Origin of the sequence: uncultured Shimia sp., from assembly GCF_913054185.1 — a bacterium.
Classification (GTDB): domain Bacteria; phylum Pseudomonadota; class Alphaproteobacteria; order Rhodobacterales; family Rhodobacteraceae; genus Shimia.
The window spans coordinates 1-57,671 of sequence record NZ_CAJXIV010000007.1; the positions used below are offsets into that span (position 1 = coordinate 1).

Annotated in this window: 50 protein-coding genes, 1 tRNA gene and 2 pseudogenes (1 of these 53 running past the window's edge); 32 read left to right on the forward strand and 21 right to left on the reverse strand. The window is 55.2% G+C overall.

Annotation, left to right across the window (positions count from 1 at the left end):
• From QZ517_RS02665 to QZ517_RS02675, 3 genes and pseudogenes are all read left to right on the forward strand, one after another.
• A pseudogene (locus QZ517_RS02665) lies at positions 1-227 on the forward strand (hypothetical protein); the annotation flags it as partial.
• A 7-nt stretch (positions 228-234) separates the two neighbouring features.
• Positions 235-1,719, forward strand: coding sequence for an aldehyde dehydrogenase (locus tag QZ517_RS02670; RefSeq protein ID WP_294221676.1), 1,485 nt, complete (start codon positions 235-237; stop codon positions 1,717-1,719).
• A 9-nt stretch (positions 1,720-1,728) separates the two neighbouring features.
• Entirely contained in the window at positions 1,729-2,961 is a 1,233-nt protein-coding gene (locus QZ517_RS02675; protein ID WP_294221680.1) for a Tm-1-like ATP-binding domain-containing protein, read from the forward strand.
• On the opposite strand, the gene QZ517_RS02680 is transcribed toward QZ517_RS02675, so the two are convergent.
• A complete protein-coding gene (locus QZ517_RS02680; RefSeq protein WP_283427734.1) occupies positions 2,951-3,391 on the reverse strand; it encodes a MarR family transcriptional regulator in 441 nt (146 codons plus the stop codon). The genes QZ517_RS02675 and QZ517_RS02680 overlap by 11 nt on opposite strands.
• A 125-nt stretch (positions 3,392-3,516) precedes the next feature.
• On the opposite strand from QZ517_RS02680, the gene QZ517_RS02685 reads away from it, so the two are divergent.
• From QZ517_RS02685 to QZ517_RS02725, 9 genes are all read left to right on the forward strand, one after another.
• A complete protein-coding gene (locus QZ517_RS02685) occupies positions 3,517-3,906 on the forward strand; it encodes a 5-carboxymethyl-2-hydroxymuconate isomerase (RefSeq protein WP_294221686.1) in 390 nt (129 codons plus the stop codon).
• Positions 3,903-5,414: a 5-carboxymethyl-2-hydroxymuconate semialdehyde dehydrogenase gene (hpaE, locus tag QZ517_RS02690; RefSeq protein ID WP_294221688.1), complete on the forward strand. Its 1,512-nt coding sequence runs from the start codon at positions 3,903-3,905 to the stop codon at positions 5,412-5,414. The genes QZ517_RS02685 and hpaE overlap by 4 nt, the downstream gene beginning before the upstream one ends.
• Positions 5,414-6,268: a 3,4-dihydroxyphenylacetate 2,3-dioxygenase gene (gene hpaD / locus QZ517_RS02695; protein WP_294221691.1), complete on the forward strand. Its 855-nt coding sequence runs from the start codon at positions 5,414-5,416 to the stop codon at positions 6,266-6,268. The genes hpaE and hpaD (QZ517_RS02695) overlap by 1 nt, the downstream gene beginning before the upstream one ends.
• Positions 6,269-6,277: 9 nt before the next feature.
• Positions 6,278-7,261 (forward strand): 3,4-dihydroxyphenylacetate 2,3-dioxygenase, encoded by a 984-nt coding sequence (hpaD, locus tag QZ517_RS02700; protein ID WP_294221694.1) that lies wholly within the window; start codon positions 6,278-6,280, stop codon positions 7,259-7,261.
• An 88-nt stretch (positions 7,262-7,349) separates the two neighbouring features.
• The gene (locus tag QZ517_RS02705; RefSeq protein ID WP_294221697.1) at positions 7,350-8,747 is read left to right on the forward strand and encodes a pyridoxal-dependent decarboxylase; all 1,398 of its coding nucleotides are present in this window, start codon (positions 7,350-7,352) and stop codon (positions 8,745-8,747) included.
• Entirely contained in the window at positions 8,744-9,598 is an 855-nt protein-coding gene (locus QZ517_RS02710; RefSeq protein ID WP_294221700.1) for a fumarylacetoacetate hydrolase family protein, read from the forward strand. Before QZ517_RS02705 ends, QZ517_RS02710 begins: the two co-directional genes overlap by 4 nt.
• Entirely contained in the window at positions 9,595-10,395 is an 801-nt protein-coding gene (gene hpaH / locus QZ517_RS02715; protein WP_294221703.1) for a 2-oxo-hept-4-ene-1,7-dioate hydratase, read from the forward strand. Before QZ517_RS02710 ends, hpaH begins: the two co-directional genes overlap by 4 nt.
• Positions 10,396-10,405: 10 nt before the next feature.
• Positions 10,406-11,188, forward strand: coding sequence for an HpcH/HpaI aldolase/citrate lyase family protein (locus tag QZ517_RS02720; protein ID WP_294221706.1), 783 nt, complete (start codon positions 10,406-10,408; stop codon positions 11,186-11,188).
• Between the two features lie 167 nt (positions 11,189-11,355).
• The gene (locus tag QZ517_RS02725) at positions 11,356-11,745 is read left to right on the forward strand and encodes a hypothetical protein (protein ID WP_294221709.1); all 390 of its coding nucleotides are present in this window, start codon (positions 11,356-11,358) and stop codon (positions 11,743-11,745) included.
• 3 nt (positions 11,746-11,748) lie between these two features.
• Here the strand turns inward: QZ517_RS02725 and QZ517_RS02730 are convergent, their stop codons facing one another.
• Positions 11,749-12,660: a helix-turn-helix domain-containing protein gene (locus QZ517_RS02730; protein ID WP_294221712.1), complete on the reverse strand. Its 912-nt coding sequence runs from the start codon at positions 12,658-12,660 to the stop codon at positions 11,749-11,751.
• Positions 12,661-12,806: 146 nt separating this feature from the next.
• Positions 12,807-13,910 carry a helix-turn-helix domain-containing protein gene (locus QZ517_RS02735; RefSeq protein WP_366765995.1) on the reverse strand — a complete coding sequence of 368 codons (1,104 nt, stop codon included), beginning with the start codon at positions 13,908-13,910 and terminating at the stop codon, positions 12,807-12,809.
• 191 nt (positions 13,911-14,101) lie between these two features.
• Between QZ517_RS02735 and QZ517_RS02740 the strand changes: the two genes are divergently transcribed.
• The gene (locus tag QZ517_RS02740; protein WP_294221717.1) at positions 14,102-14,755 is read left to right on the forward strand and encodes a glutathione S-transferase family protein; all 654 of its coding nucleotides are present in this window, start codon (positions 14,102-14,104) and stop codon (positions 14,753-14,755) included.
• A 146-nt stretch (positions 14,756-14,901) separates the two neighbouring features.
• Here QZ517_RS02740 and QZ517_RS02745 read toward each other — a convergent pair whose 3' ends face one another.
• The 7 genes from QZ517_RS02745 to QZ517_RS02775 form a co-directional block, all read right to left on the reverse strand.
• The gene (locus tag QZ517_RS02745) at positions 14,902-15,492 is read right to left on the reverse strand and encodes a histidine phosphatase family protein (protein WP_294221720.1); all 591 of its coding nucleotides are present in this window, start codon (positions 15,490-15,492) and stop codon (positions 14,902-14,904) included.
• Positions 15,489-16,550 (reverse strand): ABC transporter ATP-binding protein, encoded by a 1,062-nt coding sequence (locus QZ517_RS02750; protein WP_294221722.1) that lies wholly within the window; start codon positions 16,548-16,550, stop codon positions 15,489-15,491. The genes QZ517_RS02745 and QZ517_RS02750 overlap by 4 nt, the downstream gene beginning before the upstream one ends.
• A gap of 20 nt (positions 16,551-16,570) precedes the next feature.
• Positions 16,571-18,322, reverse strand: coding sequence for an iron ABC transporter permease (locus tag QZ517_RS02755; protein WP_294221725.1), 1,752 nt, complete (start codon positions 18,320-18,322; stop codon positions 16,571-16,573).
• Between the two features lie 104 nt (positions 18,323-18,426).
• Positions 18,427-19,752 carry an extracellular solute-binding protein gene (locus QZ517_RS02760; RefSeq protein WP_294221728.1) on the reverse strand — a complete coding sequence of 442 codons (1,326 nt, stop codon included), beginning with the start codon at positions 19,750-19,752 and terminating at the stop codon, positions 18,427-18,429.
• 154 nt (positions 19,753-19,906) lie between these two features.
• Positions 19,907-21,154 (reverse strand): sigma-54 dependent transcriptional regulator, encoded by a 1,248-nt coding sequence (locus QZ517_RS02765; RefSeq protein WP_294221731.1) that lies wholly within the window; start codon positions 21,152-21,154, stop codon positions 19,907-19,909.
• A 4-nt stretch (positions 21,155-21,158) separates the two neighbouring features.
• Positions 21,159-23,159, reverse strand: coding sequence for an ATP-binding protein (locus QZ517_RS02770; protein WP_294221733.1), 2,001 nt, complete (start codon positions 23,157-23,159; stop codon positions 21,159-21,161).
• Positions 23,159-24,439: a substrate-binding domain-containing protein gene (locus QZ517_RS02775; RefSeq protein WP_294221737.1), complete on the reverse strand. Its 1,281-nt coding sequence runs from the start codon at positions 24,437-24,439 to the stop codon at positions 23,159-23,161. Before QZ517_RS02775 ends, QZ517_RS02770 begins: the two co-directional genes overlap by 1 nt.
• A gap of 215 nt (positions 24,440-24,654) precedes the next feature.
• On the opposite strand from QZ517_RS02775, the gene QZ517_RS02780 reads away from it, so the two are divergent.
• A complete protein-coding gene (locus tag QZ517_RS02780) occupies positions 24,655-25,161 on the forward strand; it encodes a winged helix DNA-binding protein (protein ID WP_294221740.1) in 507 nt (168 codons plus the stop codon).
• On the opposite strand, the gene QZ517_RS02785 is transcribed toward QZ517_RS02780, so the two are convergent.
• The 3 genes from QZ517_RS02785 to QZ517_RS02795 form a co-directional block, all read right to left on the reverse strand.
• Entirely contained in the window at positions 25,158-26,459 is a 1,302-nt protein-coding gene (locus tag QZ517_RS02785) for a TRAP transporter large permease subunit (RefSeq protein ID WP_294221743.1), read from the reverse strand. The genes QZ517_RS02780 and QZ517_RS02785 overlap by 4 nt on opposite strands.
• A gap of 3 nt (positions 26,460-26,462) precedes the next feature.
• Complete coding sequence (locus QZ517_RS02790; RefSeq protein ID WP_294221745.1) at positions 26,463-26,987, reverse strand: TRAP transporter small permease; 525 nt, start codon at positions 26,985-26,987, stop codon at positions 26,463-26,465.
• Between the two features lie 79 nt (positions 26,988-27,066).
• Complete coding sequence (locus tag QZ517_RS02795; RefSeq protein ID WP_294221748.1) at positions 27,067-28,026, reverse strand: TRAP transporter substrate-binding protein; 960 nt, start codon at positions 28,024-28,026, stop codon at positions 27,067-27,069.
• Positions 28,027-28,132: 106 nt separating this feature from the next.
• Between QZ517_RS02795 and QZ517_RS02800 the strand changes: the two genes are divergently transcribed.
• Positions 28,133-31,726 carry a hydantoinase B/oxoprolinase family protein gene (locus tag QZ517_RS02800; RefSeq protein ID WP_294221751.1) on the forward strand — a complete coding sequence of 1,198 codons (3,594 nt, stop codon included), beginning with the start codon at positions 28,133-28,135 and terminating at the stop codon, positions 31,724-31,726.
• Positions 31,727-31,820: 94 nt separating this feature from the next.
• A complete protein-coding gene (locus tag QZ517_RS02805) occupies positions 31,821-32,456 on the forward strand; it encodes a hypothetical protein (protein ID WP_294221753.1) in 636 nt (211 codons plus the stop codon).
• Between the two features lie 16 nt (positions 32,457-32,472).
• Here the strand turns inward: QZ517_RS02805 and QZ517_RS02810 are convergent, their stop codons facing one another.
• Positions 32,473-34,050 carry a DUF5928 domain-containing protein gene (locus tag QZ517_RS02810; protein ID WP_294221756.1) on the reverse strand — a complete coding sequence of 526 codons (1,578 nt, stop codon included), beginning with the start codon at positions 34,048-34,050 and terminating at the stop codon, positions 32,473-32,475.
• Positions 34,051-34,197: 147 nt separating this feature from the next.
• On the opposite strand from QZ517_RS02810, the gene QZ517_RS02815 reads away from it, so the two are divergent.
• The 5 genes from QZ517_RS02815 (at position 34,198) to QZ517_RS02835 (ending at position 40,905) form a co-directional block, all read left to right on the forward strand.
• On the forward strand, positions 34,198-35,016 hold the full coding sequence (locus QZ517_RS02815) for a sulfotransferase family protein (protein ID WP_294221846.1): 819 nt from the start codon (positions 34,198-34,200) through the stop codon (positions 35,014-35,016).
• A 164-nt stretch (positions 35,017-35,180) separates the two neighbouring features.
• Positions 35,181-36,671, forward strand: a complete 1,491-nt coding sequence (gene hisS / locus QZ517_RS02820; protein ID WP_294221759.1) for a histidine--tRNA ligase — start codon at positions 35,181-35,183, stop codon at positions 36,669-36,671.
• Complete coding sequence (locus tag QZ517_RS02825) at positions 36,671-37,756, forward strand: ATP phosphoribosyltransferase regulatory subunit (protein ID WP_294221762.1); 1,086 nt, start codon at positions 36,671-36,673, stop codon at positions 37,754-37,756. The genes hisS and QZ517_RS02825 overlap by 1 nt, the downstream gene beginning before the upstream one ends.
• Complete coding sequence (gene hisG, locus QZ517_RS02830) at positions 37,753-38,451, forward strand: ATP phosphoribosyltransferase (RefSeq protein ID WP_294221765.1); 699 nt, start codon at positions 37,753-37,755, stop codon at positions 38,449-38,451. The genes QZ517_RS02825 and hisG overlap by 4 nt, the downstream gene beginning before the upstream one ends.
• Positions 38,452-38,553: 102 nt before the next feature.
• The gene (locus tag QZ517_RS02835; RefSeq protein ID WP_294221768.1) at positions 38,554-40,905 is read left to right on the forward strand and encodes a Tex family protein; all 2,352 of its coding nucleotides are present in this window, start codon (positions 38,554-38,556) and stop codon (positions 40,903-40,905) included.
• A gap of 68 nt (positions 40,906-40,973) precedes the next feature.
• On the opposite strand, the gene aroQ is transcribed toward QZ517_RS02835, so the two are convergent.
• Together aroQ and QZ517_RS02845 are read right to left on the reverse strand one after the other, a co-directional pair.
• Complete coding sequence (gene aroQ / locus QZ517_RS02840) at positions 40,974-41,411, reverse strand: type II 3-dehydroquinate dehydratase (RefSeq protein ID WP_294221771.1); 438 nt, start codon at positions 41,409-41,411, stop codon at positions 40,974-40,976.
• A gap of 61 nt (positions 41,412-41,472) precedes the next feature.
• Entirely contained in the window at positions 41,473-41,913 is a 441-nt protein-coding gene (locus tag QZ517_RS02845; protein ID WP_294221775.1) for an Lrp/AsnC family transcriptional regulator, read from the reverse strand.
• A 129-nt stretch (positions 41,914-42,042) separates the two neighbouring features.
• Here QZ517_RS02845 and QZ517_RS02850 point away from each other — a divergent pair, with 129 nt between their 5' ends.
• Entirely contained in the window at positions 42,043-45,456 is a 3,414-nt protein-coding gene (locus QZ517_RS02850; RefSeq protein ID WP_294221778.1) for an indolepyruvate ferredoxin oxidoreductase family protein, read from the forward strand.
• A 210-nt stretch (positions 45,457-45,666) separates the two neighbouring features.
• Here the strand turns inward: QZ517_RS02850 and QZ517_RS02855 are convergent.
• Both QZ517_RS02855 and QZ517_RS02860 read right to left on the reverse strand, forming a co-directional pair.
• A tRNA-Met gene (locus QZ517_RS02855) sits at positions 45,667-45,743 on the reverse strand.
• Positions 45,744-46,374: 631 nt separating this feature from the next.
• Positions 46,375-46,548, reverse strand: a complete 174-nt coding sequence (locus tag QZ517_RS02860) for a hypothetical protein (RefSeq protein WP_294221781.1) — start codon at positions 46,546-46,548, stop codon at positions 46,375-46,377.
• Positions 46,549-46,630: 82 nt separating this feature from the next.
• Between QZ517_RS02860 and QZ517_RS02865 the strand changes: the two are divergent.
• A pseudogene (locus tag QZ517_RS02865) lies at positions 46,631-46,757 on the forward strand (IS3 family transposase); the annotation flags it as partial.
• Positions 46,758-46,820: 63 nt separating this feature from the next.
• Here the strand turns inward: QZ517_RS02865 and QZ517_RS02870 are convergent.
• Complete coding sequence (locus QZ517_RS02870; RefSeq protein WP_294221784.1) at positions 46,821-47,504, reverse strand: DUF1045 domain-containing protein; 684 nt, start codon at positions 47,502-47,504, stop codon at positions 46,821-46,823.
• Between the two features lie 52 nt (positions 47,505-47,556).
• Between QZ517_RS02870 and QZ517_RS02875 the strand changes: the two genes are divergently transcribed.
• Positions 47,557-48,702 carry an alpha-D-ribose 1-methylphosphonate 5-triphosphate diphosphatase gene (locus tag QZ517_RS02875; protein ID WP_294221848.1) on the forward strand — a complete coding sequence of 382 codons (1,146 nt, stop codon included), beginning with the start codon at positions 47,557-47,559 and terminating at the stop codon, positions 48,700-48,702.
• A 57-nt stretch (positions 48,703-48,759) separates the two neighbouring features.
• Here QZ517_RS02875 and QZ517_RS02880 read toward each other — a convergent pair whose 3' ends face one another.
• Positions 48,760-50,358, reverse strand: a complete 1,599-nt coding sequence (locus tag QZ517_RS02880) for a phosphoenolpyruvate carboxykinase (RefSeq protein ID WP_294221787.1) — start codon at positions 50,356-50,358, stop codon at positions 48,760-48,762.
• Positions 50,359-50,731: 373 nt separating this feature from the next.
• On the opposite strand from QZ517_RS02880, the gene QZ517_RS02885 reads away from it, so the two are divergent.
• The 7 genes from QZ517_RS02885 to QZ517_RS02915 are packed head-to-tail and all read left to right on the forward strand — an operon-like array spanning position 50,732 to position 56,137.
• Positions 50,732-51,433 carry a response regulator transcription factor gene (locus QZ517_RS02885; RefSeq protein ID WP_294221789.1) on the forward strand — a complete coding sequence of 234 codons (702 nt, stop codon included), beginning with the start codon at positions 50,732-50,734 and terminating at the stop codon, positions 51,431-51,433.
• A 33-nt stretch (positions 51,434-51,466) separates the two neighbouring features.
• Complete coding sequence (locus QZ517_RS02890) at positions 51,467-53,152, forward strand: sensor histidine kinase (protein ID WP_294221851.1); 1,686 nt, start codon at positions 51,467-51,469, stop codon at positions 53,150-53,152.
• Positions 53,153-53,155: 3 nt separating this feature from the next.
• Positions 53,156-53,620 (forward strand): HPr kinase/phosphorylase, encoded by a 465-nt coding sequence (locus tag QZ517_RS02895; protein WP_294221792.1) that lies wholly within the window; start codon positions 53,156-53,158, stop codon positions 53,618-53,620.
• Complete coding sequence (gene rapZ / locus QZ517_RS02900; RefSeq protein WP_294221795.1) at positions 53,621-54,541, forward strand: RNase adapter RapZ; 921 nt, start codon at positions 53,621-53,623, stop codon at positions 54,539-54,541.
• A gap of 5 nt (positions 54,542-54,546) precedes the next feature.
• On the forward strand, positions 54,547-54,939 hold the full coding sequence (locus tag QZ517_RS02905) for a PTS fructose transporter subunit IIA (RefSeq protein ID WP_294221798.1): 393 nt from the start codon (positions 54,547-54,549) through the stop codon (positions 54,937-54,939).
• A gap of 4 nt (positions 54,940-54,943) precedes the next feature.
• Positions 54,944-55,222 carry an HPr family phosphocarrier protein gene (locus QZ517_RS02910; protein ID WP_294221801.1) on the forward strand — a complete coding sequence of 93 codons (279 nt, stop codon included), beginning with the start codon at positions 54,944-54,946 and terminating at the stop codon, positions 55,220-55,222.
• Positions 55,223-55,249: 27 nt separating this feature from the next.
• On the forward strand, positions 55,250-56,137 hold the full coding sequence (locus QZ517_RS02915) for a lysophospholipid acyltransferase family protein (protein WP_294221804.1): 888 nt from the start codon (positions 55,250-55,252) through the stop codon (positions 56,135-56,137).
• 53 nt (positions 56,138-56,190) lie between these two features.
• On the opposite strand, the gene QZ517_RS02920 is transcribed toward QZ517_RS02915, so the two are convergent.
• The gene (locus tag QZ517_RS02920) at positions 56,191-57,066 is read right to left on the reverse strand and encodes a 3-hydroxybutyryl-CoA dehydrogenase (RefSeq protein WP_283427929.1); all 876 of its coding nucleotides are present in this window, start codon (positions 57,064-57,066) and stop codon (positions 56,191-56,193) included.
• Positions 57,067-57,227: 161 nt separating this feature from the next.
• Between QZ517_RS02920 and QZ517_RS02925 the strand changes: the two genes are divergently transcribed.
• Positions 57,228-57,671, forward strand: partial view of a DUF6473 family protein gene (locus QZ517_RS02925; protein WP_294221809.1) — the 5' portion only. 384 nt of this gene lie beyond the right edge of the window; the window shows 444 of its 828 coding nt (coding positions 1-444); it begins with the start codon at positions 57,228-57,230; its stop codon lies beyond the right edge, outside the window.

Here is a 57,671-nt window from a genome sequence, read left to right on the forward strand (position 1 = left end):
TACCGATCATCCTTGGCATGGTTTTGGGTGGCATTATGGAAGTCAAGCTGCGGTCGGCCATGCCGCGCCTGAAAACGCCACTGGATATGATCGACCGGCCAATCGCAGCGATTATATTCGGGGTCATTGTGCTGGTTTTGGTGCTGCACGTGCGCACGCTGATCAAGGAATGGCAGGCCCACCAACCCGAAGCGGACCACGACATGCACGACAGTCAGATGAGGTAACCGGACATTGGACCAGACACAGATCGATACATGGCGCGCAGTGCCAGTTGCAGCCTCTCGCCACCTGATTGACGGCAAGGCTGTGCCGGCCTCCGATGGTGGCACCATGGACGTTGTCTCGCCGATAGACGGGCAAGTCCTGACAACGGTGGCGGCTGGCACCACGGAAGATATGAACGCCGCCATTGCCTCGGCGCGTGCGGCGTTTGAAGATGAGCGCTGGGCTGGGCAGGCGCCGGTGGCACGCAAAAAGGTGTTGCTCAAATGGGCAGATCTGATTGAAGCCAACGCGCTGGAGCTGGCCGTATTGGGCGTGCGCGACAATGGCACGGAAATTAGTATGGCGCTCAAAGCTGAGCCGGGATCAGCCGCTGCAACCATCCGGTACTATGCCGAAGCGCTGGACAAGATTTACGGAGAGATCGCGCCGACATCAGGCGATGTGCTTGGCATGATCCATAAAGAACCAGTGGGTGTGGTTGGGGCCATCATTCCCTGGAATTTTCCTTTGATGATCGGGGCATGGAAGCTTGGACCCGCGCTTGCGATGGGCAATTCGGTTGTGTTGAAGCCATCGGAAACCGCATCGCTGTCGTTGATGCGTATGGCAGAGCTGGCGTTGGAAGCTGGGTTGCCGCCTGGTGTGTTAAATGCGGTGACCGGAGAAGGTCGCGTTGTTGGCGAAACTCTCGGCTTGTCGATGGACGTGGATGTGCTGGTCTTCACCGGGTCTGGCACGACGGGGCGACGGTTGATGGAATATGCTGCGCGTTCGAACATGAAGCGCGTCTATCTGGAGCTTGGTGGGAAGTCCCCCAACATTGTGTTTGCTGATGCACCCAATCTGGATGAAGCGGCAAAGGTTGCCGCCGCGGGCATCTTCCGCAACTCCGGCCAGGTCTGTGTGGCGGGCTCGCGCCTTTTGGTCGAGGCGCCAATCCATGATGAGTTTGTGGCAGAAGTCATAAAAGCGGCGGAGGCGATGCGTGTTGGTGATCCGCTGAAGGTGGAGACACAGATCGGCGCGGTGAACTCGGAAACCCAGCTGCAAGCGAACCTTGGATTTGTCGAAACGGCCGTCGCCGAAGGCGGGCAGGTTGTTACTGGCGGGGCGCGGATTTTGCAGGACACGGGCGGGTTTTACATGGCGCCGACCATTGTCACCGGCGTCACGCAAGACGCGACATTGGCGCAGAAAGAAGTGTTTGGGCCGGTTTTAGGTGTCACACCGTTTGAAACGGAAGAGGACGCCGTCTCGTTGGCCAATTCCACAGTTTACGGCCTCGCCGGTGCCGCGTGGACAGCAAATCTTGGCCGTGCGCATCGTATGGTGAAAACCGTGCGCACAGGCGTCATGCACATCAATACTTACGGTGGGGCGGATGGGACGGTGCCGTTGGGCGGTGTTGGGCAATCTGGCAACGGGTCTGACAAGTCGCTGCACGCCATCGACAAATACGTGAATCTGAAAACCGCTTGGATCAAGCTTTAGGGGCCTCTAATGACCATCAAGACAATTCTGGTGATCGGCACTTTTGACACCAAAGACGACGAATTGAGTTTTCTTTCTGGCGTAATCCAACAACAGGGTGGCCACGTGGTCACAATGGATGTTTCCGTCTTGGGGAACCCGTCCAAGCCCACCAATTACTCAAAGCACGATGTCGCCGAAGAGGGCGGCAGCTCCATTCAGAAAGCCATCGACAGCGGGGATGAGAACCACGCCATGCAGATCATGGCGAAGGGCGCGAGCCTTTTGACAGCGCGTTTGTTTGCGCAAGGTGAGTTTGACGGCATGATTGTGCTAGGCGGCACAATGGGAACGGACCTTGCTCTTGATGTGGCTTCGGCGCTGCCGTTGGGCGTGCCAAAGTATATTGTATCTACGGTGGCGTTTTCACCACTCATTCCTTCAGAACGATTGGCTGCTGACGCACAAATGATCCTTTGGGCGGGTGGCCTCTATGGATTGAACTCAATCTGTAAAGCATCCCTGTCTCAGGCGGCTGGGGCTGTTTTGGGGGCCGCGCGCGCAGTGCAGCGGCCGGATCCGGATAAGCCTTTGATTGGGATGACGTCTCTGGGGACATCGGCGCTGAAATACGTCATTCCTCTGATACCAGCACTGGAAGCGCGGGGCTTTGAGGTGGCCGTTTTCCATGCAACCGGCATGGGGGGGCGTGCTTTTGAATGTCTTGCCGCGCAGGGGGCGTTTGCCTGCGTGTTTGATTTCTGCACGCAGGAGTTGGGCAACCATGTGAATGGCTCCAGCTTGTCCGCTGGGGCGGATCGATTGACCGGCGCTGGCCGAAACGGCACCCCTCAAATCGTGGCGCCGGGCTGTTATGATCTGGTGGATGTGGTGGGGTGGCAGCCATTGGCGGAAAAGTGGGATAGTCACATGGTCCACGAACACAATCGCCTGTTGACCTCAATTGTCCTGCAGGCGGAGGAAATCAAAGCAGTCGCGCGTGCGCATTCGGAACAGTTGAAAACAGCCAAAGGGCCAGTCACACTGCTTTTGCCGGAACATGGGTTGGGAGAATGGGACAGGGAAGGTGCGGACTTGCACAATCCCGACGGGCTTGCAGCATTCCTGAATGAGCTTGAAACTACGTTGCCACCAAACGTTCAAACACATCGCTTTGCATGCCACATCAATGACGGCGCTTTTGCAGACAAGGCGCTTGAGGTGATTGATGGCTGGTGCGCCGACGGAACGATCAGGACTTAGGTTTGGCACCGGGATCAAGCATGGCGAGGAGGTCCAGCAGGGTCTCGTAGTTTTCCTCGCCAAGCGTGTCTTTGAAGCCCGCAACAATCTGGGTGGATTGAGACGCGTGATTGTCAATGATTTGCTGGCCAGCAGGTGTGATCTCAAGGAACTGACGGCGGCGGTCTTCTTCGTCGCGGATTTGGGTGACCAACTCTTTCTCTCTTAACGTGGCCGCGATGCGAGTCAGGCTGGAAAACAGAAGGCTGGATCGGTCTGCAACCGTTTTGCTGTCGGTGCGGCCATACTCCGAAAGAACGCGCAAGATGCGCCACTGTTGTTCGGTGATCCCGGTTTCTGAAAGCATCTCCCGTATCGGGAGCATGACACCTTCGCGGGCACGAATAAGAGCGATGGGCAGAGAGCGCGCGGTTGATGGGAGCGGTTTCATGGTCTGGGCCTCAAAAGTGTCGATGTCTGTGACTTGCACAACAATATGCCGGTTGACAACCGAACTCAAAATTAATTATCAAGACAATAATTGTCATGACAATTAAATGTGTAAGAGGAGAGCTGATGCCACATTTTCAGATCGACTATTCTGCCAACCTCGAAGAGGTTGTGGATATGGCGGCCTTATGTGAGGTGATCCGCGCAACGGCGGCACAGATCGAGACCTTCCCGATAGCAGGTATTCGTGTCCGCGCGACGCGTGTAGATTACTGTGCAATGGCGGACGGAAACCCCAAACACGGGTTCCTGGACTTGAGTATTCGGCTTCGGGCTGGTCGGCCTGAGAACGTAAAGAAAGCCGCGGCTGAGCGCATTTTTGCGGCTCTCAGAGAGTTTGTCGCGCCGGCCATGGCAACCCATTCCATCGCCCTTTCAGCCGAAATGCGCGACATCGATGCCGATCTTTCACCAAAATTCGGAAATGTCCGTGACCATCTGGAGACCTCAGCATGAGCATACTTGATGACAATATTGCAAAGCTGGACGGGTTTCTGTCACGCTTTCGCGCCGAAGGTATCCAGAACCGGATTGCAGGTCTGGATGTGGAGGGCAGTGCAGGGACGTTTCAGAACATGTCACCCGTTGACAAAACTCTGATCTGTGACGTTGCGCATGGGACAGCAGGTGACATTGATGCCGCAGCAGATGCGGCTCACGCTGCTTTTGCCGCATGGCGCGATATGCCAGCTTTGGTGCGCAAGAAAATACTGATCCGCATCGCAGAAGGCATCGAGGCGCGTGCAGAGGAAATTGCGCTCTGTGAATGTTGGGACACTGGGCAAGCGTATAAGTTCATGTCCAAAGCCGCGCTGCGTGGGGCTGAAAACTTCCGGTATTTTGCTGATCAGGTTGTGCAGGCGCGTGATGGCCAGCACCTAAAATCACCAACCTTGATGAACATCACCACGCGTGTGCCAATTGGCCCGGTGGGGGTGATTACACCGTGGAACACACCTTTCATGCTCTCGACATGGAAAATCGCACCAGCATTGGCCGCGGGCTGCACTGTGGTTCACAAACCTGCAGAGGCTTCGCCGCTGACTGCGCGCTTGCTTGTGGAAATCGCCGAAGAGGCAGGTTTGCCACCAGGTGTATTAAATACAGTGAACGGGTTTGGCGAAGAGGTGGGCAAGGCTCTGTGCGAAAATCCTAAGATCAAGGCGATCGCTTTTGTGGGTGAAAGCCGCACGGGCAGCTTGATTACCAAGCAGGGAGCGGACACGCTTAAGCGTAATCACCTTGAACTTGGCGGCAAAAATCCTGTGATCGTATTTGACGATGCCGATTTGGATCGGGCCTTGGATGCAGCGATCTTCATGATTTATTCGATCAACGGTGAGCGTTGCACGTCTTCCTCGCGCTTGCTGGTGCAGGACACCATTCGCGATGCGTTTGAGGCCAAGCTGATAGAGCGGGTCAACAACATCAAGGTGGGGCACCCGCTTGATCCCGCTACAGAAATCGGTCCGTTGGTGACCGAAGAGCATTTCAACAAAGTCACGAGCTATTTTGACATCGCCAAAGAAGATGGTGCAACGGTTGCAGCCGGTGGTGTCACCGTGGGGGACGAGGGCTACTTTGTGCGCCCGACGCTTTTCACGCAGGCCAACAACCAAATGCGCATTGCGCAGGAGGAAATCTTTGGTCCGGTACTGACGTCGATCCCGTTCTCGACGGAAGAAGAGGCGTTGGAGATCGCCAACGACATTCCGTATGGCTTGACTGGATACGTTTGGACCAAAGATCTGACGCGCGCGCTTAGGTTCACTGACAAGCTTGAGGCGGGCATGATCTGGGTGAATTCAGAAAACGTGCGCCACTTGCCGACGCCCTTTGGAGGCGTCAAGGCCAGCGGCATTGGCCGTGACGGCGGCGACTGGTCGTTTGACTTCTACATGGAGCAAAAGCACATCGGTTTTGCCACCGGGCAGCACAAAATCACCAAGCTGGGAGCGTTGTGATGGGCGAGATCGTACTGGCAGCAAAGTGCACACATGTGCCGACCATGCTGATGAGCGAACAGGACGGGCCGGTCAAAGGCGCTCGCCAGCCTGCTATCGATGGACATTTTGAAATCGCCCGTCGCGCAAAAGAGCTTGGGGCCGACACAATTGTCATTTGTGACACTCATTGGGTGATCAACGCAGGCTTTCATATCAATGCCAACAGCCGGTTTGGGGGCTTGTTCACGTCAAATGAATTTCCGCAGTTCATTCAGGATATGCCTTATGACTATGCAGGCAATCCGGAACTGGGAGATGCAATTGCCAAAGAGGCGTCTGATCGTGGCGCTCATACTTTGGCGCACCATCTCGACTCGCTTGAATTGGAATATGGCACGCTGGTCCCAATGCGGTTTATGTCTCGTGCCCATGATATGAAGGTTGTGTCGGTGGCCGCCTGGTGCACGGTACATGGCCACGATGAAAGCCGCATTGTTGGTGAAGCCATCCGCGCGGCGGTTGAGGCATCTGACAGCAAGGTTCTCTTGGTCGCATCTGGCTCACTGTCGCACAAAATCTGGCCAAACAAAGACTATGCCGCCAACAACGGTACTTTTACGATCAGCTCCGAGTTCAACCGGCAAATGGACTTGCACGTGCTGGATATGTGGCAGCGTGGGGATCACGCAGCTTTCCTCAAGATGCTGCCCGAATACGCCGAGTACTGCTGTGGCGAAGGCTCGATGCACGACACGGCGATGCTCTATGGTGCGCTAGGCTGGGATCGATACGACGCGAAATGCGAAGTCGTAACCGAGTATTTTCCCAGCTCGGGCACTGGCCAGACCAATGTCATCTTTCCAGTCCAATAGGAGGCTTTGATGCCCGTTCCAGCCCCAAACCTTTATCCGGACTTCAACACAATCCGCCTGAGCCATGTCTGTTTGAACGTCAACGACTTGATGGCGTCGAAAAAGTTCTACACCGAAATCCTTGGACTGCAGGTGTCGGATGAGAGCGAAAGCCACATCTACCTGCGCGCTATGGAAGAACGCGGTCACCATTGTGTGATCCTTCAAAAATCGGATCAGCCCGGTACGGTTGAGGTGATGGGGTTTAAAACGTTTGACGAAGACGACCTGGACCGCGCAGAGGTCTTCTTCAAAGCCAAAGGGCGGCCGACATCCTGGGTCGAAAGACCGTATCAAGGCAGGACGTTGTTGACGTCGGACAACATTGGCATTCCGTTGGAATTTTATCACAAGATGGACCGGCTTGAGCCGATCCATCAGAAGTATGCGCTCTACCGTGGTGTCAAACCTTTGCGTATCGATCACTTTAACTGCTTCAGTCATGACGTGGATGCCTCTGCCGCATTCTATTCCGACTTCGGGTTCCGGGTGACGGAATACACCGAAGATGAAGACAGCAAACGGCTTTGGGCGGCTTGGTTGCATCGCAAAGGCGGGGTGCATGACATGGCCTTCACCAACGGAACCGGGCCTCGCATGCATCATGTGGCGTTTTGGGTGCCAACACCGCTCAACATCATTGATCTGCTCGATCTGATGTCGACCACCGGCTATGTTGATAATATTGAACGTGGTCCCGGACGTCACGGGATTTCGAATGCGTTTTTTCTGTATATTCTGGATCCCGACGGCCACCGGATTGAGATCTATTGTTCCGATTATCAGACCGTTGACCCAGATCTTGAACCGATCAAATGGGACTTGAAAGACCCGCAGCGCCAAACCTTATGGGGGGCGGCCGCACCTGAAAGTTGGTTTAAGCATGGCACAACCTTTGTGGGAGTCGACACCAAGGAGTCCGACATGAAGGCCAGCCCGATAATTGCGCCATGACCGGCGCAGCGCCACATCGCGATAGGGTGCCAAAGGTTACCAAGCGAACAGGCATACAGAGATCGACATTAACGTCTGGGAGTGGCGCATGAACTGGGACGACTTTGCCAATTGGAGCAAACACATCGCCGATTGGGGTGCACAGTATCATAAGACGTTGCGCGACAGACCGGTGCGGGCGCAAACTCAACCGGGTGAAATCTCTGCACAGCTCGCCCCAGTGCCGCCCACCAAAGGCGAAGACATGTCGGTCATCCTCAAGGATTTCGAAGACATTGTGATGCCGGGCATGACCCACTGGCAGCATCCACGTTTTTTTGCATATTTCCCTGCCAACGCCGCACCGCCGTCCATTCTGGCTGAGCAGCTGGTCAACACAATGGCCGCACAATGTATGTTGTGGCAGACCTCGCCCGCCGCCACGGAGGTCGAAGGTGTCATGATTGATTGGTTGCGTCAGGCCTTGGGTTTGCCGCAACCTTACACGGGTGTCATTCAGGACAGCGCATCATCTGCAACGCTGTCTGCGGTCCTGACCATGCGAGAACGTGCCACTGGGTTTACCGGCAATCGAGACGGTTTGAATGGCAAAGGCAATTTGCGAATCTATTGCTCTGATCAGGTGCACTCCTCGATTGATCGCGCTTGTTGGGTGTCGGGGATCGGGCAGGAAAACCTCGTCAAAATCCCCGGCGTCGGCGCCCGATATGGCATGGACAGCCGCGCGCTTGAGGCGGCAATCAAAGACGACATTGCCGCCGGTCACACACCCGCGGGGGTGGTCGCAATCACTGGCGGAACCGGCGTCGGGGCGTGTGATACTTTGGGCCCGGTTCTGGAACTGGCACGGCAATACGATCTTTATACCCATCTCGACGCCGCGTGGGCAGGGTCCGCCATGATCTGTCCAGAAATTCGCGACGATTTCTGGGAAGATGTAGATGGCTTTGACAGTATTGTTTTCAATCCCCACAAATGGTTGGGGGCTCAGTTTGATTGCTCGGTTCAATTCCTTCGGGATGCGGGACCGCAACTTGATACGCTCAAGATTGAACCGGAGTATTTGAAAACCACCGGGGAAGCCCTGACCAACTATTCCGAATGGACCATCCCGCTTGGTCGACGCTTTCGGGCATTGAAACTCTGGTTCTTGATCCGGTCTTATGGATTGGAAGGTTTGCAAGAGCGTATTCGGAACCATGTTGCCTGGGCCGAAGAACTGTGTGGCAAAATCAGTGCCATGGATGGGTTTGAGATTGCTACTGACCCGATCCTCAGCCTGTTTTCCTTTCGCTGCCCGGGTGATGATGCAGCCCAGCAACGTTTGGTTGATGCGCTGAACGCCGATGGCCGCATCTATCTGACACAAGGGGCTTTTGGAGGCCGCAAGATCATTCGAGTTCAGGTAGGCCAGTTCGACACAACACGAGACGATGTGATGGCTGTTTGCGCGGTCATCCAAGATGTTTGGGGGCAAATCAAATGAAGTTTGCAACGTATCGTGCCGATGGAAGCGTCTTTTATGGAGCCGTGACTGATGCAGGCATGATTGCCCTGAGCAGTGACTTCCCGCAATGGCTGACGCTTTTGGATGCGGTTCAGAATGATGGCCTTGCTGCGCTTGAAGCCGCTGCCGCGGGCAAGGCAGTGACACATACGGACTTTGTGTATGAGATGGTGCTGCCCAACGCGCGTCGCATCCTTTGTGTTGGGGTCAACTTTCCGGATCGCAACGCCGAATACAAAGACGGCTCGGAACAACCCAAATACATGTCTTTGTTCCCGCGGTTTGCTTCGGGATTTACCGGCCACAATCAGCCTTTGATCCGACCGCCGGAAAGCCCGCAATTGGATTATGAAGGTGAAGTTGCGATTGTGATCGGCAAAAAGGGCCGCCGGATTACGCAAGCCGATGCCTATGATCATATCGCCGCCTTGACGCTGTGCAACGAAGGTACCATTCGCGATTGGGTGCGGCATGCGAAATTCAACGTCACGCAAGGCAAGAACTGGGACCGATCAGGTGCCATTGGCCCCTGGCTTGTGCCCTTTACCGATGCCGCTCAGTTGGATGACGCCCGTATCATCACGCGTGTGAATGGGGAGGTGCGTCAGGATGATGTCTTGGCACGTATGATGCACCCGATCCGGCGGGAGATCGAATATATATCGACCTTCATGACGCTTGAGCCTGGCGATATCATTGTCACGGGAACGCCAACGGGATCCGGCGCGCGGCTTGATCCGCCGCAGTTCCTGAAGCCTGGGGATGTGGTGGAGATTGAAGTGAACGGGATCGGCACCTTGCGAAACACCATTGAGGATGAAGCCCAATGACGCCGGAATGTCACAAGGCCGCTGCTGCTGACTTGTTGCGGGCAGAGAAGGCAGGGCACCAAATTGATCTGCTAAGCAAACGCCATCCTGATATGGATATGGATGACGCCTATGCGATCCAAAATGCGATTTCCCAAGCGAAACTGGCCGCTGGGCAGAAGGCGGTAGGTTGGAAGATCGGCTTGACGTCCAAAGCCATGCAATATGCGCTCAACATCGACATTCCGGATAGCGGCATCCTGTTTGATGATATGGTGTTTGCTCACGGCGCGACAGTGCCAAAGGGCAGGTTCATTCAACCGCGTATTGAAGCTGAAATCGCCTTTGTGATGAAAACAGGCATCGGTGGCGCGGATGTCACACGCGAAGAAGTGCTTGCTGCGACCGATTATGTGGCACCCTCTATTGAGATCCTCGACACGCGCATCTTGCGGGTTGACCCTGAAACGGGCCAAACGCGCTCAGTACTTGATACAATCAGCGACAACGCTGCCAATGCCGGTGTTGTGTTGGGGCCTCAGCAGTATGCGGTTGAGGCTTTCGATCTACGTTGGGTTGGGGCGATCACCTCCCGCAATGGTGAGGTTGAGGAAACAGGCCTTGGCGCAGGTGTGCTGAACGACCCAGTGGAGAGCGTTGTTTGGCTTGCGCGTCGGATGGCGCAATATGGCCAGATCATCAAGCCTGGCCAAATCATCCTCTCCGGCAGCTTTATTCGACCGGTCGAATGCCCCTCGGGCACGGAAATCCACGCTGACTTCGGCGCTTTCGGCGCGGTCGACATCGCCTTTGACTAAAGGAAATCCCATGCCTGCACCGCACAACCCATTCAAATCCGCGATTGCTAAAGGCGAGTTGCAACTGGGCTGCTGGCTTGGGCTTGCCGATCCTTACATTGCGGAAATCAGCGCCGGAGCGGGTTTTGACTGGCTGTTGATTGACGGCGAGCATGCGCCAAATGACCTGCGCTCAATCACAGCGCAGCTTCAGGTTATCGCCGGACGAGACAGTCATGCTGTTGTGCGCCCCCCGATTGGTGAAACTTGGATCATCAAGCAGCTTTTGGACGCAGGCGCTCAAACCTTACTGATCCCCATGGTAGAAAGCGGTGCGCAAGCGCAGGAACTGGTGGAAGCAGTTACCTATCCGCCCCATGGCGTGCGCGGCGTTGGCTCGGCCTTGGCACGGGCATCTGACTTTGCGGCGATCGGTGACTACTTAACGACGGCTCGCGAGGAGATTTGTTTGTTGGCGCAGGTGGAGAACCGCAAAGGCATGGCTGCGTTGGACGAAATCCTCGTTGTTGACGGCATCGACGGTGTGTTTGTAGGACCATCGGATCTCGCCGCGGACATGGGGTTTATCGGGAAACCTGGGCACGCAGAGGTCAAAGATGCGGTGTTGGACGCGACCCGTCGCATTGTCGCTGCGGGGAAGGCCGCTGGGATTTTGACGTTGGACGCATCGCTGCAAACTGAGTGTCGAAATCTGGGAGCGACTTTTATCGCGACGGAAATCGACGTTACTCTTTTCGCGCGTCACATGAGGAAGTCCAGTAAGTCTTCTCGGCAGAGATTGTGCGAGGGTTGATCTACCTCGCGCGCGCCGAGCGGTACGCTGGGATACGCCGAAACTCCGCAGAAAACGACGTCTCCAAAGCTCGTGGCGGGATTGCCCCGAAGGGTGGCCACATCGCCCCTGACATCACCTCTTTGTTTCCGGCACTCTGGCCTCGGAAATCAACTGAGGAACTCAACATGCCGCAATTACTGCGCTTCGGCTTTCTGGTCTGCATCGCCTACTTCATCGCCATGTCTATCGCCCATTTCTTTGGCATTAAGGTTCCGCTTCTTTTTGTGTATTTTGACACGCCTTTTTATGCGTATCAGGACAAGATTATTTCTTTCGCCGTGCTCAGCTATGTCGGCCTGTTCTACGCCGCGTCCCGGGACATCAAAACAGTGCCAGTGGCGCTTGCCGTGCTGGCAGTTACCGTGCTGGGGCTTGCCTCCGTAAACCTGTCTGAAGGCTTGGCGTCGGTGATGCAGGACGGGCAATCGACATGGCCATATTGGGCTCAGACCGCCCTGTTTGCAGGCATTTGGGCGGTGTTGATGGTGTTGTATCTGCGCAGACCAAAGGTTTGAGGCCTAAGTGCTGGGCCCAAACCGGCGCCGATATGCTGACGGACTCAACCCGACGATCCGCCGGAACACCCGCCGGAAAGCCGTCGCGTCCGCATACCCAACATCCCAGCTGATCCGTTCGAAGCTGTCTCGTGTCAGCTCCAGCCGCGACCGGGCTAACTCGACCCGTAAACTCTGAATGTAGGTCACCGGCGTTAAACCTGTGGCCTGTTTGAACCGTCGCAGAAAGCTGCGTTCGGACATGCCCGCGCTTTGCGCCAGTGACGCAATCGAATGTGTTCCGCCAGAGGTGTTTTGAAGCAAGGCCTGCACCCCGGCGATCTGCGTGTCGGAGTGTTTCGTATCGGGGATAAACGATGCGTAGTAGCTTTGCGCACGGTCAGGTGGGTCCAGAACAAACATCCGCGCAACGTCCATCATCAGCATGCGACTGCCGAACCGTTGAACCATATGCAGCGCAAGATCTGTCCAAGCCATGACGCCACCTGCGGTTACAATATCGCCTATGTCGACCAGCAACGGGTCTGTGTCGATCACCGACTTGGGGTATTTTTGCCGAAACGTGTTGGCATGACGCCAATGGGTTGTGACCCGGCGGTCATCAAGCAGACCAGCTTCTGCCAACAAAAAAGCGCCGGAACAGACAGATGCCATGACTGATCCTGCTTTGTGCTGAGAGATCAACTGGGCCCGCCACGCGGAGGGCAGTTCCGGTGGGTCAAGAGACAGCGCAGGCGGTAGGACCACAACGCTGGGGTAAGCTTGAGGTGTTTGGCAGATGTCGGCCTGAAACAAGAGGCGATCTGAGGATTGAGCAAGACTGTTGGCACACTCCAGCAGATCTTTGAAACCCCATAAGGCGGACTTCTGCGAGCCTGGGTAGTCGAGCAACTGGAACGTGACGGTTTCTCTCATGGCCGGTGCGTAGCAGTTAATAACCGGCTGCGGCAGAGGGAAATGTTTGGTGCCGTGCTTGCGGAAACCCTCCGCGCGTTGGCACATTGTTTGGAGGGCAACATCAAAAGCCGTTCACCTAGTCAAATGATGTAATTGCCATGACATCACCTGTTTCCGAACCGGCGCCGATATTCGGCGGGAGTGATGCTGGTATTTTTCTTAAACAACCGCCTGAAAAAGCTGATGTTCTCGTATCCGGATTTGATCGAGATTTCCTCAAACGGGTGAGACGTGTTGATCAGATCGGCTTTGGCGGCCTCTATTCTGACAAGTTGAAGATACCCGATGAACGTCTCTCCTGTGGCGGCTTTGAAACGCCGATTGAATTGGCGCACACTCAAGCCTGAATGGTCGGCGATAGCTTCCACATCCACGTCGTTCTGAAAGTGCCTGTCGATGTGCTCCTGCGCGTCAAGGATCAGCTTGTCACTATGGTTTTTCTCTGGTGTAAAAACCGCGAAGGGCGACTGGGTGATGCAGTCCAGATCCACCAAGGTGCAGCGCGCACTTTGCAAAGCAACCTCGCGACCAACGTATTTCTCGATCAGATACAGCGAGAGGTTGAGCTCCGCTGAAATGCCCCCGCCGCAAAACAAGTGTTCCTCATCGGTCACCAACAAATCCGTACGCAGATCAACTTCAGGAAATTGTTTCTTGAATTGGTTTGCCATGCTCCAGTGGGTTGTTGCTGTTTTTCCGTTGAGCAGCCCGGTGGACGCGAGGGTAAAGGCCCCGGCGCAGACACTGGCAAGATCCGCGCCGTTTTTATGCGTGTCTATCAGCCAGTCCACGCGGTCCTGATGATCGCGTGCGTTGGGATCAAAGAAAAAACCCTGCGAAGGCACAATGACCAAATCGGGCACATCAACGTCATGCATGGCGCGGCTTGGGACAACAGGAAACTGATTGATTGCGGTTACGGGTTTTCCGTCAGCGGTGACAATCTCAACTTCAAACAGGGGAGTTGGGCGCTCCCCCATTGCGACGTTCCACAACACACCGGCCTGCAGGAACATGTCCATCGGCGAGGCGATGGATGACAGCACACAATTCTCCGCAGCGAGTATGACAACTCTTTTTGCATTTGACATGTCTGAATCGGACCCTTTTCGCCCAAAATGGCGCTTATGTAGGGGGCTGTCACCCCCTAACTTGGAGTGCAAGACTTCGAGATCAGCACGGTTCCCAAGGCAAAGGTTAGAGGACATAGATGAAAATCACCCATCTCAGCATGGACAACCGATTGCGCAATTTCTGTCATTTGTTTGCTTGCAATCCGACCCGCGCCGCGCGTGTGCCCGACCCTCTACATGCGGAGACCTGCCTGTCAGAGGCAGCTCGGTAAAACCGCACATTCGCTTCCCCCCAATAATGGCCCCATTTGAAAAGGATCTCAAAAATGAAAGTTCACGGTCTGATCATGTCACCCAACGTGCGCAAGGTGATTGTTGCGTTAAATGCCAAAGGCATCGCGTTTACAAACGTACCGGTGGCACCCGGCACGGATACCCCGGAGTTTTTGGAGATCAGCCCACGCGGCCTGATCCCCGCGTTTGAGGACGGCGACTTCGCCGTCTCGGACTCCGCCGTTATCATGGAATACCTTGAGGAGAAATTTCCAAAGTCCAAATTGATGCCTGCCAACCCACGAGACCGGGCGCGGAGTCGGTGGTTCACAGAATACGGCGGCTCCGTCGTGTTTCCACCTTGCGGAACAATTTTTATGCAATTGATGGCCAACCCGTACTATTACAAACGTCCAACCGATCATGCGGCCGTTGATGAGGCCATTTCGAAGACAATGCCCCCCATTCTGGACTACCTTGAACGTCAGGTTCCTGAGGCTGGCTTCTTGTTTGGCGAGTTGGGCATTGCAGATATCAGCCTTCTGTCCCCATTCATCAACGCAGAATATGGCGGCTATGAAATCGACGCAGCCAAATGGCCAAAACTGGCGGCGTATTACCGTCGGGGGAAGGCGCACCCAGCGTTTGCTGCGCCTTTGGTGGAAGAAGATAAGATGCGGCAAGCTGTCTTGGCCCAAGCTGTCTAAAGTTGGATTCGCGCCGAATCTGCGCCGTCCCTCAAGGTATGCTGTCACAATCCATTTGGGTTGTGGCCAGCGCACCGGCCCAAGAGTAACCCTCTTTGCAGAATGAGCCGCTTCAAAAAATCAGAAACTCGGACGCATCCATCGCTTCAATGCAGCGTGAACAAGGTCTCTTGACCCGCCACAACGTCGTATACAGCCCCCTGGGGGCGATCCAAAGCCTCTATGTCTTTTTGTAGAAGGCCACGAATAAGACCGCGGATCATGCAAAGGGTCACGGAATGAGACACAAGGATGGTTGGGCGCTCCAATCCACTTAGAAATGTCTCACATCGGTCGCGCAGGATGTCATAGCCTTCACCGCCTGGTGCCGTCAGGAAGAGCCGCATCAACTCGCTGTCTTCAAAGGCGTCGTCGGACCCCACGATTTCCCGGTAGGTTTTGCCTTCCCAATCCCCCGCATTGATCTCTGCCACCAAAGGGTCAAGCCGGGGCAGTTTGCCAACCGAGCCAAGCGCAATCCGCGCGGTTTCTTGGGCGCGGCCAAGCGGGCTGCACACCGCATCAAAGCGCTCAATGCCGTTGATTTGTTTCAGGATCGTTCCCTGTTGGCGGGCCTGCGCCCGCCCCAGGTCCGTGAGGGGTGAGTTTTTGCGCCCCTGAAGCCGGCCCTGCCGGTTCCATTCCGTTTCGCCGTGACGCAACAGAAGCAGGCGGGGGCCGGTGTAGCTAAAGCTCATGAGGCAACAATCACCGCTTCATTGGTGTTGACCTTCAGATGTACGTCGCTGCCAGTGTCGCGCCAGTCATGCCCAACATGGTGGAACTGATCGACAATCATCTCTGTACCTGACGTACGCACAATGTAGCGAACCTGGCTGCCCATGAACTCTCGGTGCAAAATGGTGCCGGGCAGGGTGTCTGCCCCCGCCTGATCCACGATCTGCATGTTCTGTGGGCGCAGAACAATGGAACCTGCACCCTCGTGACCGTCACTGAGAGGCAGCACATCGCCGGCGCTGGTGCGGAAACGTTTGGCACCTCCATTACTTTCCACTTGTCCACCGAGGATATTGGCGGTGCCCAGAAACTCAGCCACAAACAGGTTTTCCGGCGTGTCATACAGCACCTGAGGTGTGCCGATCTGTTGGATCACCCCTTTGTCCAAAACCGCCATGCGATCTGCAGTGGTGTTCGCCTCTTCCTGATCGTGGGTCACAAAGATGGTGGTCAGGCCCAGCTTGCGCTGCAAAGCCAGCAATTCGCGGCGCATTTGCACCCGCAGGCTGGCGTCCAGGTTGGACAGTGGTTCGTCCAACAGCAGCACCTCAGGTTCCACAACCACAGTGCGGGCCAAAGCGATCCGCTGCTGTTGCCCACCAGACAGCTGGTTGGGCATGCGGTCCGCCAGATGGCTCAATCCCACAAGTTCCAGCGCGGCGTCTACCCGTGGCGCAATCTCCGATGCAGGCATTTTGCGTTCTCTGAGACCAAAGCCGACGTTGTCCCGCACCGACATATGTGGCCACAGCGCGTAAGACTGGAACACCATACCCACATTGCGTTTCCACGGCGGCAGGCTGACCACATCTCGCCCACCAATGTGGATGCTGCCTTGCGGTGTTGGCCCAAACCCCGCGATGGAGCGCAAGAGCGTCGATTTACCTGAGCCAGAGGGCCCGAGGAAGGCGAAGAACTCGCCCGGTTGAATGTCGAGGTTCACCCCGGTCAACACCTCGGTTTCGCCAAAGGAGAGGTGCAGATCGTTGATTTCAATTCCGACCATTTGATTTGTCATAGTTCTATACTCCCGCACGCTTAGTGCGACTGATCCGTGGATTTGAATTTTTTGTCGCGCTCAATCATCAGCTGCGACAGGAAGGTGCCGAGGCCGACGATGATGACAGCAACCACACCAAGGGCTGCGCCAGCACCACGTCCAGACGGCGTTTGCATGAAGAGGTAGATGCCATAGGCCAGCGGCGCGTCACTTTCTGAGCTCACCAGCATGATGGTGGCTGAGAGTTCCACAGCCGCAGTGGCAAAGGAGGTCACAAACCCCGCCAGAATGCCGCCTGACATCAGCGGGATCACAATTCGGCGAATGGTGGACCCTTTGGTTGCGCCAAGGCTTTCCGCAGCTTCTTCCAGCGCCTGTGACACCTGTTGCAAGGCGGCGGTACAGGCCCGCAGTGCGTAAGGCAGGCGGCGGATCATCAAGGCCAGTGCAATGATCACCCACCAGCTGGCCATCGGTTTGTCGGTGAACGGGATGTCGATGGAGTGGAACACGCGCAGGTAACCAATACCCAGAACCACACCCGGCACAGCCAAAGCGGCGGTCGCGAGGTAGTCCAGAGACTTACGGCCCCAGATGCCGGTCCGGATCACGATATAAGCAATGGCTGTGCCAATGATCACGTCGAGGACGGCCGCGATGCCGGCATAGATCACCGTGTTGGTGATGAACTGCTTCGAGTTCTCCCACATCACGACGTAGTTCTGCAGCGTGAATCCGTCTGGCAGCGGTGCAAAACTCCAGATGGTGGCAAAGCTGAGCAGGGTCAGACCGATGTGTGGGCTGAGCACCAAAATGAGGATAAACGCCACAACCGCATAGGCGGCAATCTTCTCCCCGGTGCGCAGGTCACGTCGAGACAGACCGCCGCCACCTTTTTGCACCGTGGAATAGTCTTTGCCGCGCATCACAAGGAAGGACGCCCAGAGCGAGAAGATCGAGAAGGCCACAAGGATAAAGCTGATCACATAGCCCATAGGGTCGCTGATCCCAATCGAGCTGATCCGCAGGAAAGCCTGTGGCGCAAGCATGTTGTTCACGTTGAGCAGCAGCGGTGTTCCGAGATCGTCAAACACTTTGATGAACACCAGCGCGGCACCCGCCACATAACCCGGCATGGCCAGCGGGAACACAATCCGGCGGAACAGGCGCATGCCTTGGGAGCCAAGGTTTTGTGCGGCTTCTTCCATAGAGCGGTCGATGTTGCGCAGGCTGGTCGACAGGTTGATCAGGATAAACGGGAAGTAGTGGATCGACTGAACAAGGATCACCCCGTTGAGCCCTTCCATGAAGGGGATGTTGACGCCAAACTTCTCTTCTATGAGCAGGTTGAGCGTACCGTTGCGGCCAAAAATCAACTGCATCGCCACGGCGCCCACAAAGGGCGGCATGATCAATGGGATGAAACCCAAACTTTGGATCACCACGGATCCGGCAAAGTTGAAGCGGGTGGTGATATAGGCCAGCGGCAGCGCAATGACAGTGGCAAACACCACAGACATGGCGGAGACGTAAAACGAGTTCCAGAAGCTTTCGCGGAACAGCGAGGTGCGGAAGAAATCCACAAAGTTTTGCAGCGTCAGTGCGCCGGTGTTGGGATCGAGAAAGGCGACGTAGATCACCTGAAAGACGGGGATGATCAGCAGACCGATCAAAAGGATGGCAATGATCAGCGCGGCGGCATGAAGGCCGGTGACGCGCGGAAAGATCGACGCCGGGAGACGGTCAAGCAGAGACGGACCGCCGGTGTTGTGCGGCGAGGCATTCGACATGGGAAAGTACCCGAGAATTTAGAGGAAGGGTGGCTTTGGTGCCGGGGAGTGACCTGCACCAAAGCGGGGGGGCGAGGCGGCACAAGCCGCCTCGGGAGGTGCCGTTACAGAGCGGCGGCTTGGTCAGCCAGCTCTTTGGCTTTGCGGTAATTTTCAACCACCATAGCGTCCCAACGCTGTTCAACTTCGGCCTGACGCTCGCCAACCGTATCGGAGGCTTTCTTGCGCTTCTTGGTGAAGATGCCAGCGAACTCTGCGTCCATTGATTTGGCTTCGTCAATTGGGTTGGCGTCGATCAGGGCACGGGCCTCTGCGATCAGCGCCTTGGCTTCAGCGTTGTCCCCACCGGCATGTTTGGCTTCTGCCGCTTGTACAGCGCCCACGGCGGCGCGCAGATCATCCAAGCGGTAGGTGATCATCACGTCAAACATCGAATTCACGAGGTTGTAACGCGCACCGGATTTGGCCACGTCGAACTTTACTGCTGCGCCAATAGAGCCATCTTCAAACGGGTTTGGGAAGCCTTCTGGCGCATTTGTGTAAGTCGCTGGGTTGATGGGCAACCGCATGATCGCTGGGTCCAGAAGCACTTCCTGACCAGCTGGCGTCAGCAGGTATTCCACAAAAGTTTTGGCAGCCGCTTCATTTGGGGCATTTTTCACCACAGCGATGTTGGCTGGTACCAAGGCAGTGACCTCAGGATACGCGAAGTCGACAGGGAAACCGGAGGCTTTGGAGCTAAAACCAAAGAAGTCGATCACAATACCAAGGCCAAAGTTGCCGGTGTTCACGCCGTCTGGCACGCCAAAGGAGCGCTCGGTCACGGTGGAGAAGTTGCCGCCGATCCATTTCCATTCCGCCCAGCCTTTGTCCCAGCCTTCACCCTGCAAAACCGTTTCAACGGTCAGGTGCGTGGTGCCGGAGCGCGACGGCGCAGACATGCCAACGTGGCCATGGTATACGGCGTCTTTCAATTCCGCCCAGTTTTTGGCCGGCTCAAGCTTCTTTGCTTTCAAATAGCGCTCGTTCCACATGATGCCGTAACCCGCAGCGGCAAAACCAAAGTATTTGCCATCCGGGTCGTTCATCGGGTAAGCGCCGATTTTTTCAGGAATGCCGTCTGAGCTGATCTCAACCGAGGCCAATAGGTCGTCGCCCTTGAGCACCTCAAATGCATCTGGAGCCGAAGCCCAGAAGATGTCCGCCGTGTTGGCGTCCGAAATCTCTTGAATGTATTTTACACCAGCGGACGTTTTTTTGTTCAGGATCTCCAGGTCGATGCCGGGATTGGCCGCTTCAAAAGCTGCCTCAATCGGGCCGGTCATCGAGTTGGGGAATGAGGTGACCACAACCACTGTGTCGGCCGCCAAAGCTGCGGATGCAGAGCTCAGGGCCAGAGCGGCCACAGATGCGCGAAAAGTTTGTTTCATATTTTCCTCCCATTGATGGGCAACACAAGTATAGCCCATCGATGGCCAAACCCTAACGATCCAATAATAACAGGCTCAATCGGTGATTTTGAAACGGGTTTGATTGAGAATTTGGGTCAGTTTTGACACGCTCATTTGTGTCACATTTGACCGATCACTCTTCGATGCCGCAGTGCTTCAGGCGCAGATACAATCGCTTGCGGGGGATGCCGAGCAGATCGGCCGCTGCCGCCTTGCGCCCACCACTCTGAATCAACGCGCTGCTCAGCAGTTCCCGTTCGTGGCGCAGCATTGCATCGTCATAGGTCTCGGTGATTTGCGCTGTCACCCGTTCGTCCAATCGTATGGTCAGTCCAACCACCAGTTTCTCCGCCACATTGCGCAGTTCCCGCACATTGCCCGGCCAGGTGTATTTTCCCAGCGCGTCCAGATCCGGGACCGGCAACGCTTTCTGCGATTTGCCATGGCGGGCGGCAGCACGCTGGATAAAATGATCCAACAGGACAAACACATCACGCCCCCGTTCTTTAAGCGGCGGCAACTCAATCTGTGCCACATTGATCCGATACAGCAGGTCGCTGCGCAGCATGCCCTCAGCTAGCAGCTCTTCTGGCTTTTGACTGACCGAGGCCACCACACGTGGCGCATCAACACTGTCAAAAATGCGCAAAATCTGCGCCTGCAATTGATCGGAGAGGGCTTCAATGTCTTGCAGATGCAATGTGCCCCCGAATGCGCGGGCCACTGCGCCGCCTTCGTCAAACAGCGTGCGTTCGATTGTGTCCGGTGATACGGCGGAGCAGTTGAAAACAACAAATTTTCCAGCCGCGTTTGGGGACAGGTCATGAATCGCCCGCGCGGCGGCGGTTTTACCGGTGCCGTCTTGCCCCCAAATCAAGACGTCTACCTGTAATGGGGCCACGGCCTGAATGTCGCGCCGCACAAACCGCATGGCGCTAGACCGGCCAACCAGCCGTTCTTCCAAAGGCAGCGTGGCCCGGGCTTTGTGTTGGAGATTGGTCAATTCGACCTGCAGGCTGCGCATTTTAAGCGCCCGCAGAACCACCTGATGCAAATGATCCGGATGGACCGGTTTCTCCAGAAACTCAAAGGCGCCATTGCGCATGGCTTGAACCGCGACCGGGACATCTCCGTGCCCCGTGAATAAAATCACTGGCACGTCTGGGGCCAGTCGCTTGACCTCTTGCTGAAAGGCCAGGCCATCCATACCAGGCATGCGAATATCACTGAGGACAACGCCTCGCCATTCCGGATCAAGCGCTTCAAGCGCGTCGGCCGCACGCGCAAACCCACGAGCCGATATCTTGTGTTTGTGAAATGTGTCTAACACAGCTTCGCGCAGGTCATCGTCGTCATCCACAAGGAATATCTGCGCCTGCATTTTGTTAATCCCCTCCGCGTAAAACAAGCGTTGCTGTGGCCCCGGGAGCATCCTCATTTGGGGTCAGCCGCAGATCGCCGTTTAAGTCTTTCATGATGTTGTAGGAGATCGAAAGGCCAAGTCCCAGACCCTTTCCTACCTCTTTGGATGTCACAAAAGGGTCCAACGCGTCTGAAGCTGGAATGAGGTCAAAACCAGCGCCGTTGTCGCGCACGAAGAGTTGGACGGAGCCACCCACTCGTTTGGCCGAGATGTTGATCTGTCCCGGACGGTCGGCCTGCTGGATGGCGTCCAGCGCATTGGACAGGATGTTGACCAGCACTTGCTCGATCAGAATCTTGTCTCCAATCACGCTCGTGTCGGCCAATGTGCTTTGAATGTGCACTTGGACATCCTCTTGCGCCACCCGCGCTTTTAAAAGCGCTAGCGAGTCCGCCACCACTTCGTCCAGAGGCAAGCGGTCTTCACTGAATTCGGAGCGCCGCGCAAAGTTGCGCAGATATGAAATTGTCCGAGTCATACGGTCTATCAACCCATCCAGACGCGACATTTGACGTTTGACCATCTCGCCATCACCCTCAGCCACATAGTCTTCCAGCAGGCTTAACCGATGTTGCATTGCCGCCAACGGTTGGTTCAACTCATGCGCAATACCTGCCGACATTTGCCCGAGCGCGGCCATTTTGCCGGCTTGGATCAATTCCATTTGTGTTTGCTTAAGTGTCTCCACCGCGCGGCGGCGTTCCTGAACTTCGCTCTCAAGGGACGCCAGCGCAGCGTCGCGTGTTTCAATGGAGCGTTCAAATTCGGATATGGCCACCGAGAGTTGCACAATCTCGTCGTCTTCTTTGTTTGGTGGCAATTTTAAATTCTGACCCTGCGCAATGTCGCTGAGTTTTTTGGTCATTTGCCGCAGCGGGCGCACAATGCCGCTGCGCACATAGCCAAACAAAACGCCCACCCCAACAAAAGCGGCCAATATGGTCAAACCAACCAGCCAACGGATCGCCACCGCAGACGCCCGGCGCGCACGATCTGTGTCATCCAGAATGCGCGCCCGCTGTTCTGCGCCTGCGGCAGACAGGGTTGATTGCAGTTTGCTAAGGTCGGCTTGCAACGAGGTCAGGCTGGTCAGGACTTGTGCCTGCCCCTCAAGCCAGCCACGGCGCAGGCTGAAAATGCCTGCCTTGCTGGTGGCCACCGGAACCAACGCGTCCACCGATTGGCGCAAAGTGGCGAGTTCCGGTTTGTGGGGTAATTGTTGTTGCAACAGCGACATGCGCACCAGCGCATCATCTGTCAAACCACGCAGTTGCTGCAGCCGTGGCAGGCTTTCGGCAACCGCGGCCTGAAACACCAGTGTCGCGGCATTGGCTGTGCCATCCCCCAGTCGCCGGACTGTGTCCCTCTGGCGGGCCTCTTCTTCGATCAAAGTCGCCTGACGTGCTCGGAAACTGGCATCCGCGCTGTTGACGATGCTGCTCATCGCCAGCGAGATGTTGAAGGAAAAGTCACTCAGAAGTGGATCCACTTCGTCCTGAACATCGGCATTGAGCCACCGCAGCGCGTTCAACTGCGTACCCATTTGGTGCTCTGCCCGCGAAATCGCCGTTTGCAGCGCCTGAATATGGCTCAACTCGTCTGTGACATGGGTGACAACCTCGGCAGCGTCATTGGTTTCGCTGGTTTTGGTGATGGCATCGAGGCTGCTTATCAGCGCACTTTTGATGTCCAGGAATTCGTCACTGGTGCTCGCATCTGTGCTTTGCCCCACAATCTGCGTGGCCATGGTGGACAGTTGAGCGGAGTGTTCGGCCAAAGCGCTCACTGCCGCCAATGCGGGGATTTGTTCCGACGCGATGGCGGCATAGTCGCGCTGGGCTTTCAGGAAGAACACAATTGAGACTGCCAGCACCAGCCACACGATCAGGATGATTCCTGAAATGCTGAGCAACAATCGGTTCCAGACTGACGCGCGGGGGCGTTTGGGGAAAACAGCCCGCATCAGTCGCGCACCACGTCTCGTGCCGCACGCCGCTCCAATACCCGTAACAACACGTCTGCCTCATGCAAAATGTCGCGTGACGCCCCGCGCCAAACTTGCAAGCTGGCTTCTTGGCGGTCTGACAAAGTGGCAAAAGCATTGCCATTGGTGGCCCGCCCTTCGTTGCCAACATCGTCCTCGCCAATCGGCAGGGAAGTCAAAAGACGTTGAATGTCATTCATCTCCACAGTCGGGGCATCGTGTTGCGCTTCCAAAACACGCAGCCTGCGCCAAGCCTCACGGCGCGTCTCAAACACTTCAAACACAAAGGCATCAAACAGCGCGTTCACGGCCCAGTACCTTTCACTGGCCAAAGCCGCATCATATTCCAACCAATTCAACGTCAACGCATCTTCCAGGACTTGGTGATACGGGGCGGTGGCTTCCGCCCGGATACTGGCGGAATGTGGCGTGCGCGCAATGTCTGGTGTCATCAACAACCTTTGGCCCGCATCAGAAACCACAAAATCAACAAACTGGCGGGCAGCTGCCGGTGCGTTCCCACCCGTCAGAATACCTATCCGCGCTGAGGTGACCATAACCGGTGTGCCATAAACAAATGTCAGATCTTCCTCCGCCCGTGCATGGGCCAGAAAATCGATCGTTAAACCAATCTCAAATCGCCCATTGGCCACCCCATCCAACACGGTGAAGCTGCGCGCAGTGATGGTGCTCAGGTTGCCCGCCAGCTCCAGCAGGTAGGCCCAGCCCTCCTGCCAGCCGCGCACCTGCAACGTGCGTTCCAACATCATATGGGTCGAGCCGGAGCGTGATGGACGCGCCATGGCAATGGTCCCGGTTTTGTCCGCCGCCAAAAGAGCTTCCCAGTCTGCGGTTTTCGAAACAGGGCTTGCACGTTTTTGGGTCCAGCCCAAAGCGGAGTAAGCAAAGGAATTCACCGCCGGTGCACCGGAAGTTTCTGACACCGCCAGATGTCCATTTTGGTGCAACAGCTCAAACGCTTCCGGAGAGGAGGACCAAAATACATCAAACTGCCGCTCATTGCCGCGCAGCAACTCATCCACGGAGGCATTGGTGTTTTTGTTGAGCATGGCAACTTCGATATCCGGAAAAAGTTCGCCAAACGCTGTCACAAACGGTTGATAAAAACTGGGGGGCATAGACGTCAGCACACGCAGTTGGTCCGCCTGTAGCGGCGCACCAATCACCCCAATGCAAAGCGCGGCAAGTGTCAGTGATTTTGTCAGCCATTTTCCTGCTGTCCACATTGGATATGTCACTGCGCGCCTCCCCAAGCCCACGCGGTCCTTCCTCTTGGCAGTGGGGCAGGTCGCGTGATTTGGCAGCATAGCGTGCACTTGCAGGCTGGCAACCGATGACGTGAGATATGCAATTTGCGGGAAAACGCGCAAAATTCACCAAGTTTGCATGTGTCCTTTCTCGGATGTACGTTGGGAAAACGCGGGCAAATTGCTGATATGAATTGGGGTAAGGTATGGAAAAACGACGGATTGTATCATCACGGCACTTGGCGGAAGGCGAAGGCTGGGAGGCCTCTGAAGTCGAATACGGCATGATCATTGCCTACAACGCGTTCTCGCGTTGGATGACACGCTGCATGGCGGCGGCAGGCAACGCTGATATGACGCCTTTGGAAATTTTGGTGTTGCACAATCTCAATCACAGAGATCGGGATAAGCGGCTGACAGACATCGGTTTTTTGCTCAACATAGAAGACAGTCACACGGTGAATTACGCCCTCAAAAAACTGTTGAAAATGGGCCTGATCGAGTCTGAAAAGCGTGGGAAAGAAGTGTTCTATCGTCCCTCGGAAGCCGGCATCGCGCTTTGCGAAGACTATCGCACTGTACGGGATCGTTGCTTTGTTGAAGGGCTCTCGCGCCTGGATATGACTGGAGACGACATGCGTGACATCGCCTCCAGTCTGCGTTTGCTATCTGGCCAATATGATCAGGCCAGCCGGGCCGCCGCCTCGCTTTAGCGGCTCATCAGTTCGGGCAAGTAGGTCACGATCTGCGGGAACACCGCGATCAGAGCCACACCCAGAAGCAGCAACAGGAAGAAAGGGAAGGCCGCTTTGGCCACCTCTAAAATGTTGATGCCGGTCATGCCTTGGATGACAAACAGGTTGAATCCTACCGGTGGGGTGATCTGGCTCATTTCAACCACAACCACGAGGTAGATGCCAAACCACAGCGGATCGATACCCACGGCGGCGATCATTGGCATGATGATCGACGTGGTCAGCACAACCACCGAAATGCCGTCTAGGAAGCAGCCCAGAATGATAAAGAAGATGGTGAGCGCAAACAGCAGCATCGGTGCCGACAGGTTCATGTCCGCAATCCATGTCGCGAGGTTGCGCGGCAGGCCGGTGAAGCCCATCGCGACCGACAGGTAGGCCGCGCCCAATAGGATGAAGGCAATCATGCAGGATGTGCGGGTGGCGGACAGCAAGGCGTCCATAAAGAGCTTCCAGCTGAATCCGCCCGACAGCCAGGCCAGCAAAGTTGCCAGCACCACGCCAAGTGCGGCTGCGTCCGTGGGTGAGGCCAATCCGGTGTAGATCGAGCCAATCACGCCAATGATCAGCAGGGCCACTGGGATCAGGTTGCGTGAGGCTTTGATACGCTCCACAAAGCTGAATTGGCGCGCTTCTTCTGGGATTAGCTCCGGGTTCATCCAAGCGCGTACAGCCACGTAGCCCGCAAACAGAGTAATTAGCATGACCCCGGGCAAGACGCCTGCGATGAACAGGCGGGCGATGGATTGTTCGGTGGCCACGCCATAGACAATCAAGATGATCGACGGCGGGATCAACAGGCCCAGCGTGGCAGAGCCTGCCAGTGTGCCAAGGATCAGGCTTTGCGGGTAGCCGCGTTCCGTCAGCTCCGGCACTGACATCCGGCCAATTGTGGCGGCGGTGGCGGCCGAAGAGCCCGAGACGGCGGCAAAGATCGCGCAGCCAAAAACATTCACATGCAAAAGCCGTCCCGGCGCGCGGCCCAGCCATGGTGCAAGGCCAGAGAACATGTCGTTGCTCAATCGTGAGCGTAAGAGGATTTCCCCCATCAGGATAAACAGGGGCAGGGCGGTCAGCGCCCAGCTGTGGGAATGCCCCCAGAGCGTGGTGGCCAGCACCAGTCCAGCTGGCGCGTTGGAGAACGCCAACAGCGCCACAAGCGCCACAACACCCAGTGAAATGGCGACCCAAAGGCCAGCCGCCAGGCAGAGGAGAAGCAGTCCAAGCAGGACCAATGCAATGAGCGGATCAGCCATGTTTTAGACCTCGTCTGGTGTGTTGAGCACGGAAGATCCCGTGGTGATCAGGTCAAAAAGTGTGTGCAGAAGTGCGACAAGCAGCAGTCCCATGCCAAAGGTCATGGCCAACTGTGGTATCCAAAGCGGCACAGGAATGATGCCGTTGGACACATCGCCGTAGTGCAAGCTTTCCCATACCAGCGCACCGCAGAAATAGAGGGCAAATGCAACAAAAGCGCTCGCAATCAGCAAGGTGACACCTTCGGCCAAAATAACCAAGCGTGGGGACAGATGTTGCATCACCAAATTGACGCGGATGTGCCCACCAGACCGTAACGTGTAGGCCATGGCGAGGAACGTCGCACCTGCCAACATGAAGCCCGCAAAATCAGCGTAAGATGGGATCGTCGAGGGCAACATGCCGGGCATCAAACGGCCCATGCCGTTGAGCACAATTTGCGTGCTGATTAGCAGGCAGATCGCCAAGATCAGAAAAGCACTGAACATCCCCGCGGCCTTATAGGTTGCGTTTAGAAAACGGCGCATGACAAACCTCTCCCCATCGGTTTGGTGGTACAAAAAAGACCGGCGGCACGGGGTGTCGCCGGTCTTTCATACGTGGTGCTTATTGCTGGTAAGTTGTCAGGATAGACAGAGCTGCGTCAGACGCATTGCCTTTCCAGTTGTCCAGCATTTTGGTGCCGATGCCCTGCAGGCCTTCGACCAGAGCTGCGCTTGGCGCGTAAACAGTGATGCCGTTGGCTGCCAGCTCTGCGGTTTTTGCCTCAGCTTCCGCTGCAGACATCTCCCAACCGCGGGTTTCAGCAGTGGCTGCTGCTTCCAGAACGGCCGCTTTGGTGTCATCGCTCAGCTTGTCAAACACACGCTGGTTCACAACAACGATGTTCTTTGGCACCCAGGCATTGATAGGGCTGTAGTGGGTGACAAAGTCCCACGCAGTGGAGTTTACACCGGTGGATGGCGAGGTGATCATCGCCTGTACCTGACCAGTGGAGAACGCTTGCGGGATGTTGGAGGCTTCCACCTGTACCGGCGCAGCACCTGCCAGCGTGGCAAACTCTTCCAATGCGGCGTTATACGCACGGAAGCGCAGGCCGTTCAGGTCGTCCACAGTGGCAATTTCGCCATTGGTGTAGAGACCTTGAGCAGGCCATGGCACGGAGAACAACGGCACCAGACCCTGTTCCGCCAAAAGCTCAGTCACAACCGGCTTTTGCGCGTCCCACAGCTTTTTGGCTTCGTCATAAGAGGTCGCAACCAGCGGCTGGCTGTCGATGCCATAGGCCAGATCTTCGTTGGACAGGCGGGACAGGAAGAATTCACCAGCTGGCACCTGACGTGAGCGCACAGCGTTTTTGATCTCCGCGTGTGGGATCAGCGAACCTGCGGTGTGCAGAGTGATGTCGAGATCGCCATTGGTGGCCTCACGTACATCATCGGCAAACTGCGCGATGTTCTGAGTGTGGAAAGTGCTGTCGCCATACGGCGTTGGCATGTCCCATGCGTCTGCATAGGCTGGGGCGGCGCAGGCCAGCGCCGCCGAAAAGGCGATTACATGTTTCATAGGTTGCTCCCTGTTCGTTTTTACGATTCTTACAATTACATTACGTTGACAAATTGTCAGCGTTATAAACATAAAGCAACTATAAAGTTGATTCGAGGAGAACGGCATGTCGACGCAACCAGCAGAGAAGTGGCAGTTTTGGGTCGATCGTGGCGGCACGTTCACAGACATTGTGGCCAAGGCTCCGGACGGTGCACTGCATAGCCATAAGCTCTTGTCCGAAAACCCAGAAATCTATCGGGACGCGGCAGTGCAGGGCATACGCACCCTGTTAAATCTGGATGCTGACACGGCGATTCCAGAGGGCAAAATTGCGGCCGTAAAAATGGGCACTACAGTGGCCACCAACGCGCTTTTGGAACGCAAAGGCGAGCCGGTGCTGCTGCTGATCACCAAAGGTCTGCGCGATTTGCTGCGGATTGGGTATCAGAATCGCCCGAAACTTTTTGACCTCGACATCCAACTGCCGGAACTCCTCTATGATGAGGTCATCGAAATTGACGAGCGTCTGGATGCAGATGGCAATATCATCACCGAACTGGACGAGGATGCCGCCCGCGCTGCGCTGAGTGAGGCTCACGCAAAAGGCTTCCGCTCCGTCGCCATCGCCCTCATGCACGCCTATCGCTTCCCGGATCACGAACAGCGCCTGGGCAAACTGGCCGAGGACATCGGTTTCTCGCAAATTTCTCTCAGCCATGAGGCCAGCCCGCTGATCAAATTGGTAGGCCGAGGCGACACCGCTGTGGTCGACGCGTATCTCTCCCCAATCTTGCGCCGCTATGTGGATCAGGTAGCTGATGCTCTGGGCGCGGACCAAGGCGGCTGTGACCGGCTGATGTTCATGCAGTCCAACGGTGGTCTCACTGACGCAAGCCTGTTCCAGGGCCGCGATGCTATCTTGTCTGGCCCGGCAGGTGGCGTGGTCGGCATGGTGCGCTCTGCAGCGGAGCTGGGTTTTGAAAAACTCATCGGCTTTGACATGGGCGGCACCTCCACCGACGTCTGCCACTACGCAGGCGAATATGAGCGCTCTTTTGAAACCGAGGTTGCAGGTGTGCGCATGCGCGCGCCCATGATGTCGATCCACACTGTGGCCGCGGGCGGCGGCTCGATCCTGTCCTATCGTGACGGCCGTATGCAGGTGGGCCCTGAAAGCGCCGGTGCCAATCCCGGCCCCTGCGCCTACCGTCGCGGTGGCCCGCTCACCGTCACCGATTGCAACGTCCTACTGGGCAAGCTGCATCCGGACCACTTCCCTCATGTCTTTGGCCCAAATGGCGATCTGCCGCTGGATGCCGACGCCGTACGCACCAAATTCGAAGCGCTGAAAACCGAGATTGGCACCGATAAAACGGTGGAAGATCTGGCCGAAGGTTTCCTGCGCATTGCCGTGGAGAACATGGCCAATGCGATCAAGAAGATCTCGGTACAGCGTGGCTATGATGTGACCCGCTACACCATGAACTGCTTTGGCGGCGCGGGTGGGCAGCACGCCTGTCTGGTTGCCGACGCGCTGGGCATGGAAAGCATCTTTATCCACCCGTTTGCCGGTGTGCTCTCTGCCTTTGGCATGGGGTTGGCCGATATTCGCGCCATGCGTGAAGCCCAACTTGGCTGCGCATTGGAAGACATTGGCGCTGCAAAGCAACTGGCCGAGATCGCCGCCGCCGCCCGTGCGGAAGTTGCCAGCCAAGGTGTGGCCGAGGCGGACATCATCGTGGAGCAACGCGCCCATATTCGTCCAAAAGGCGCCCAACAAAGCCTGCCGGTCGATTTTGGCAACGCCGACAAAATGCGCGCGGACTTTGTCACTGCCCACAAACAACGCTTTGGCTTTGCCCCTGACACCGACGATCTGATTATCGATGTGTTGGAAGCGGAGGCCGTGGGTCAAACTGGCGAACCGGTCACGATGCCCAACCCCACTGGTGGCACGCGCACCGACGCAACTGTGCCGTTCCACCTCAACGGTGGTTGGCAGGACATTCCTCTGGTTGATCGTACTGCCCTGGCCATTGGTGACAGTGTCACCGGTCCAGCAATCCTGACCGAACCCACTGGCACCAACATGATCGAAGACGGGTGGCAGGCCACCTGCGCGGCGGGCGGCAACCTCGTCCTCAAACGCATTGTGCCGCTGGCCCGCAAAGAGGCGATTGGCACTTCGGTGGATCCGGTCATGTTGGAGGTGTTCAACAACCTCTTTATGTCGATTGCCGAACAGATGGGCGCAACGCTGGCCAACACCGCCTATTCGGTGAACATCAAAGAGCGGTATGATTTCTCCTGCGCGATGTTTGACCAAAGTGGCGATCTGGTGGCCAACGCGCCGCACGTGCCGGTGCACCTCGGATCCATGTCTGAAAGCGTGCGCACTGTGCTGCGCACCAACGCCGGAAAAATCCGCCCCGGCGACGTCTTCATGATGAACAACCCGTTTAATGGCGGCACCCACCTGCCGGACGTGACGGTGATCACACCGGTGTTTGACGCTGCGGGCGAGAACATCCTCTACACAGTGGCGTCTCGTGGTCACCACGCCGATATTGGCGGCAAAACCCCGGGCTCGGCCCCACCGGACAGCCGCACTATCGACGAAGAAGGCATCGTGATCGACAACTTCCTGTTGGTGGATCGCGGCACCCTGCGTGAAGAGGCTGCGCGCGCGTTGCTGGCGTCTGGTCCTTTCCCGTGTCGCAACGTGGATCAGAACATGGCAGATCTCGCGGCACAGGTCGCGGCCAATGAAACTGGCGCAACCGAGCTGCGAAAAATCACCTCGCAATTTGGCCATGGCACCGTGCAGGCCTATATGGGCCACGTGCAGGACAACGCAGAAGAAAGCGTGCGTCGCGTGCTCGACGTGCTGCATGATTGCAGTTTCTCTTATCCACTGGATGACGGCGCAAAAATCGAGGTGGCAATTTCTGTCGACAAAGCATCCCGCAGCGCCACCATCGATTTTACTGGCACGTCAGACCAAAGCCCGCTGAACTACAACGCCCCGATGGCAATCTGCCGCGCGGTGGTGCTCTATGTTTTCCGCACCATGGTCGGCAGCGACATTCCGATGAACGAAGGCTGTCTGAAGCCTCTGAGCCTGATTGTGCCCGAAGGTAGCATGATCAACCCGCGTTACCCTGCGGCGGTGATCTCTGGCAACACTGAAGTCAGTCAGGCAATCTGTGACACGCTTTACGGTGCGCTGGGCGTGATTGCGGGTAGCCAGGGCACAATGAACAACTTTGTTTATGGCAACGATACGCATCAGAACTACGAAACCATCTGCGGCGGCACAGGGGCAGGGGACGGCTTTGACGGCACCAGCGCGGTGCACAGCCATATGACCAACACCCGCATGACCGACCCTGAAGTTCTGGAAACCCGCTTCCCGGTGCGCGTGGACGAGTTCTCGATCCGCGATGGCTCAGGCGGGCAGGGACAGACCTCTGGCGGTGATGGCATTGTGCGCCGACTGCGATTTAACGAACCAATGACGGTGACGGTGCTGTCCTCGCACCGCATTGTACCTCCCCATGGCGCGCAAGGTGGTGGTTCTGGTGCGGTGGGTGAAAACAGCGTTGTGCGCGCTGACGGTGCGGTTGCCGAGCTTCAAGGGAACGATCAGGCGTCGCTTGAAGTTGGTGACGTTTTTGTGATGAAAACACCTGGTGGAGGCGGATTTGGCGCGCTTTGAGCGCCAAAATATGCACCTCCGTGATACAGTCGCGATACAGACGTAATACCGACGTCCCAAATCGATCGTTTTGGGACGTCCAGTGAGGGTTCGAATGACACAAAAACCAACCATACTGGTGTCCGGTTACGGCTCTTGGGCTAAAGCCAGAAATAACCCTTCCGCTCAGGTTGCCAAACGCCTTGGGCTGGAAAATTTTGACTGCTGCACATTGATTGCGGTTGAGCTGGATGTTGACACTTTCGCCCTTCAGGATCGCATCAACGACTTACTGGACAGGCATCAGCCCGATGGCTGGATCGGGCTTGGTGTGTCAAGTTCCGCGGTGGTTGAACCGGAGATGATCGGTGTGAACTGGCGTCATTTTGGGGTGCCGGACGTGACGGGTGCAAAGCTCACCACAACGCCGATCATTGACGGTGGGCCAGCGGCCTACAACGCCACATTGCCGTGTGCGGATATGGTGGCAGCAATGAGGTCTCAAGGCATTCCAGCAGCCCTTTCCTTTTCGGCTGGAACACATCTGTGCAACCAGTTGATTTATACCTTGGCGCACACAGCAAGATGCCGTGACATTGATCTCAAAAGTGGATTTGTGCACATCCCGCAAACACCTGAAAATATTGTCGAAAAGGGCGAAGTGTCGCCATCGATGGATCTCCCGGTTTCAACCAGTGCCATTCGTGCCTGTGTCAATGTTTTGGCCGCCAATCTTGTGACCAAATCCTAGGCAATGTGACGTAGTTTCAGTCTGCAAAAAGATAATCTGTCCGCGCAATTTCGCGGGCCTTTTCTTCGGGTACATGTAGAAAATCAACCAGCGCATTCACATGCTCGTCCTCCGTCCCAGACTGCACCATTCGGCTTACATTCTCAAACTCCGCGTCGCGAATACGGTCACTTTCGCTCAAGATGTCCCGCCGAATGGTGGGCAACAAGCGCTCCAGGGTTTCCGGTGACGTTTGTTCGCCCGCCAACCCGATGCGGATAGAGTGCCCGGTCAGATATTCATCCGTAAAATCACACTGAATTTCCAACATCCGCGTGATGGAACGATCCCCAAAGAAGTCCTGCATGAGGTCCATCGCACTTGGGTCCAAACAGACCACCAATTGGTTGGTGTCATAGTAATCAAACAACATCCGCATCAACGCACGCCGGTGCCGCGTCCGTTTGCCCAAGGTCGATTGGATGCCACCCAAATCTGGCAACGGTGTGCTCTCTTCATTGAAGAGGTAAGCGATGGTTGGATGCACAGTCGCTTGGTCAATTTTTTCGAGTAGCCGCTTGGCAACATGCCATTTTTTGCAAACAATTAACATTAGTTCTCGGTCGCGACCGAGTGTACTTTCAGTCTCCCAAAAACGGCTGGCAAACCGTTTTCCCTGCCGTCCTCTTCCGGTCAAAAACTTAAACAGGCTTGGGCCTTCCGCAGAGATTTGGAAATCTACGCCTTTTTCTGCATAGAGTTGGCCAAGTCGTTCTTTGAGGGTTAGGGCGTCAGGGCTAATCTTTCGTGCGAACAGATAGTCTTGGCTGATCAACAGATCGTAATGGTCGTTATAGAAAGTCAGCGGCATCCCGTAGTCGGTAAACATCAGGAAAGTCAGAGTGCGTGTCCGAATTTCATTTGTCGGGACCAAATGCCGCACGATTGTTTGAAAGAACGTCTCATCCGGGATCCAGGTGGTTTTGAAAAATCGCATCACATCGCGGCGGGATTCAGTGAAATGTAAGACCGCTTCAATGGTTTGGCGTCGCAAGCACCACCATTGGCTGCCAATCATAACTTGAATATCGGCAGGGATTTCGCGGGTTAACCCCAGCTTTTTCTGCACGTTGAATGTCGCGTAGAAGCGGCGTTTCTGTGTGCGTTCATTGAACCAGTGGCGATAGATCAGCCGCTCTGACTTCATGCCGGTTTTGATCCAGTCGCTCTCAAAGAAGTCAAAACTTTCAATGAAATCAACGTCATTATCGTCAAGAAACTCATGGATGTATTCCGATGATTTGATGACCATACAGTCGCCGGACAGCATGTAAAAATGCGAGGCGCGCGGGAAGTTTTTAACCGCCGTTTGCACAGCATAGAGTGTCGCTTCCACAAGGCTCCATTCGCCCCAGCCGCATTTGATCCGCTTTTCAGAAAACGCAACGTTTGGGTTGGGGCCGAGCACCTCCTGCAGCATTAAAAAATGCTCAGGTTTTGCGCGCGCGTCAAAATGGATGGAGATGTAGTCCCCTGTGGCTGTAAGCCGCTCTGCCTGCTTGATGATCGCTTCAGGATCTTTGTGGCACAGAAGAATGTAAGCAATTCTCGCCATCTAGCGCTTCGATCCCCACTTTGACGTCTTGTGTTTATCCATTTAAAGATGAAAGCGCGTTGAATAAACAGGCTTTGTTTGGAAATTTTTGACAGGCGCAAAGATCGTGGCCAAAACGGTAACCGCGGCGGTAATGGAGGCAGGAACATGGGATTCCCCGGCACTTGGATGACCGAAAGTGAAAGTGTGGTGTATCGAGTCGTGCCAAAATGCGCATGCTCCACCATCGGACAAATCATGTTTTATTCGGATCATGGCGAATTTTTCGATGGGGATATCCACGATGCCAAAGGTGGCATGCACAAGTGGGCCTTAGAAGAAAGCCATCAGCCAATTACAAACAATGTGCGCGAGCACAGTTCTTATGCGTTCACCTGTGTACGCAATCCCTACACCCGCATTCTATCGTCATTCTTTGACAAGATTTGTGGCATTCAGCGCAATGGAAAGCGGTACCGTGGCAACTTGGTGCCGATGTTGATCCAGAAGTATGGCATCGAAGTGGGTGGCGAAGACGGCAAGCAAGAGTTCGACCAAATTCAAAGCTTTCGCAGGTTTCTGCTGTTTGCTCGTGACACCATCCGTTGGCGCCGCCCTATGGATCCTGACATTCACTGGTCCGCGATGTCCGGGCATGTTTCTACGTTTATCGTGAACGGCGGCACCTACGATAAAATTGTGTGGACCGAACAATTTAATGACGGCATGCAAGGCGTCCTAGATAGCATTGAAACGCCGCACGCTGTTGATTTAACTCATATCCCGCGCTTCAACGAGTCTGAGGGGCATGGTCCAAAACGTGCGCATCCTGTGGAGGACTATTTCGACGACCTCTCGATGCATCTCGTCTACGAAATCTTCAAGCGTGACTTCCAGTTGTTCAAATACGATTTTGAGAATCCCGGCAACAAAATGCCAATTGGTGAAATCGATCTGGACGAAGTACACGCTAAACTTGGCGATTGAGCTGCTGGCTTAGCGGTGAAATGAAGGCCATGGGAGTTTGTGCAAACGCGCGCCGGCAATGCGATATTTGTGTGACGTTTTGCATGGTAGTGGCACCGCTCCTTGCCCATCGGCAACCCTTTCGCTAAAGCCACAGGCGTAGTGAATTCACAAGGACCATAGCTATGGCCAAGCAGAAGAAAGCCCCCCGCCCCAAGGCCGTCGCGCCTAAGGGGTTTCGCGACTATTTTGGTGTAGAGGTGACCGAACGCGCCGAAATGCTGCATCAGATCGCCGGGGTGTATCATCGCTATGGTTTTGAGGCCCTTGAAAGCAGCGCAGTGGAAACCGTTGAAGCGTTAGGTAAGTTCTTGCCTGACGTGGATCGCCCGAATGAGGGCGTGTTTGCATGGCAGGAATACGACGAAAAAGACAACGGCGATTGGATGGCTCTGCGCTATGATCTGACAGCGCCTTTGGCGCGGGTCTATGCTCAGCACCGAAACGATCTGCCAAACCCTTACCGTCGTTATGCGATGGGGCCGGTTTGGCGCAATGAGAAGCCTGGGCCGGGTCGGTACCGCCAGTTTTATCAATGTGATGCGGATACCGTAGGCACAGCGAGCATGGCGGCCGATGCCGAAATCTGTGCGATGCTGTCTGATACACTCGAAACTGTTGGGATTCCGCGCGGAGACTACCTTGTGCGGGTGAACAACCGCAAAGTCATGAACGGCGTGTTGGAAGTCATGGGGCTTGGCGAAGATCAGGCGGCCAAGGACAACGTGCTGCGCACCATCGACAAATTTGACAAAGTTGGCGAGAGCGGTGTGCGCGCACTTCTGGGCAAGGGGCGTTTGGATGCATCTGGTGCCTATATAGATGGTGTTGGTCTAAGCGACGATCAAGTTGAACCAGTGATCGCATTTTTGACCTCCAAGGCGGATGATGTTGCCAAGACCTTTGAGAATCTGCGGGATGCCGTTGGCGCGTCAGCCATCGGCGCCGAAGGTATTGCTGAGTTGGAGCAAATCGGCGATTTGCTGGCTGCTGGTGGATATGGCAATGATCGGATCGAAATAGATCCGTCAATTGTGCGTGGCCTTGGTTACTACACAGGGCCGGTATTTGAAGCCGAATTAACCTTTGAAATCTTCGATGACAAAGGACGCAAACGGCAGTTTGGATCTGTGTCAGGTGGTGGACGCTATGACGATCTGGTGAAGCGTTTCACCGGGCAAGCGGTCCCTGCAACGGGGCTGTCTATTGGTGTGGATCGCCTGCTGGCGGCTCTGCGTGAGAAAGGCCGCATGGGTGCCACGTCCCTAGGCCCAGTTGTAGTGACCGTGATGGATCGCGACCGGATGGCAGATTATCAGGCCATGGTATCGGAGTTGCGCAATGCCGGCATTCGCGCCGAGATGTATCTTGGGAACCCAAAGAACTTTGGCAACCAGCTGAAGTATGCTGACAAACGCAACTCGCCGATTGCCGTGATCGAAGGTGGCGACGAAAAGGCCAGCGGCGTGGTGCAAATCAAAGATCTGATCCTCGGCGCTAAAATTGCGGAAAACGCCACACTTGAAGAGTGGAAAGAACGTCCGAGCCAGTTTGAAGTGCCGCGTGGTGACATGGTTTCGAAAGTGCGTGAAATCCTTGATGGGCAGGCTGGGTGATGGCCGGAAAAGAAAAAATCCGGGCGCGGGCGGCGGCGCTTACTTCTCAGTTTGAGGCTGCCGGAGCTGTTTCAGTGGAAACGTCCATGTTGCTGCCCGCTGAGGCACTTCTTGATCTCTATGGTGAGGATATTCGCGGGCGGGCGTATGTGACCTCTGATGCCCTGCGCGGCGAACAGATGCTGCGCCCTGATTTTACCGTGCCAGTTGTGCAAATGCACATGTCTGATGGGGCTGAACCGGCACGCTATACTTATGCGGGTGAAGTTTTTCGACGTCAGGAAGAAGATCAGTCGCGGCCCAATGAGTATTTTCAGGTTGGTTACGAGGTTTTTGACCGAAACAACCCGGCGGCCAGCGACGCAGAAGTCTTTGCCGTGATGCAAGATGCGCTGAAAGGTGTGGAGCTGCGGGCGGCAACAGGGGACATTGGTATTTTGGCTGCTGCTGTGGCTGGCCTTGAGACCACTGAGCGGCGCAAGCAGGCTTTGGCACGTCACATCTGGCGGCCACGGAAATTCAAGGCATTGCTGGATCGTTACTCCGGGAAATCTGAGGTCCCGCCGAGTCGTGCTGCGCTTTTGGCCGCGGATGACCCGATGTTACATGATTTTCCTGACATTGGCTTGCGCTCTCAAGCCGAGGTGGCCGCGCGAATCGAAGGCCTACGAGCCGAAGCCGTGGCTGAACCGATTTCGGCATTGCAGGTTGAACTAATCGAAGCGCTGCTTGTAGTGCGTGAGACCCTGCCGAATGCGCTGGAGCACATTCGTGATTTGGCTGTTGATATGCCGGCAATCACAGAGGCGACTTTCCGGTTGCGCGATCGCATGCATGCGCTTGAGGCGCGCGGCGTTGATGTCGAAAGTCTCGAATTTGAGGCAAGCTACGGGCGCACGTCGATGGAATACTATGACGGATTTGTCTTTGGTTTTTATGTGCCGGGCCGGGCGGACTTGCCACCAGTGGCCACCGGGGGGCGCTACGACGCGCTGACGCGTGTACTTGGTCAAGGTCGTGAAATTCCAGCAGTGGGTGGCGTTATTCGCCCGGGAATTCTGGTGGAACTGGAGGATGCGGCATGACCATCAAGTTGGGTGTGCCTTCCAAAGGGCGTCTGATGGAAAAAACTTTTGATTGGTTTGGTGCGCGTGGCGTGGGCTTGAGCCGAACTGGGTCGGATCGGGAGTATGCCGGTGCTGTTAAGGGTGTCGACGGGGTTGAACTGGTGCTTCTTTCTGCGGGTGAGATACCGCGTGAGCTGGCCGCAGGGCGGATTCACCTTGGCGTGACCGGCACCGATCTGGTGCGCGAGAAGCTGGGCCAGTGGGAACAACAAGTTCAGGAAAAAGCTGAATTGGGCTTTGGACATGCTGACTTGATCATTGCAGTGCCTGGTTGCTGGGTGGATGTAGATACTCTTGAAGATCTGGATGCCGCATCGGCGGCATTCCGGCGCGAGCATGGCTTCCGGCTTCGAATTGCTACGAAGTATCACCGTCTGGTTCGGGAGTTTCTTCAAGACAACGGGGTCGCGGATTATCAACTCGTGGACAGCCAGGGCGCAACCGAAGGCACCATCAAAAACCTGACGGCAGAGGGTGTGGCGGATATTACCTCTACCGGTGACACATTGCGGGCGAACCATCTTAAAATACTGTCTGATGCATTGGTGTTGAAGTCGCAGGCGACGTTGTTCAAAAGCCGGAAGGCCGAAATGGACGATGAAGAGCGGGCTACAATGAAGAGGCTCCTTTCAATCTTGGGCTTGGGCGATTGACGTCTGCGTAGGCAGGTTTTTGCAGGTTTTAACAATCCGTGCTTGGCCCCGCTGACGGCGATGCTAAGAAGGGTCTCCCTAAGCTTTGAGGAGACCCGACCCGTGGATATCAGCACCCGCATTTTCCGAACAATTGCTGGCGAGATTGCCGCGAAACCTGAACAGGTCGGTGCAGCTGTAAAGCTGTTGGATGGAGGTGCGACGGTGCCGTTTGTGGCACGGTATCGTAAAGAGGTTACCGGCGGTCTGGATGACACGCAGTTGCGGACTTTGGCGGATCGATTGGCCTATTTGCGCGAGCTTGAAGCACGACGTGAGACTGTATCGGCATCGATCAGCGAACAGGGGAAAATGACCGACTCTTTGGCCAAGGCCATCGTCGGTGCGGAAACCAAAGCGACCCTAGAAGATATTTATCTGCCTTATAAGCCGAAACGACGTACCAAAGCGATGATTGCGCGCGAAAATGGGCTGGCGCCTTTGGCCGCGGCAATTATGGCGGATCGGGCTGCTGATCCCGAAACGCTGGCTGCTGGATTCATCACTGAGGCTGTCGTTGATGTGAAGGCCGCGCTTGACGGCGCGCGTGATATTGTGGCTGAGGGATTGACTGAGAATGCAGGGCTGCTTGGCGAACTGCGCTCTTTCCTTCAAAAAGAGGCGATTGTAGCGGCGAAAGTAATTTCCGGACAAGAACAGACGGGTGCCAAATTTTCCGACTACTTCGAACATTCTGAGTTGTGGTCAAAAGTGCCCAGCCACAGAGCTTTGGCGATGATGCGGGCTTCCAAAGAGGGGGTGATAGCGCTGGATATTGGCCCAGATCCTGAAGCCGGTAAGGCGCGGGCAGAAAAGATGGTTGCCAGTGTTCTCGACACGCGTACGGATGCGCCTGGAGACAGATGGCTGCGCAAGGTCGCTGGCTGGACTTGGCGCGTGAAGCTGAGCCTGACGATGACTGTAGATTTGATGGGCGAACTGCGGGGGCGGGCGCAGGAAGAGGCCATTCAGGTGTTTGCGCGAAACTTGAAAGACTTGCTGTTGGCGGCACCAGCCGGTGCAAAGGCCACTCTTGGGCTGGATCCAGGTATACGAACCGGTGTGAAAGCTGCGGTGGTGGACAGCACAGGCAAGCTTGTGGACACAGCGACGATTTATCCGTTTCAGCCAAAGAATGATGTGCGTGGGGCCGAAGCTGCAATTATGGCGTTGATTGCCAAGCACAATGTGGAACTGGTCGCGATTGGCAATGGTACGGCGAGTCGGGAGACTGAGAAGCTGGTGGGCGAGACTCTGAAGCTTCTGCCTAAGGGTGTTAAAGCACCAACAAGGGTGATCGTGAGCGAGGCTGGCGCGTCGGTTTATTCCGCAAGCGAGCTGGCCGCACGTGAGTTTCCAAATTTGGATGTGTCTCTGCGAGGTGCAGTGTCAATTGCGCGGCGCCTGCAAGACCCTTTGGCGGAGCTTGTGAAAATCGAGCCAAAATCGATTGGCGTGGGTCAGTATCAGCACGATGTGGATCAACACCGCTTGGGCAAATCTCTGGAGGCGGTCGTTGAAGATGCTGTGAACGCGGTCGGCGTGGACTTGAATATGGCCTCCGCGCCACTGTTGGCACATGTGTCTGGTCTTGGGCCGTCCTTGGCCGAAGCAATTGTGTCGCATCGCGATGCCAATGGAGCATTTGGGTCGCGCAAAGCGTTGCTGGATGTGGCGCGGCTAGGGCCGGCAGCGTTTGAGCAATGCGCGGGTTTCTTGCGGATCATGGATGGCGGTGAACCTCTGGACGCAAGTGCGGTGCACCCTGAAGCATATGATGTTGCTCGTAAAATTGTTTCGGCCTGCGGGCGCGATGTACGCACATTGATGGGCGATGGTTCCGCATTGAAGTCGCTGCGTGCAGAAGAATTTGTGTCCGAAAAGTTTGGTTTGCCAACCGTGCGGGACATTCTAGGCGAGTTGGAAAAGCCGGGCAGGGATCCGCGACCGACATTCAAGACAGCGACGTTTACAGACGGTGTGGAACAGATTTCTGATCTTAAGGCGGGAATGACCTTGGAAGGCACAGTGACCAATGTGGCGGCCTTTGGCGCCTTTGTCGACGTTGGGGTGCATCAAGATGGCCTTGTTCATGTGAGCCAGTTGGCGGATCGGTTTGTCAAAGACCCGCATGAAGTGGTGAAGGCTGGTGATGTGGTCAATGTCACGGTTACCGAAGTTGATGTGCCGCGCAAACGGATTGGCCTGTCGATGCGCAAGGACGGTGGGACGTCGGCTAAAGAGGATCGCGACGCGCGATCAGGGCTTGGCGGCAAGGGGCGCGGTGGTGCCGGTGTCGGGCAACGTGGCAAAGGTCAGCGAAGCAGCGGCAGTAATAACTACGCTGCCAAACCTAAGCAGGACAGCGGCGGCGCATTGGGGGCGGCGCTGATGGATGCGATGCGGAAGAAGTAGGCGCAATATTTGGGCGCGCCTGGCTTTGATCCGGTGCGTCCAACTTGAGACGATCACAACAATGGTTGTCAGGTTAGCAGGGTAGCCATTTGACGCATGGCCAGCGCGTATCCATTCACGCCAAATCCAGCGATCACGCCTTCGGCGCGGGCGGAAACGTAGCTGTGGTGGCGAAACGTCTCACGTTTGTGGATGTTGGAGATGTGCACTTCCAGAACAGGCCCTTCGAACATGTTTAGCGCGTCCAGAATTGCGACGGAAGTATGCGAATAGGCTGCCGGGTTGATGATAACTCCGGCAGCCTTTTCACGGGCTTCATGAATCCATTCGACGAGCTGGCCCTCGGAGTTGGATTGCAACTGTTTCACAGTGAGACCACAATCAGCACCAACCTGCGCACACGCAGCTTCGACATCCGCTAGCGTGTCAGTCCCGTAAATTTCTGGCTCACGTTTGCCGAGAAGGTTCAGGTTCGGGCCGTTCAGAATGTAGATTGTTTTGCTCATTGTGCCACGTGCCTTTTACTGTTGCGTTGAGGTAGCCGGAAAACCGGTGTGGGAGCAAGGTTTAGGACTTTAGATCACGCAGTATCACGTTTGTCTGTGCCGAACTTACCGCAGGGAGCGTAAAGAGAAAGTCTTCCAAGAACCTATTGTAAGCTTCGATGTCCGTGCATCGCACTCGCATGTGATAATCCGCGGTGCCAGTCGTTGCGAAACACATACGGATTTCTTCTCGCGCATTGACGGCTTCGATAAAGCGCTTGAGATTGGCCGGGTCGTGGCGGGTGAGTTGCACGTGTACGATCGCGTGAAAAGTCAGTCCCAGTTTTTCGGACTGCAATCGCGCTCCGTACCCGACAATCAAACCAGCCTCCTCAAACGCGCGGACGCGACGCCAGCAAGCTGACGTTGACATGCCAACCTTCTCCGCCAGCTCTGCGTTGGACAGTCGACAGTCTTTCTCCAGAAGGGCAAGTAACTGACGGTCTTTTGCATCCAGATTCATGGCATGTCCTTCCAAGTTTTGGCACTTAGGCGAAGCAGAAATTCGCCGTGGGTGAGGATACTGCAATAGTCTGGAACAGGAAACCGGATTGCATGTGAGATCATTCCTCAATTAAAGAGGAGCGCGCCAATGACCGAAGCTAGCCACGAATTTGACAGCTATTCCCTGTCTGACCGTTATGACCGGACGACGGGACGGGTGTTCTTGACCGGAACGCAGGCTCTGGTTCGTATTATGTTTGATCAGGCGCGACGCGATAGAGACGCAGGCCTGAACACTGGTGGCTTTGTTTCTGGATATCGCGGCTCCCCATTGGGCGGTGTCGACTTGGAGTTTTGGCGAGAGCGCAAACGCACCAAAGACCAAAACATCACTTTTATGCCTGCCGTGAACGAAGACCTCGGTGCAACAGCCGTTTTGGGAGCCCAGCAAGCAACGCTGGATCCTGAGTGCGACGTCGAGGGGCTGTTCTCCATGTGGTACGGCAAAGGCCCGGGTGTGGACCGCTCTGGCGACGCGCTCAAACACGGCAACGCCTATGGTTCCTCCTCCAAAGGCGGTGTTCTGGTTGTTGCGGGAGACGACCATGGATGCGTCAGCTCCTCGATGCCGCATCAATCTGATGTGGCCTTCATGTCGTGGTTCATGCCAACCCTAAACCCGGCAAGTGTTGATGAGTATCAGGCATTTGGCGAATACGGGATAGCGCTGAGCCGGTTCTCGGGAGCCTGGGTTGGGTTCAAGGCAATTTCAGAGACGGTGGAATCCGGCCGATCTGTGGAGTTACAGGCGGATCGTCAGTTTGTTGATCCTGAATTTGAGATGCCAGCCGGCGGTTTGCATGTGCGCCCCAGTGACTTGCCTAGCCCAGAGATTGAAACGCGTATCGGGCATAAGCTCCGCGCTGTTGAAGCCTTTGTCGAAGCGAATCCAATTGATCAACGTATCTATGATGTAGGTGAGGCGACCTTTGGGTTTGTGACTACAGGCAAGGGACACTTGGATCTCATGGAAGCACTTCGGCTTCTTGGATTGGATGAGGCCGCTTGCCGGCGTTTGGGGATCGACATTTATAAGGTCGGCATGGTCTGGCCGTTGGCGCGACGTGACGCGTTGGCTTTTGTACGCGGCAAAACGGAGGTGCTCGTCATCGAAGAGAAGCGCGGCATCATCGAAAGCCAGTTTAAAGAGTATTTCTATGATTGGCCTGGGGACAAGCCGGAGAAAATGGTTGGCAAGCATCGCGCGGCGGGTGACCCGCTTTTGCCATGGACCGGTGAGTTGTCGCCCAAAATGCTGGTGCCGGTTGTTGCTGAGCGCCTGGCGCGATTGTTCCCAGAAGAAGGCCTGCTTGAGAAGGCGGCGGCGCTGATCGAAGCAAAACCACCAGTGTTGAATGTTGAGGGGGCAAATCGGACACCGTATTTCTGTTCAGGTTGCCCGCACAATACGTCGACCAAACTGCCTGACGGCTCCAAAGCCATGAGTGGCATTGGCTGCCATGTCATGGCGAGCTGGATGAACCGTGAAACCGGCGGCTACGCGCAGATGGGGGGCGAAGGCGTGCCAGTCGCTGTGGCGCAGAAGTACAATGGTAATAAACACATTTTTCAAAACCTAGGGGAAGGCACTTGGTATCATTCTGGGTCACTCGCGATCCGGCAAGCTGTCGCCGCAAATGCCAATATCACTTATAAAGTGTTGTTCAACGACGCTGTGGCTATGACTGGTGGGCAGCCGGTGGACGGCCCGGTTTCGGTGCACGGAATTGCCTGGAATGCCCGTGCCGAAGGCGTGACGCGGATTGCATTGGTGAGCGATGATATCGGCAAATTTGAGAAATCTGATTTCCCGCCAGAAACCTCCTTTCATGATCGTGTGGACATGGACCCGGTCCAGCGAGAATTGCGCGAAATCGAGGGTGTTACTCTCCTTATTTACGAACAAACATGCGCCACCGAGAAGCGACGCCGTCGCAAGCGTGGCACGATGGAAGACCCGGATACGTTTGCCTTTATCAATGAGCTGGTTTGTGAAGGTTGTGGTGATTGCTCCAAGGCATCCAACTGTTTGAGTGTGGAGCCGGTGGAGACTGAATTTGGTCGTAAGCGTAAGATCAATTTATCGACCTGCAACAAAGACTTTTCCTGTGTCGATGGCTTTTGCCCCAGCTTTGTAACTGTGGAAGGGGCAAAGCGGCGCAAAAAGGATGGCGCTGACGTGGATGTAGCCACACTGCTGGCAAACGTGCCAGCGCCCAAGGTGACTTCTTTGGATAAACCGTTTGATTTGTTGGTGACAGGCGTTGGTGGCACTGGCGTTGTGACTGTAGGTGCGCTGATTACAATGGCGGCACACTTGGAGGGGTTGGGCAGCTCAGTGCTCGATTTCACCGGGTTCGCGCAAAAGTTTGGCACTGTGTTGAGCTATATCCGTCTGGGAGCGAGCCCCGCAGCGGTCAATCAAGTGCGTATCGAAAGCGGTGCGGCGGATGCGGTAATTGGCTGCGACGTGGTGGTGAGTTCCGCGCCAAAAGCCAGTTTGCATTACCGCAAAGGTGCGCAGGTGGTCCTAAATACCGCAGAAATGCCCACTGGTGATCTTGTACTCAATCGGGATGCGGACCTGAAAGCCGGCGTGCGGGAAGATGTCATCCGTAAAGCTGTTGGCACTGAAAATGTGCGGGCGCTTAATGCCAACAATATGGCCGAGAAGATGATGGGTGACTCTGTATTCGCCAATGTGATGTTGTTGGGGTTTGCTTATCAGAGGGGATTGGTTCCGGTGAGTGAAGTGGCTCTCAAACAAGCGGTTTTGCTCAATGGTGTGGCTGTTGAGAAAAACGCCAAGGCTTTTGATATTGGGCGCGTGCTGGCACATGATCCAGATGCTTTCTCATGGGAGAAGCAGCGCGAAGAGGAAACCGCCAAAGCCGTTATTGCCAAACGTGTGGCCTTTCTAACGGACTACCAGGATGCCACTTATGCGGGACGGTTTGAGAAACGCATGTCAAACCTAGCGAAGGTGTTGCCGGATGATTTGCTGATTGAGGCGGCCAAGTCACTGTTTAAGCTGATGGCATACAAAGATGAGTACGAAGTGGCCCGGTTGCAGCAGGACCGTCAGTTTGAAGTGAAGCTTAGCGAAGAGTTTGAGGGGAACTATCGCGTGAATTACCATATGTCTCCTCCTATTCTTCCACTGGGGCGCGACGCACAAGGTCGCCCAAAGAAAATGAAGCTGGGGCCATGGATGCGACCTGTCCTGGGCACGCTTGCAAAGGCAAAAGTGTTGCGAGGGTCAATGTTGGATGTGTTCCGGTTCAGCGCCGACAGAAAGCTCGATCGAGCGCTGTTGGTGTGGTTTGAGGACGTGCTTGATCTGGTGGAGATTGGGTATGACGCAAGTAATCGGGATACTTGCTGGGCCCTTTTGACTGCCCCCAGGGAAATCCGTGGTTATGGCGTCGTGCGCGAAGCCTCTGCGGAGAAGGCGCGCAAAAGCGTGGCCGTGTTGGAGACAATGTTGTCGACCAAATTATAGCAGCCCAAGGCACGGCACAATGTCGATGCCTAGGTCGTATATGGTGCCAAGCGAGGTGACGAGATTGGGCGGGAGGCGGGGAATGTCCCGCCTTTTTTATGCCTCGATCCTAAGTGGGAAAGCGACAAATATTTCAGACACTGGGAGTTGGGCGATCCTACCAAAAAAGACGAACCCCGGATGGCGATCCATCCGGGGTTCTGGAATTCTTGGTGGCGGTACAGGGACTTGAACCCCGGACACGCGGATTATGATTCCGCTGCTCTAACCAACTGAGCTATACCGCCGTAAGTGGAGTGCGATTTAGGCTCTTCCTGAGGCAGGGTCAAGAGAGAAATTGCCTCCTGTAGACGGCTTTTTCTGAAACTACGTATTTTGTTTGGCAAGAGCCTAAGAACCCTGGAAAAATCGGGGTGGTTACTCCGCGCTTTGCGAAGAGACCGGCCAATATCGGCGCGACGAGAGTGAGAATAGGGTCTACTTTCAGGGCATAATCGTCACGAAACCTTCCCCAAACTGATGGCTCTTTTGGGGGAGCCTCTGTGTTCTTCGTGATGGAAGCATGTAGGCCGATCCGAACAGAAGGTTGAAATACTGACCAAACTCTTTGCGACCAATTTTGCGGCAGTTGCGGCGGATATTCTCCAAGCAAACCTCGCAATGATTGGCATCATCGGTCGTTCCGACAGTAGGTAAGGCGAGCTAGTTTCGAAGAGCCAACCTCCTTTCGCCCGCAAGCTTCAGAAGAGGGGGCTGTTCTCAGTCACTTAGATTAAATACCAGCGGCAGGTTTGCCCGAGCAGATCAAGATTAGGCCCAATGCAGGTTTTGGTCAGAGTTGGTTTTGATCCTTAAGCTACGTTATGAGGCGATGGGGAAGTCTGCGCCTGCTCAAGAGTTAGCAAAATGAAACGGAACCTAATATGTATCCGGCGGCACGTTCACATCATTGTCTCGCCGCGCATTGATACGTTTTTGCACGGGGTGTTTGCGCTTTTTGGAAGGCGCTCGCAACGAGAGCCAGAGCACGCCGCCGACGAGAACTGTGCCAAAGACAATCGAAGCAAGGGTCACAAAGGTCTCTTCGCTCATGTTGGTACTACCGTCATTTTATTGCTTCCGCAGGAAAGGAAGCGTCAGGTCTGACTATACCGTTGCTAATCTGGATGAACAGACCAACCGCGTGAAGCGTGATCTGGCACTCAGAGCTCTAGAATGACCTTGCCTTCAGGGCACCACAAAAGGGGCGCATGCATTACGTCGACCAAGGAAGCCAATGTTGTTCTCATGAACACCAAAAGACCCACGTCAGATTGCTGGAAAGTGTCGTTGAGCGTCTTCGTGAAACGTACTCTTGCGGTGCGTCAGCCGGTCAAGGTTTGACGGTGAAACTCATGAAACATCCCATTTGTGTCCTCGCCGACCAAAGTAAGGCTGTCGATCTCCAAAGGGCGCTCAAGCAGTGGTGCGAAATGCGGGGTGAGCGCAGCAAGAGTGGCTTCGACGTCGGCTCCAAGGCGCCCGGTAAGTGTTAAATGAAAGCGGAACTCATTCAGAACGTAGGGATACCCCCATCGCGCTAGAAGTGCCTTTTGCGAAGCCGACAGATTGGCTTTGCGCCGACGCGCCACTTCAGCCTCGGATGGTGGTGCACGAAAGGAGTCCAGTTCGCAAACAACAGTGGTAGCCAAATTGGCCAGCCGTTTTTGGTCCCCGTCGATTTTCAAGGCAATGAAGCTGGCGAGGCGGGCCAAAACAAGACCGTTCAATTTGATGGGTGCCAATTTGGAACACAGACTCTCAAAATTGGATGAGAGATCGTCTGCACCCATCCCGTCGGCCAAATAAAACGGCGGTTTGACTGTGCCATGTAAGCCGTATCTGCGCGGAGATGCCGTGATCTCGGAGATATCGCGTGGCAGCCCATCAATGGCCGGATGCGCCATCGATTTCCCTGCAACCGGGTCCCACCCTAGCCAAGCTGCTCCAAAATCTGCCAATGCGCCGGGACGTGGAGTATAGTAAACGCCGTATCTTCGAAATTGCATGGTGCCTCTTTCAACACTAATAAAGCGAATGCCAACAATGCGTGACACTCACATGACACAAGAGCTGATCCTTGCAAACGCCACCCTTGTAATGCCCAAGGAAACCGTGACCGGCTCTATTGTGGTACGCAAAGGGCGAATTGTGGACGTGGCAACAGGGCGCGCTGTGCCCGCGGGCGCCGAGAATTGTGATGGCGACTATGTGGCGCCGGGTTTGATAGAACTGCACACAGACAATTTGGAACGACATATGCGGCCGCGTCCCAAAGTGGACTGGCCTCATCAGGCGGCAATTGTGGCGCATGACGCTGAGTTGGCAAGTGTTGGCATTACCACCGTTTTTGATGCTCTTCGGGTCGGATCCATCCCGTCAGATCGGCGACGCAACTACGGCAAATACGCACGCTCAGTTGCAAATGAAATTCTAGAGATGCGCGCCAGTGGCGCTTTGCGGATTAGTCATCAAATCCACCTTCGGGCCGAGACATGCTCAGAAACTCTGGTGGAAGAATTAGCTGAATTTGGCACAGAGGATCGCGTTGGTATTGTCAGTTTGATGGATCACACACCCGGCCAGCGTCAATTCATGGATGTCGCGAAGTTTGAAGCGTATGTTCGTGGAAAGGATTCGATGGACGCGGACGGATTTGGTGAATACGTCGACTTTCTTTACGGCTTGCATGATAAATTTGGCAAGCGGCATGAAGAAGCAACAGTGGCGGCAGCCAAACGGTTCGGAGCGGTTCTTGCCAGCCATGACGACACCACCGTTTCTCAAGTTGCGACGTCGGCTGGTTACGGCATTCACCTTGCAGAATTTCCAACAACAGTCGAGGCTGCTCAGGCCAACCACACTCATGGTATTGCCAACATCATGGGGGGACCAAATCTGGTGCGTGGGGGGAGCCACTCTGGCAATGTTGCGGCTATGGATCTGGCGAAGCAAGGCTTGCTCGACATCATTTCGTCGGACTACGTTCCCTCCTCCCTTTTGCTTGGAGCTGTGATGTTGGGCAACAAGTGGGGGAATATGGCCAAGGGCCTGCACACCGTGACCGCGGCACCAGCAAAATATACCAATCTGGAAGATCGAGGGCGCCTCGAAGTTGGCCTGCAGGCTGACTTGATCCGCTTTCGTGTGACCGAGGGCGTACCGGCGTTACGCGCGGCATGGCACAAGGGCCTGCGCAGTGCCTGACAAAAAGAAAGGCCCCAGAATTACCTGAGCCCTTCTCAATTTTTGAAGCTGATCAGCCTAACCGATTGCGGCGGCTTTCACGTCTGCGTCGATGTATGGCAGGTACTGTTCGAAGTTGTCGGCGAACATGGCCACGAGCTTGGCCGCCTGCGCATCATAAGCGTCTTTGTCTGCCCAGGTGCCACGTGGATCAAGGAGGGCGTCGTCAACACCTGGCACAGATACGGGAACTTCAAAGCCAAAGTTGGCGTCCTTGCGGAACTCAACGTGGTTCAGAGATCCGTCCAGCGCTGCCGTCAGCAGGGCACGTGTGGCCTTGATAGGCATCCGCGATCCGGTGCCGTAAGCTCCACCAGTCCAGCCGGTATTCACCAGCCAGCAGGTGGTGCCAAACTCAGCAATCTTTTGGCGCAGCAAAGCGCCGTAAACTTCTGGGCGGCGCGGCATAAATGGCGCACCAAAACAGGTGGAGAAAGCTGGTGTTGGTTCGGTCAGGCCGCGTTCAGTGCCGGCCATCTTGGCAGTGAAGCCAGATAGGAAGTGGTACTCTGCTTGAGCCGGCGTCAGGCGTGCGACCGGAGGCAAAACACCAAACGCATCACAGGTCAGCATAATTACGTTTTTTGGGTGCCCACCCAGGCCATTGTCAGACGCATTGGGGATCGAATCCAGTGGGTACGCGCAACGCATGTTTTCCGTGAGGCTCTTGTCCTCAAAGTCGAGCTCTTTGGTCTCTTCATCATAGACCATGTTCTCGATGACGGTGCCAAACATCTTGGTGGTGGCGTAGATTTCCGGCTCGGCTTCCGGGTTCAGGCCGATGGTCTTGGCGTAGCAACCACCTTCGAAGTTGAAGGTACCCCGATCGGACCAGCCGTGTTCATCGTCACCAATCAGGGTGCGGTTTGGATCTGCAGACAAGGTCGTTTTGCCGGTGCCGGACAGGCCAAAGAACACGGCGCTGTCAACCGGGTTGTCTTTGGCATGGTTGGCCGAGCAATGCATCGGCATGATGCCTTTTTCTGGCAGCAGGTAGTTCAGCAGGCCAAAGACGGACTTTTTGTTTTCACCGGCATATTCTGTATTGCCGATCAGGATCATCTTCTTTTCGATGTTCACGGCAATCACGGTTTCGGTGCGGCATCCGTGCTTGGCAGGATCGGCCTTAAAGCTCGGGCAGTTGATAATGGTGTAGTCCGCCACAAAGGCATCCAACGCGTCGCTGTCTGGACGGCGGAGGAGGTGACGGATGAACAAGTTGTGCCAGGCCAGTTCGTTCACAACTCGCACGTTGATCGCGTGAGAAGGGTCTGCGCCTGCGGTCAGGTCCTGAACAAAGTAGTCACGACCCTTCATGTGTTCCAGCATGTCGGCATGCAGGCGATCAAAGGCGTCCGACTCCATCGGGGCATTGTTTTCCCACCAGATGGTGTCTTCGGTCATTGGAGTCCGGACGGTGAACTTGTCCTTTGGGGAGCGGCCGGTGAATTCACCGGTGCTGACCAGAAAGGTGCCGCCGTTGCCCAAGGTCCCCTCGTCGCGCTTCAGCGCAGACTCAATGAGGGCGGGCTCCATAAAGTTGTAATAGACATTTCCCAGACCTTCGATCCCTTGATCTTGCAGGCGGAATTGCGGGTTTACCCGTCCAAATGTCATTATCTTACTCCTGTAGCCGCGTGTCCTGTTGCGGCGGTCCTTGAAAGTCCTCGGAGTGAAATATTCTTGCGCGTCAGAACACCCCGAAGTGCGACAAGCGGGTCATAACATGTCGAATATTAAGAAGAACAGGACGCTTTGGCGCAGTTAGCGCAATCAAATGCAGGTTAGCGCAATCAAGCGTTCCGATCGGAAAGCTTGAGCTTGGAATGTCGCAAAAGTGAGGCAATTTAGCCATTGCTCAAGGAATTTCTGGCCAAATAGGTCCGGTTTGTTATCCGAATCGCACTTTAACGTTGATTGCCCAAGTCTGAATTGCGCATAATGCTGCAAAAAATAGACATAATAAGAGCAGTAAATAAGGACCGATCCCATGTCGAAAATTGCCCTTGTGGATGACGACAGGAATATCCTGACGTCGGTTTCTATCACCCTTGAGGCCGAGGGGTTCGAAGTCGAGACCTATCATGACGGCCAGCAAGCGCTTGACGCGTTTAACAAAAAACTCCCGGACATGGCCGTTCTGGATATTAAGATGCCTCGTATGGATGGCATGGATCTTTTGCAGCGCTTGCGCCAAAAAACCAGTATGCCAGTGATTTTCCTGACCTCCAAAGATGATGAAATCGACGAGGTCCTTGGTCTGCGTATGGGGGCCGATGATTATGTGAAGAAGCCTTTCAGTCAGCGGCTGCTGGTGGAGCGCATTCGTGCGTTGTTGCGCCGCCAAGAAGCGGTAGATGGCGAAATTGTAGGCGATACCGAAGACACAAAGATTATGGAACGTGGCGATTTGACGATGGATCCGTTGCGCCATTCGGTGAGCTGGAGGGGGCAAGACGTGACGTTGACGGTCACGGAGTTCCTGCTGCTTCAGGCGTTGGCGCAACGCCCCGGGTTTGTTAAAAGCCGGGATCAGCTGATGGATGTTGCTTACGACGACCAAGTTTATGTAGATGACCGCACAATCGACAGCCATATCAAACGTCTTCGCAAAAAAATGCGGACGGTAGATCGGGACTTCTCTGCAATTGAGACGCTGTACGGCATCGGTTATAGGTACAACGAAGAGTAACGACACAAGGCCGGAAGGACCAACGTGCAAGACATGGCCCAAGGGCGAGATGGGGACGTGGTTTTGGGCGATGATTGGGTCGCTCCGGAAGCCAACGTTGAAAAAGAGTTGCAAGGCCGGCGCGAACGTCGCCGGCTTTTGCCTCTGGGGAAGTCTCCGCTAACTCGTAAAATTATTACCTTTAATATGATCGCTCTTTTGGTGCTGGTCGCGGGTATCCTATTTCTAAACAGTGCACGCGACAGCTTCGCTGTGCAACGCGCCACGGGGCTTGTCACAGAGGCGCGGTTGATAGCCGGCGCTTTCGAGGCGCAGTTACCGACTGGTGCGCCGGCAAATCTGGCGACCAACGACGGCGTGAATGTTGCAGCGACGCTAGAGAAGCTGCCTTTGCAAGTTGGCACGACGGTGCACGTTTTTGATGCGGCTGGACAGGCTGCGGGAAAAAAGGAAGGCAAAGCCTCAGCTGAAGCTGCCGAGGTGCTGGCAGAGCGTCCCGACGGCGCGCCTTTGACTTCTGCACTCAACAAAATCTGGGGTTCCATCTCAGGCAAAGGCGACGTTCAAGACGCAGGCGTGGGGCAACTGAACAGCCAGCTGGAGATCATGGCGCAATCCGCTGTGAGTGGGGCTGAGACTCTGGAAACACTTGTAGCTGCAGATGGTGGTCACGTTTTTGCCATGGCAGTTCCGATCCGGCAAAATGGCCGCGTTGTTGGGGCTGTTGTGTTGTCCAGCGCGTCGGGTGAGTTGGATCGTATGGTGAGTTCAGAGCGTGAGCGTGTTTTACAAATGTTCTTGATCGCGACTGTAGTATCTGTTGGCCTGTCTATGGTGTTGGCCTCCACTATTTCCAATCCACTTTCAGACTTGGCTGCCGCAGCTGAACTTGGCCGAGACAGTGACAGTCGGAAAGTGAACCCAGGTCGTGTGCGTATCCCGGACCTGACCGCAAGACCAGATGAAATTGGACGTTTGTCAGGCGCTCTACGTGGCATGGTTTCGGCTCTATATGAGCGGATCGACAGCAACGAACAGTTTGCTGCCGATGTCGCGCATGAGATTAAGAATCCTCTTGCATCGTTGCGTTCAGCCGTGGGCTCGCTGCGTATGGTGAAAAAAGAGGAACACCGCGAGAAATTGCTCAACGTTATTGAACATGACGTGCGTCGGTTGGATCGTCTTGTAAGTGACATTTCTAACGCCTCTCGCCTAGACAGCGAACTGGTTAAGGAAGAAGAAGAAACCTTCAACTTGCTCGGTATGGTCGGCAACTTGACCCAGTACCTAGGCGAAGATGCAAAAGGAAATGGGATTGATTTTATCACAGATCTGCCTGACGCCCCTATCAACATCACCGGGTTGGAAGCGCGCCTGGCACAGGTTTTTGTGAATCTTATTACCAACGCCATTAGTTTTTGCGAAGATGGAGACGCCATTCGAGTTTGGGCGCGTAAGCGCGAGAACCGTGTGTTGGTTGTGGTTGAAGATACCGGGCCGGGAATACCAGAGCAGGCGCTCAATAAAATTTTCAATCGCTTCTACTCTCATCGTCCCGAAGCTCAATTTGGCAACAACTCCGGTCTAGGGTTGGCAATTTCGAAGCAGATTGTCGAAGCACATGGCGGTGTGATTTGGGCCGAAAATATCCGGCCAACCGACGCTGACGTGACGTCCGAGCCTCTTGGTGCGAGGTTCGTCGTGGGACTGCCGGTGTAGGCTATGACGCGCGCGGATGATTTGTTTTCTGTGTCGCCGGCATCTGCTGACGAGGAAAGCATTCTGCATGCGTCCTGCGTGTCCGACGGTGGTCGTGCAGTGCTAATTTGTGGGGCTTCTGGTCGTGGAAAGTCCGGGCTTGCACTTCAGTTGATGGCATATGGGGCCCAACTGGTTGCTGATGATCAAACCATTGTGCGCCAAAACGGTGAGCAACTGTTGGCGTCTGCACCTGACACAACAAGTGGGTTGATCGAGGCACGTGGGGTTGGGATCTTACGCGCGTTTCCTGTAAAAGGCGTGCCCCTACATTTGGTTGTGGACTTGGATCAAGTTGAAGGCCAAAGGCTACCTCATCCAAGGGATGTTCGCATTATGGGGCGGGCGTTACCGGTGATTTATGGCGTGGACGCTCCGTATTTTGCTGCTGCTGTATTGCAGTTTTTGCGCCACGGAAGGAACGCATAAATGACCGATGGAGATGCTCTGCTAGAAAAAGTCCCGCTGGTATTGCTGACGGGCCCCTCAGGTGCTGGTCGATCCACAGCGATTAAGGCGTTGGAAGATGCGGGGTTTGAAACTATTGACAATTTGCCGCTTGGCTTGCTGCCGCGTCTTTTGACAGGGCAGCCCCCGAAACGGCCTATGGCTCTCAGTTTGGATGTCCGCAATCGGGATTTTTCGCCAACTGCAATAATCGATGCGTTGGAACTGGTCGATGATCTGCCTAGAGTAGCACCTGAGTTACTGTACCTGGATTGCCGTGCCGAAGTGTTACGGCGACGGTACAATGAAACCAGACGCAATCACCCGCTTGATCGCACGGAAGACCCAAACGATGGCATCGAAAGAGAGCTCACGCTTTTGGAAGATGTGCGCGCTCGTGCAACGGTTTTAATGGAAACGTCGGAATTGACGCCTCATGAGTTGCGTCATGCGGTGCAAAGCCGGTTTGCCCCGCAGAAGGATCAGGCGATTGGCATCACGGTTCAATCATTCAGCTACAAGCGCGGATTACCGCAAGGTGCGGATCTCGTGCTGGATTGCCGATTCTTGCACAATCCGCACTGGAAGAAAGAGCTGCGTGACATGGATGGCAGCGATGCGCCGGTAGGGACGTACATCGCCACGGATTCTGGGTATGATCCATTTGTGAAGTCAATGCAGATGGTGTTAGAGCATACTCTGCCTGGCTATGTGCGAGAAGGCCGTAGTCACCTCCAGATCGCATTTGGTTGTACGGGAGGAAAACACCGCTCTGTTTTCATGGCCGAGACCATTGCCGAATCCCTTGCAAATAGGGGCTGGCGGGTGTCTATAAGACATCGCGAACTCAATCGGTACGCTGTGCTTGGCGCGCGTCCAAAGATCGCAGAAGATGGGGAATAGATAGCTTGATTGGTATCGTGATCGTGGCACATGGTGGGCTGGCCAATGAGTATTTGGCAGCTATGGAACATGTCGTTGGCGCGCAAAATGGCGTCAGCGCTATTACCATTGAAGCCAACCATGATCGCGGGCAAAAGCAACGCGAAATCTGTGCGGCTGCGGACGCAGTTGACCACGGAGACGGGGTTGTTGTTGTTACTGATATGTTTGGCGGTTCGCCTTCAAATCTGAGCCTGCGCGCTTGTGCGCCCGCCAATCGGCGCATCCTTTATGGTGCAAATTTGCCAATGTTGATTAAGTTGGCCAAAAGCCGCCACCTCGATGTGGCCGATGCTGTTAGAGCGGCCCTGGAAGCCGGTCGCAAATATATTGATAGCCAAAATATTCAGACAGGGTAAGCAGATGAGTGATGTCATCCAACGCACGATGCAAATCGTGAATGAAAAAGGTCTGCATGCGCGGGCATCTGCAAAGCTGGTGGAAGTTGTAGAGGGCTTTGACGCTTCGGCAGAAGTGGCAAAGGATGGCTTGAGTGCTGGTGGAGACAGTATTATGGGATTGCTGATGCTGGCGGCCTCTATAGGCACCAGTGTTGACGTGGAAACCAGCGGGCCAGATGCAAGGGCCTTGGCCGATGCCATTGAGGCGCTTGTCGCTGACAAGTTTGGTGAAGGATTTTGAGTGTAGCTGCGGCATAGGAAGACAAATTTGGTAGATACGGTGCCAGAAACGCAGGTTGGAAAACCGGCCAAAGAGGCGGAAGGTCAAATCTATGACCGCCGCACGTTGACCTATGCCAATTCCTTTGATGATCGATGGACGTCTTTTGCCATTCGCTCCATTGAGTGGGTGACGGGCAAACTAAAAATCCTGCGCATGGTCAACAAATTTGAGCGTGATAACGAGAAATACCGCGGCCAGAAATTCTGGCGAGGCGCGTTAAACGTTATGGGCATTGAGCTTACAACCCCAGTTGAGCAGTTGCAGAACATACCGTCTGATGGACCAGTTGTGTTTGTGGCCAACCACCCACACGGCATGGTTGATGGCATGATTTTCGCCGACCTCATTGGCCGTGTACGCCAAGACTATCGTATTCTGACACGATCAGTTCTGACTGGTCTGGATGAGGCGGCCTCTAGCTTTATGATCCCGGTGCCGTTCCCACATGATCCAGAAGCGCAGCGCAAAATGGTCGAAATGCGTGGAAAGGCGATGGCACACCTAAAAGAAGGCGGCGTTGTCGCGCTGTTCCCGTCCGGTGTTGTGATGAGCTCAGATACCTGGTTCGGCCCCGCGATTGAACAAGAGTGGAATGTGTTTACGGCTCAAATGATCCGGCGCTCCGGTGCCCGCGTCGTGCCCATTTTTTATCCAGGGCAGAACAGCCGTGCCTATCAAATTGCCAATAAGCTTTCACCGATACTTCGCCAAGGATTATTGCTGCATGAAATTGTGCGGTCCTGCAACAAGCCACAAGCACCGATTGTTGGAGCTCCACTGACAGATGATGAAATGGCGCGGCTACAAACAGATCCGCGTGGTTTCATGGCATGGTTGCGTCAACACACTTTGGAACTTGGCAAAAGCAGCTGATCACGATCTCAGAAAGCAAAAGCGAGGCATCTGCCTCGCTTTTTTCGCTTGTGCTATCGCGTAGGGAGCGGTGTCTCTCCGCGGTAGTCATAAAAGCCCCGCTTCGTTTTACGCCCGAGCCATCCGGCTTCAACATATTTGGTTAGCAGCGGACAGGGGCGGTATTTGGTGTCAGCCAGACCGTCATGTAGCACGTTCATGATGGCCAAGCATGTGTCCAGGCCGATAAAATCTGCCAGCTCAAGTGGTCCCATAGGGTGGTTCGCGCCAAGCTTCAGTGCGTTGTCAATAGAGGCAACATTACCGACACCTTCGTACAGCGTATAACACGCTTCGTTGATCATAGGGATCAGGATGCGGTTCACGATAAAGGCTGGGAAATCTTCGGAGCTTGCGGCTGTCTTACCAAGGCGTTCCACAATGCCAAGGCATGATTGATATGTGTCCTCGTCTGTGGCGATACCGCGGATCAACTCGACCAGCTTCATCATCGGAACCGGGTTCATGAAGTGGAACCCCATGAATCGCTCCGGACGGTCTGTACGAGAAGCCAGGCGCGTAATGGATATGGACGACGTGTTGGAAGTCAGAAGCGTGTCCGGGCCGAGGTGCGGCTTCAAAGTATCAAAAATTTGATGTTTGATTTCTTCACGTTCGGTCGCGGCTTCGATGATAAGATCTGTCCCGCCAAGGGCAGGGAGCTCCAAGGTGGTTTGAATCCGACCCATTGCGGTGGCTTTTTCGTCAGCCGAAATCTTCTCGCGTTCAACTTGTCGTTCAAGATTTTTGTCGACCCGAGCGACAGCTGCTTCCAAGGCGTTCTGATTGATATCATTCAATAGAACATCGTACCCAGCAAGCGCCATGACATGCGCGATACCGTTGCCCATTTGGCCAGCTCCAACGACGCCAATCGACTTGATGTCCATAGTTGATATCCTCTCAAAATGTCTGGCCGACCATATGCCTGCGGGTGCGGAAGCTGCAAGAGGGCTGGGCCTCTAAAATTTGCCTCAAAGTAGCCCATTAGCTTTTTCGCAAGGGCTTTCGGCGATTCTCTCTCTTGGGTGAGAAAAGTAGTGGTGAGAAAATGTCTTACGAAAAGATGTCGGGCACCGAGCTCAATTACGAGCCGTGCCAATATGGGGAATCGCGTCTATTGTTTCGCGGACCTAAAAAGGAGCTTGATGCTCCATTTGTTGCCTTTCTTGGGGGGACGGAAACCTATGGCAAATTTGTTCCACAGCCGTTTGTGAACCTGCTGGACGAGGCTCTGCCAATCAACTGTTTGAATTTTGGGTACGTAAATGCGGGCATTGACGCGTTCTTGGCGGAACCGTCTGTGCTGCACAATGCGCAGCAATCTGACGTGACCGTGGTTCAAGTCATGGGTGCGCAGAACATGTCCAACAGGTACTACAAAGTACATCCACGCCGGAACGATCGTTTCATCGGCGCATCAAACATGATGCAAATGGTGTTCAACGAAATTGACTTCAGCGAATTTCATTTTACACGGCACATGCTTGGCACG

Bases quoted from the DNA above. Each gene is read 5' to 3' on its own strand.
- QZ517_RS02675 (WP_294221680.1), top strand. From the start codon at position 1,729: ATGACCATCAAGACAATTCTGGTGATCGGCACTTTTGACACCAAAGAC.
- QZ517_RS02680 (WP_283427734.1), bottom strand. From the start codon at position 3,391: ATGAAACCGCTCCCATCAACCGCGCGCTCTCTGCCCATCGCTCTTATT.
- QZ517_RS02685 (WP_294221686.1), top strand. From the start codon at position 3,517: ATGCCACATTTTCAGATCGACTATTCTGCCAACCTCGAAGAGGTTGTG.
- hpaE (WP_294221688.1), top strand. From the start codon at position 3,903: ATGAGCATACTTGATGACAATATTGCAAAGCTGGACGGGTTTCTGTCA.
- hpaD (WP_294221691.1), top strand. From the start codon at position 5,414: ATGGGCGAGATCGTACTGGCAGCAAAGTGCACACATGTGCCGACCATG.
- hpaD (WP_294221694.1), top strand. From the start codon at position 6,278: ATGCCCGTTCCAGCCCCAAACCTTTATCCGGACTTCAACACAATCCGC.
- QZ517_RS02705 (WP_294221697.1), top strand. From the start codon at position 7,350: ATGAACTGGGACGACTTTGCCAATTGGAGCAAACACATCGCCGATTGG.
- QZ517_RS02710 (WP_294221700.1), top strand. From the start codon at position 8,744: ATGAAGTTTGCAACGTATCGTGCCGATGGAAGCGTCTTTTATGGAGCC.
- hpaH (WP_294221703.1), top strand. From the start codon at position 9,595: ATGACGCCGGAATGTCACAAGGCCGCTGCTGCTGACTTGTTGCGGGCA.
- QZ517_RS02720 (WP_294221706.1), top strand. From the start codon at position 10,406: ATGCCTGCACCGCACAACCCATTCAAATCCGCGATTGCTAAAGGCGAG.
- QZ517_RS02725 (WP_294221709.1), top strand. From the start codon at position 11,356: ATGCCGCAATTACTGCGCTTCGGCTTTCTGGTCTGCATCGCCTACTTC.
- QZ517_RS02730 (WP_294221712.1), bottom strand. From the start codon at position 12,660: ATGAGAGAAACCGTCACGTTCCAGTTGCTCGACTACCCAGGCTCGCAG.
- QZ517_RS02735 (WP_366765995.1), bottom strand. From the start codon at position 13,910: ATGTCCTCTAACCTTTGCCTTGGGAACCGTGCTGATCTCGAAGTCTTG.
- QZ517_RS02740 (WP_294221717.1), top strand. From the start codon at position 14,102: ATGAAAGTTCACGGTCTGATCATGTCACCCAACGTGCGCAAGGTGATT.
- QZ517_RS02745 (WP_294221720.1), bottom strand. From the start codon at position 15,492: ATGAGCTTTAGCTACACCGGCCCCCGCCTGCTTCTGTTGCGTCACGGC.
- QZ517_RS02750 (WP_294221722.1), bottom strand. From the start codon at position 16,550: ATGACAAATCAAATGGTCGGAATTGAAATCAACGATCTGCACCTCTCC.
- QZ517_RS02755 (WP_294221725.1), bottom strand. From the start codon at position 18,322: ATGTCGAATGCCTCGCCGCACAACACCGGCGGTCCGTCTCTGCTTGAC.
- QZ517_RS02760 (WP_294221728.1), bottom strand. From the start codon at position 19,752: ATGAAACAAACTTTTCGCGCATCTGTGGCCGCTCTGGCCCTGAGCTCT.
- QZ517_RS02765 (WP_294221731.1), bottom strand. From the start codon at position 21,154: ATGCAGGCGCAGATATTCCTTGTGGATGACGACGATGACCTGCGCGAA.
- QZ517_RS02770 (WP_294221733.1), bottom strand. From the start codon at position 23,159: ATGCGGGCTGTTTTCCCCAAACGCCCCCGCGCGTCAGTCTGGAACCGA.
- QZ517_RS02780 (WP_294221740.1), top strand. From the start codon at position 24,655: ATGGAAAAACGACGGATTGTATCATCACGGCACTTGGCGGAAGGCGAA.
- QZ517_RS02785 (WP_294221743.1), bottom strand. From the start codon at position 26,459: ATGGCTGATCCGCTCATTGCATTGGTCCTGCTTGGACTGCTTCTCCTC.
- QZ517_RS02790 (WP_294221745.1), bottom strand. From the start codon at position 26,987: ATGCGCCGTTTTCTAAACGCAACCTATAAGGCCGCGGGGATGTTCAGT.
- QZ517_RS02795 (WP_294221748.1), bottom strand. From the start codon at position 28,026: ATGAAACATGTAATCGCCTTTTCGGCGGCGCTGGCCTGCGCCGCCCCA.
- QZ517_RS02800 (WP_294221751.1), top strand. From the start codon at position 28,133: ATGTCGACGCAACCAGCAGAGAAGTGGCAGTTTTGGGTCGATCGTGGC.
- QZ517_RS02805 (WP_294221753.1), top strand. From the start codon at position 31,821: ATGACACAAAAACCAACCATACTGGTGTCCGGTTACGGCTCTTGGGCT.
- QZ517_RS02810 (WP_294221756.1), bottom strand. From the start codon at position 34,050: ATGGCGAGAATTGCTTACATTCTTCTGTGCCACAAAGATCCTGAAGCG.
- QZ517_RS02815 (WP_294221846.1), top strand. From the start codon at position 34,198: ATGGGATTCCCCGGCACTTGGATGACCGAAAGTGAAAGTGTGGTGTAT.
- hisS (WP_294221759.1), top strand. From the start codon at position 35,181: ATGGCCAAGCAGAAGAAAGCCCCCCGCCCCAAGGCCGTCGCGCCTAAG.
- QZ517_RS02825 (WP_294221762.1), top strand. From the start codon at position 36,671: ATGGCCGGAAAAGAAAAAATCCGGGCGCGGGCGGCGGCGCTTACTTCT.
- hisG (WP_294221765.1), top strand. From the start codon at position 37,753: ATGACCATCAAGTTGGGTGTGCCTTCCAAAGGGCGTCTGATGGAAAAA.
- aroQ (WP_294221771.1), bottom strand. From the start codon at position 41,411: ATGAGCAAAACAATCTACATTCTGAACGGCCCGAACCTGAACCTTCTC.
- QZ517_RS02845 (WP_294221775.1), bottom strand. From the start codon at position 41,913: ATGAATCTGGATGCAAAAGACCGTCAGTTACTTGCCCTTCTGGAGAAA.
- QZ517_RS02850 (WP_294221778.1), top strand. From the start codon at position 42,043: ATGACCGAAGCTAGCCACGAATTTGACAGCTATTCCCTGTCTGACCGT.
- QZ517_RS02860 (WP_294221781.1), bottom strand. From the start codon at position 46,548: ATGAGCGAAGAGACCTTTGTGACCCTTGCTTCGATTGTCTTTGGCACA.
- QZ517_RS02870 (WP_294221784.1), bottom strand. From the start codon at position 47,504: ATGCAATTTCGAAGATACGGCGTTTACTATACTCCACGTCCCGGCGCA.
- QZ517_RS02875 (WP_294221848.1), top strand. From the start codon at position 47,557: ATGACACAAGAGCTGATCCTTGCAAACGCCACCCTTGTAATGCCCAAG.
- QZ517_RS02880 (WP_294221787.1), bottom strand. From the start codon at position 50,358: ATGACATTTGGACGGGTAAACCCGCAATTCCGCCTGCAAGATCAAGGG.
- QZ517_RS02885 (WP_294221789.1), top strand. From the start codon at position 50,732: ATGTCGAAAATTGCCCTTGTGGATGACGACAGGAATATCCTGACGTCG.
- QZ517_RS02890 (WP_294221851.1), top strand. From the start codon at position 51,467: ATGGCCCAAGGGCGAGATGGGGACGTGGTTTTGGGCGATGATTGGGTC.
- QZ517_RS02895 (WP_294221792.1), top strand. From the start codon at position 53,156: ATGACGCGCGCGGATGATTTGTTTTCTGTGTCGCCGGCATCTGCTGAC.
- rapZ (WP_294221795.1), top strand. From the start codon at position 53,621: ATGACCGATGGAGATGCTCTGCTAGAAAAAGTCCCGCTGGTATTGCTG.
- QZ517_RS02910 (WP_294221801.1), top strand. From the start codon at position 54,944: ATGAGTGATGTCATCCAACGCACGATGCAAATCGTGAATGAAAAAGGT.
- QZ517_RS02920 (WP_283427929.1), bottom strand. From the start codon at position 57,066: ATGGACATCAAGTCGATTGGCGTCGTTGGAGCTGGCCAAATGGGCAAC.